General features: G+C 69.0%; 48 protein-coding genes (1 of these 48 only partly in view). 21 read left to right on the forward strand and 27 right to left on the reverse strand.

The features are described from left to right. From CVH10_RS09480 to CVH10_RS09505, 6 genes are all read right to left on the reverse strand, one after another. Window positions 1-45, reverse strand: the beginning of a protein-coding gene (locus CVH10_RS09480) for a polysaccharide lyase (protein ID WP_035598031.1). It extends 840 nt beyond the left edge of the window; only the first 45 of its 885 coding nucleotides appear in the window; its start codon is at window positions 43-45; the stop codon falls past the left edge of the window. Window positions 46-110: 65 nt separating this feature from the next. Beyond that, on the reverse strand, window positions 111-1,673 hold the full coding sequence (locus tag CVH10_RS09485) for a PilZ domain-containing protein (RefSeq protein ID WP_106488506.1): 1,563 nt from the start codon (window positions 1,671-1,673) through the stop codon (window positions 111-113). Between the two features lie 46 nt (window positions 1,674-1,719). After that, entirely contained in the window at window positions 1,720-3,639 is a 1,920-nt protein-coding gene (locus CVH10_RS09490) for a glycosyltransferase (RefSeq protein WP_106488507.1), read from the reverse strand. A 9-nt stretch (window positions 3,640-3,648) separates the two neighbouring features. Continuing rightward, window positions 3,649-4,995: a UDP-glucose/GDP-mannose dehydrogenase family protein gene (locus CVH10_RS09495; RefSeq protein WP_106488508.1), complete on the reverse strand. Its 1,347-nt coding sequence runs from the start codon at window positions 4,993-4,995 to the stop codon at window positions 3,649-3,651. A 513-nt stretch (window positions 4,996-5,508) separates the two neighbouring features. Continuing rightward, window positions 5,509-7,167: a BCCT family transporter gene (locus CVH10_RS09500; RefSeq protein WP_035598021.1), complete on the reverse strand. Its 1,659-nt coding sequence runs from the start codon at window positions 7,165-7,167 to the stop codon at window positions 5,509-5,511. 41 nt (window positions 7,168-7,208) lie between these two features. Beyond that, the gene (locus CVH10_RS09505; protein WP_106488509.1) at window positions 7,209-7,631 is read right to left on the reverse strand and encodes a universal stress protein; all 423 of its coding nucleotides are present in this window, start codon (window positions 7,629-7,631) and stop codon (window positions 7,209-7,211) included. 428 nt (window positions 7,632-8,059) lie between these two features. On the opposite strand from CVH10_RS09505, the gene CVH10_RS09510 reads away from it, so the two are divergent. From CVH10_RS09510 to CVH10_RS09545, 8 genes are all read left to right on the forward strand, one after another. Then, a complete protein-coding gene (locus CVH10_RS09510) occupies window positions 8,060-9,394 on the forward strand; it encodes an NAD(P)/FAD-dependent oxidoreductase (protein ID WP_106488510.1) in 1,335 nt (444 codons plus the stop codon). After that, window positions 9,394-9,819, forward strand: coding sequence for a RidA family protein (locus CVH10_RS09515; RefSeq protein ID WP_035598009.1), 426 nt, complete (start codon window positions 9,394-9,396; stop codon window positions 9,817-9,819). Before CVH10_RS09510 ends, CVH10_RS09515 begins: the two co-directional genes overlap by 1 nt. Then, window positions 9,816-10,490, forward strand: coding sequence for a DUF1028 domain-containing protein (locus tag CVH10_RS09520; RefSeq protein WP_106488511.1), 675 nt, complete (start codon window positions 9,816-9,818; stop codon window positions 10,488-10,490). The genes CVH10_RS09515 and CVH10_RS09520 overlap by 4 nt, the downstream gene beginning before the upstream one ends. An 80-nt stretch (window positions 10,491-10,570) precedes the next feature. Next, on the forward strand, window positions 10,571-11,782 hold the full coding sequence (argE, locus tag CVH10_RS09525) for an acetylornithine deacetylase (protein ID WP_106488512.1): 1,212 nt from the start codon (window positions 10,571-10,573) through the stop codon (window positions 11,780-11,782). Between the two features lie 182 nt (window positions 11,783-11,964). After that, window positions 11,965-12,915 carry a LysR family transcriptional regulator gene (locus tag CVH10_RS09530; RefSeq protein ID WP_106488513.1) on the forward strand — a complete coding sequence of 317 codons (951 nt, stop codon included), beginning with the start codon at window positions 11,965-11,967 and terminating at the stop codon, window positions 12,913-12,915. Between the two features lie 209 nt (window positions 12,916-13,124). Then, window positions 13,125-14,612, forward strand: coding sequence for an aldehyde dehydrogenase (locus tag CVH10_RS09535; RefSeq protein WP_035598060.1), 1,488 nt, complete (start codon window positions 13,125-13,127; stop codon window positions 14,610-14,612). Window positions 14,613-14,698: 86 nt separating this feature from the next. Then, window positions 14,699-16,099: an APC family permease gene (locus CVH10_RS09540; protein ID WP_106488601.1), complete on the forward strand. Its 1,401-nt coding sequence runs from the start codon at window positions 14,699-14,701 to the stop codon at window positions 16,097-16,099. 65 nt (window positions 16,100-16,164) lie between these two features. Then, complete coding sequence (locus CVH10_RS09545) at window positions 16,165-17,574, forward strand: aminotransferase (protein ID WP_035597995.1); 1,410 nt, start codon at window positions 16,165-16,167, stop codon at window positions 17,572-17,574. Window positions 17,575-17,789: 215 nt separating this feature from the next. Here CVH10_RS09545 and CVH10_RS09550 read toward each other — a convergent pair whose 3' ends face one another. The 9 genes from CVH10_RS09550 to CVH10_RS09590 form a co-directional block, all read right to left on the reverse strand. Then, window positions 17,790-18,650, reverse strand: a complete 861-nt coding sequence (locus CVH10_RS09550; protein WP_106488514.1) for a glycine betaine ABC transporter substrate-binding protein — start codon at window positions 18,648-18,650, stop codon at window positions 17,790-17,792. Between the two features lie 85 nt (window positions 18,651-18,735). Further along, a complete protein-coding gene (locus CVH10_RS09555) occupies window positions 18,736-19,569 on the reverse strand; it encodes a proline/glycine betaine ABC transporter permease (protein WP_035598055.1) in 834 nt (277 codons plus the stop codon). Between the two features lie 5 nt (window positions 19,570-19,574). After that, complete coding sequence (locus tag CVH10_RS09560) at window positions 19,575-20,777, reverse strand: glycine betaine/L-proline ABC transporter ATP-binding protein (RefSeq protein WP_035597988.1); 1,203 nt, start codon at window positions 20,775-20,777, stop codon at window positions 19,575-19,577. A 165-nt stretch (window positions 20,778-20,942) separates the two neighbouring features. Next, on the reverse strand, window positions 20,943-22,139 hold the full coding sequence (locus CVH10_RS09565) for a PQQ-dependent sugar dehydrogenase (protein WP_106488515.1): 1,197 nt from the start codon (window positions 22,137-22,139) through the stop codon (window positions 20,943-20,945). 76 nt (window positions 22,140-22,215) lie between these two features. Further along, window positions 22,216-23,091: an AEC family transporter gene (locus CVH10_RS09570; RefSeq protein ID WP_035597986.1), complete on the reverse strand. Its 876-nt coding sequence runs from the start codon at window positions 23,089-23,091 to the stop codon at window positions 22,216-22,218. Window positions 23,092-23,142: 51 nt separating this feature from the next. Continuing rightward, window positions 23,143-25,200, reverse strand: a complete 2,058-nt coding sequence (locus CVH10_RS09575) for an FUSC family protein (protein WP_106488516.1) — start codon at window positions 25,198-25,200, stop codon at window positions 23,143-23,145. Between the two features lie 6 nt (window positions 25,201-25,206). Next, the gene (locus tag CVH10_RS09580) at window positions 25,207-26,079 is read right to left on the reverse strand and encodes an HlyD family secretion protein (protein ID WP_106488517.1); all 873 of its coding nucleotides are present in this window, start codon (window positions 26,077-26,079) and stop codon (window positions 25,207-25,209) included. Window positions 26,080-26,081: 2 nt separating this feature from the next. Further along, window positions 26,082-26,297, reverse strand: coding sequence for a DUF1656 domain-containing protein (locus tag CVH10_RS09585; RefSeq protein WP_035597979.1), 216 nt, complete (start codon window positions 26,295-26,297; stop codon window positions 26,082-26,084). A 69-nt stretch (window positions 26,298-26,366) separates the two neighbouring features. Continuing rightward, window positions 26,367-27,293 (reverse strand): LysR family transcriptional regulator, encoded by a 927-nt coding sequence (locus CVH10_RS09590; RefSeq protein WP_106488518.1) that lies wholly within the window; start codon window positions 27,291-27,293, stop codon window positions 26,367-26,369. Between the two features lie 226 nt (window positions 27,294-27,519). Here CVH10_RS09590 and CVH10_RS09595 point away from each other — a divergent pair, with 226 nt between their 5' ends. The 6 genes from CVH10_RS09595 to CVH10_RS09620 all read left to right on the forward strand — a co-directional run bounded on the left by CVH10_RS09595 (window position 27,520) and on the right by CVH10_RS09620 (window position 34,478). Continuing rightward, entirely contained in the window at window positions 27,520-29,475 is a 1,956-nt protein-coding gene (locus tag CVH10_RS09595; protein WP_106488519.1) for a ligand-gated channel protein, read from the forward strand. A gap of 93 nt (window positions 29,476-29,568) precedes the next feature. Further along, window positions 29,569-30,447, forward strand: coding sequence for an ABC transporter substrate-binding protein (locus CVH10_RS09600; RefSeq protein WP_106488520.1), 879 nt, complete (start codon window positions 29,569-29,571; stop codon window positions 30,445-30,447). 159 nt (window positions 30,448-30,606) lie between these two features. Beyond that, on the forward strand, window positions 30,607-31,542 hold the full coding sequence (locus CVH10_RS09605; protein ID WP_035592856.1) for an iron-siderophore ABC transporter substrate-binding protein: 936 nt from the start codon (window positions 30,607-30,609) through the stop codon (window positions 31,540-31,542). A 59-nt stretch (window positions 31,543-31,601) separates the two neighbouring features. Further along, window positions 31,602-32,570 carry an iron ABC transporter permease gene (locus tag CVH10_RS09610; RefSeq protein WP_106488521.1) on the forward strand — a complete coding sequence of 323 codons (969 nt, stop codon included), beginning with the start codon at window positions 31,602-31,604 and terminating at the stop codon, window positions 32,568-32,570. A 13-nt stretch (window positions 32,571-32,583) separates the two neighbouring features. Continuing rightward, entirely contained in the window at window positions 32,584-33,693 is a 1,110-nt protein-coding gene (locus tag CVH10_RS09615; protein ID WP_235207397.1) for an iron chelate uptake ABC transporter family permease subunit, read from the forward strand. After that, window positions 33,690-34,478 carry an ABC transporter ATP-binding protein gene (locus tag CVH10_RS09620; RefSeq protein WP_035592858.1) on the forward strand — a complete coding sequence of 263 codons (789 nt, stop codon included), beginning with the start codon at window positions 33,690-33,692 and terminating at the stop codon, window positions 34,476-34,478. The genes CVH10_RS09615 and CVH10_RS09620 overlap by 4 nt, the downstream gene beginning before the upstream one ends. Window positions 34,479-34,541: 63 nt before the next feature. Here the strand turns inward: CVH10_RS09620 and CVH10_RS09625 are convergent, their stop codons facing one another. Beyond that, window positions 34,542-35,090: a PRC-barrel domain-containing protein gene (locus CVH10_RS09625; RefSeq protein WP_035592859.1), complete on the reverse strand. Its 549-nt coding sequence runs from the start codon at window positions 35,088-35,090 to the stop codon at window positions 34,542-34,544. Between the two features lie 177 nt (window positions 35,091-35,267). On the opposite strand from CVH10_RS09625, the gene CVH10_RS09630 reads away from it, so the two are divergent. The 4 genes from CVH10_RS09630 to CVH10_RS09645 are packed head-to-tail and all read left to right on the forward strand — an operon-like array spanning window position 35,268 to window position 39,364. Continuing rightward, window positions 35,268-36,236 carry a metal ABC transporter solute-binding protein, Zn/Mn family gene (locus CVH10_RS09630; RefSeq protein WP_369335764.1) on the forward strand — a complete coding sequence of 323 codons (969 nt, stop codon included), beginning with the start codon at window positions 35,268-35,270 and terminating at the stop codon, window positions 36,234-36,236. Window positions 36,237-36,285: 49 nt separating this feature from the next. After that, window positions 36,286-37,068, forward strand: a complete 783-nt coding sequence (locus tag CVH10_RS09635; protein ID WP_106488522.1) for a metal ABC transporter ATP-binding protein — start codon at window positions 36,286-36,288, stop codon at window positions 37,066-37,068. Beyond that, window positions 37,068-38,216 carry an iron chelate uptake ABC transporter family permease subunit gene (locus CVH10_RS09640; protein WP_106488523.1) on the forward strand — a complete coding sequence of 383 codons (1,149 nt, stop codon included), beginning with the start codon at window positions 37,068-37,070 and terminating at the stop codon, window positions 38,214-38,216. Before CVH10_RS09635 ends, CVH10_RS09640 begins: the two co-directional genes overlap by 1 nt. Further along, window positions 38,216-39,364, forward strand: coding sequence for a metal ABC transporter permease (locus CVH10_RS09645; RefSeq protein ID WP_106488524.1), 1,149 nt, complete (start codon window positions 38,216-38,218; stop codon window positions 39,362-39,364). The genes CVH10_RS09640 and CVH10_RS09645 overlap by 1 nt, the downstream gene beginning before the upstream one ends. A 7-nt stretch (window positions 39,365-39,371) precedes the next feature. Here CVH10_RS09645 and CVH10_RS09650 read toward each other — a convergent pair whose 3' ends face one another. The 6 genes from CVH10_RS09650 to CVH10_RS09675 all read right to left on the reverse strand — a co-directional run bounded on the left by CVH10_RS09650 (window position 39,372) and on the right by CVH10_RS09675 (window position 46,546). After that, window positions 39,372-40,292 (reverse strand): sucrase ferredoxin, encoded by a 921-nt coding sequence (locus tag CVH10_RS09650; protein ID WP_106488525.1) that lies wholly within the window; start codon window positions 40,290-40,292, stop codon window positions 39,372-39,374. Then, window positions 40,289-41,134: an ABC transporter ATP-binding protein gene (locus CVH10_RS09655; RefSeq protein WP_106488526.1), complete on the reverse strand. Its 846-nt coding sequence runs from the start codon at window positions 41,132-41,134 to the stop codon at window positions 40,289-40,291. The genes CVH10_RS09650 and CVH10_RS09655 overlap by 4 nt, the downstream gene beginning before the upstream one ends. A gap of 138 nt (window positions 41,135-41,272) precedes the next feature. Beyond that, a complete protein-coding gene (locus CVH10_RS09660; protein WP_106488527.1) occupies window positions 41,273-42,310 on the reverse strand; it encodes an iron ABC transporter permease in 1,038 nt (345 codons plus the stop codon). Beyond that, a complete protein-coding gene (locus CVH10_RS09665) occupies window positions 42,307-43,311 on the reverse strand; it encodes an iron ABC transporter permease (RefSeq protein WP_106488528.1) in 1,005 nt (334 codons plus the stop codon). Before CVH10_RS09665 ends, CVH10_RS09660 begins: the two co-directional genes overlap by 4 nt. Further along, window positions 43,305-44,324, reverse strand: a complete 1,020-nt coding sequence (locus CVH10_RS09670) for an ABC transporter substrate-binding protein (RefSeq protein WP_106488529.1) — start codon at window positions 44,322-44,324, stop codon at window positions 43,305-43,307. The genes CVH10_RS09665 and CVH10_RS09670 overlap by 7 nt, the downstream gene beginning before the upstream one ends. 77 nt (window positions 44,325-44,401) lie before the next feature. Next, window positions 44,402-46,546 carry a TonB-dependent receptor gene (locus CVH10_RS09675; protein ID WP_106488530.1) on the reverse strand — a complete coding sequence of 715 codons (2,145 nt, stop codon included), beginning with the start codon at window positions 46,544-46,546 and terminating at the stop codon, window positions 44,402-44,404. 225 nt (window positions 46,547-46,771) lie between these two features. Between CVH10_RS09675 and CVH10_RS09680 the strand changes: the two genes are divergently transcribed. Continuing rightward, entirely contained in the window at window positions 46,772-48,436 is a 1,665-nt protein-coding gene (locus CVH10_RS09680) for a multidrug ABC transporter permease/ATP-binding protein (RefSeq protein WP_035592864.1), read from the forward strand. A gap of 132 nt (window positions 48,437-48,568) precedes the next feature. Further along, window positions 48,569-50,671: a TonB-dependent siderophore receptor gene (locus CVH10_RS09685; RefSeq protein WP_106488531.1), complete on the forward strand. Its 2,103-nt coding sequence runs from the start codon at window positions 48,569-48,571 to the stop codon at window positions 50,669-50,671. A gap of 91 nt (window positions 50,672-50,762) precedes the next feature. Here the strand turns inward: CVH10_RS09685 and CVH10_RS09690 are convergent, their stop codons facing one another. From CVH10_RS09690 to CVH10_RS09710, 5 genes are all read right to left on the reverse strand, one after another. Then, entirely contained in the window at window positions 50,763-51,773 is a 1,011-nt protein-coding gene (locus CVH10_RS09690) for a nickel/cobalt transporter (RefSeq protein ID WP_369335765.1), read from the reverse strand. After that, on the reverse strand, window positions 51,758-52,456 hold the full coding sequence (locus CVH10_RS09695; protein ID WP_106488533.1) for a DUF1007 family protein: 699 nt from the start codon (window positions 52,454-52,456) through the stop codon (window positions 51,758-51,760). The genes CVH10_RS09690 and CVH10_RS09695 overlap by 16 nt, the downstream gene beginning before the upstream one ends. Beyond that, window positions 52,453-54,456 carry a Fe(3+)-hydroxamate ABC transporter permease FhuB gene (fhuB, locus tag CVH10_RS09700; protein WP_106488534.1) on the reverse strand — a complete coding sequence of 668 codons (2,004 nt, stop codon included), beginning with the start codon at window positions 54,454-54,456 and terminating at the stop codon, window positions 52,453-52,455. Before fhuB ends, CVH10_RS09695 begins: the two co-directional genes overlap by 4 nt. Then, window positions 54,446-55,294 carry an ABC transporter substrate-binding protein gene (locus CVH10_RS09705; RefSeq protein WP_369335766.1) on the reverse strand — a complete coding sequence of 283 codons (849 nt, stop codon included), beginning with the start codon at window positions 55,292-55,294 and terminating at the stop codon, window positions 54,446-54,448. The genes fhuB and CVH10_RS09705 overlap by 11 nt, the downstream gene beginning before the upstream one ends. Before the next feature lie 98 nt (window positions 55,295-55,392). After that, on the reverse strand, window positions 55,393-56,160 hold the full coding sequence (locus CVH10_RS09710) for an ATP-binding cassette domain-containing protein (RefSeq protein WP_035592868.1): 768 nt from the start codon (window positions 56,158-56,160) through the stop codon (window positions 55,393-55,395). A gap of 278 nt (window positions 56,161-56,438) precedes the next feature. Here CVH10_RS09710 and CVH10_RS09715 point away from each other — a divergent pair, with 278 nt between their 5' ends. Next, a complete protein-coding gene (locus CVH10_RS09715) occupies window positions 56,439-57,050 on the forward strand; it encodes a superoxide dismutase (protein WP_106488536.1) in 612 nt (203 codons plus the stop codon). Window positions 57,051-57,176 lie beyond the last annotated feature (126 nt).

The following is a 57,176-nucleotide window of genomic DNA, read 5'->3' on the forward strand; positions in this document are numbered from 1 at the left end:
CAGGGCCAGGGGGCGTTTTCTCGGGATGACGTGTTCGGCTGACATATCGGGCTCCGGTCGGGGGCCGCCGCGAGGGCGGCCGGGATGTCCTCGTGAGAGGCCGCGCGGGCTTAGCTCGCCTGGCGTTCGCTGTCGGCGAGCGGTGTCTCGTCGTTGGCACCGGTGACGCTGTCGACCAGGCCGCCGATCAGCTGGCCGACCGAACGGGCGCCCTGCCAGACCCACTCGGCGGCGCTGCCGACCAGCGGGGTCTCGGTGAAGCGCACGTCCACCGGGGTGCCGACGCTGTCGGCCGGTAGCGGCTCCTCGGGCACCAGCAGCACGCTGGCCACGTTCTGCTGCTGACGCACCCAGCTCGGGAAGCCGGCGCGTGGCTGGCGCTCGATGTCCAGCGCGACGCTGCGTACCCGGGCACTGATCGGGCCGGCGGTGTTGGGCAGCGAGATGTAGGCCTGCTGGTCCGGGCCGATGCGGTCGATGTCGTCCATGTGCACCAGGGCCTCGACCATGATGTCGTTCTCGCCGGTGCGGATGAGCGTCATGATGCGCTCGCTCTCGTTGATGTAGGTGCCGTCGGAGCTGCTCAGCGCCCAGGCCACCAGGCAGTGGCAGGGGCTGTAGACCTCGTTCTGTGACTGGCGAGCCTCCAGGGCGGTGATCCGTGAGTTCTGGAAGTCGCGTGCGGTCTCGAACTGGTCGATGCGCGCCCGGGCGATCTCCGGTGACACCGTCTCGAAGCTCACCGATTCGCCGTTGGCCGGCTTGGCGGAGTTGGCCAGGCTGACCTGGCTGGCGCCGCCATCGATGTTGTTCTGCAGGTTCTCGATCAGCTGGCTGTTGTAGCTCTGGGCGGCCTGGGCGAGGATCAGGTCCGATTCGAGATCGACGTTCTTGACGCTGGTCAGCTTCGCGTCGCGCTCGACCCGATCGCCGGCCTTGAGGTCATGGGCCTGCAGGATGCCCGGACCCGGCGCGCGGATGTCGATGCGCGGCGCGGTTACCGCGGCGAAGCTCGGCTCGATCAGCATGAAGTTGCGATAGGCGGTGGCCGCCGCCACCAAGCCCAGCACGCCGATGGCCATGAACAGCGCGACATAGCGGCCCAATGGCTTGGGCGGACGCTGGGCCGGCTGCGGCTGGCCGGCGCCGCCGCGCTTGCGGGGCGTCTGCGGGTCCTCGCCGGACATCATGCCCTCGAGGTCCATCTCGCGGCCGCTCAGGCTGGCGCGGATCAGGCGGCGCAGCAGTTCCTGGTGGCCGGGGCTGATGTCGGTGAACTCGAAGCCGGCGGTGTAGCCCTGCTCGCCGGTCGTGCAGTGCCGGCACTCGGCGGACACGGGCACGGTCATCTCGGCGCCGCCGGCCTGGATCAGCAGTGAGGCCTGGACCCGGGCGCCCTCGCGGATCGGCCGCTGGCTGCGGATCGCGAAGCCGCCCTGGGACAGGTCGACGCCGTCGAAGACCTGGCCGTCGTCCATCTTGACCTGGAAGGCACGTTTTACACGCAGGTAGCGCCGTTCGTCGCGGCGCTCGTGGGCGATGCCGGCGCCAGGCGTCTGGTCAACGCCCCGGCCTCGATGGCCTGCCTGGCCGCGGCTGTCGTGGCTGTCCTGGCGCCGATCGCCCAGGGTGGGCTCGCTTCGATCGTGGTTGTCGGCGTAGTAGTCGGTCATGGGGAGTCTCTCTCCAATGGTTGCCTCCCGGCGGCGTCCTGCGAGGTCAGGAGCGGCCGGGTTGCACGCTGATAGTCAGGTCGACGAGGGCCACCTTGCGGTCGTCGAGCTCGAGGGCGCAGCCCTGTGTCGTGTGGCAGGTCGCGGTCCCGTCCCGGGCGATGACGCGGCCATCGGCATCATGGACATGGCGGGCCAGTGCCGGACTGATCTCGAGCGTGGTGGGCTCGTCGCCGGGCGCGCCGGTGAGGCGCTCGGTCCGCATGCGCTCGGTGTTGGCCACGATCTCCAGCAGGTTCTCGTCCAGCGTGAGCCGCGACGGCGGCAGCGTGACGTCACCGCTCGGAGCACCGTCGGCGAGGGTCATGGCCAGCCAGCGATTGTCCGTGCCGGTCCCCGCCTGGCCCTCGGCGGCGGGGCCATGGAGGATGGCCATGGCGGTGCGATCCGGTGGCTGCAGCACGCCGGTGGCCAGCACCAGCACGTAGAGCATCACGGCGACGAAGGCGCCGTGCAGCACGTGGCCCATGCGACGCTGGCGGGTCACCGCGGCCGGGTCGTCCGGCTCGCCGGCGGAGATCCCCTGGCGGGACCATTTCTGGCGATTGAAGCGGAAGCTGACGTAGGTCTTGAGCAGCGCGCCGAAGACCTGGTTGTAGTAGATCAGCGGAATCCACAGCAGGCTGAAGCGACCGCGCTGCCAGGCCAGGATCAGCGTCGAGATGCTGCGCGTGAACAGGATCCACAGCGCGTAGGCGAAGATGAACGAGGGTCGCACGAACAGGGTCACCAGGATCGCCACCGTGGGACCGATCAGGGTCGTCCACATGGAGAGCCGCTGGTCGACCAGGCTCCACCAGGTGAACATCCCCATCGGGCGCGGCCCCAGGGCGATCGCCCGGCCGCTGGTGCGCAGCATGTTGCCGTACCAGCGTCGCATCAGGTCGGTGGTCGACTTGAAGAAGCGTCGGCGGTCCGGCAGCTCCTCGAAGCCGGTGACGAAGACGTCGGGCAGATACAGCATCCGCCAGCGGTGCTTGAGCAGCCAGTACCAAGTCGACTTGTCGTCCCCCGAGAGGAACTTGAAGTTGCCGAAGCGCCAGTGGTCGACCCGGTCGTTCTCCACCAGTTCGATGAAGCTCGGCTGGGTGGCGAGGTCGAGGCGGAAGGCGCTGTAGCGCCCGGTCAGCACCAGCAGGCGCCGCGACACCGAGCCGGAACTCATCACCAGATGGCGCTGGGCATAGCGCAGGTCGTACCACTCCTTGGTGGCGTCGCCGCCGGTGACGATGGCGCTGTTGTTGGTGGTCAGCGCGCCCAGATCCTCGTTGGTGCGGAAGAACGACAGCGAACGCTCGAGGGTCCGGGGCTCGAGCAGGATGTCGCCGTCCATCGAGACCAGCAGGGCGTCCGGGGCCGGGGCGCGGCGCGAGATGGCACGCAGCACTTCCGCCATGGCCGAGCGCTTGCCGTCCCCCTTCTGGAACATGTAGCGCAGCTCGACGTTGCTCGGCCAGCCGAGGTCCTCCATCACGTGGGTGATGATGTCGACATCGGTGCGGTCGGCCAGCGAGGCGAAGATGGTGGTCGGGACGCCGTAGTCCCGGACCTCGCGCACCAGCGCCTCATAGACGCGATAGCTGACGTCGGCATCGATGCGGAACGAGGTGCACAGCACGTACAGCTCGCTGGGCTTGCCGGCCTCGCCGGCGGCGTCCGCCGCGGCACGCAGCCGCGGGAAGACGCGCCGGTTGTACCACACCGAGCGCAGCGCCTGGACGAACCACCAGGAGTAGCGCCAGGCGCCGATGGCCCCGATGGCGAAGAAGAAGCTCTTCGACGCCGGCGAGAAGACCTCCGACGGCAGCTCGGAGAGCAGCAGCACCAGCAGGGCCAGCAGCAGCAGCAGGGCGGTGACCTCCGTCACCTTGCTGGCGACGGAGGTGTGGTCGGGGAGCTTCGACATGGCGAGGCCTCAGGCGACGACGGGGCGGACGGAGGCGCCTCGGCCGATGGCGTAGTAGGTCAGCCCTGCCTCCTTGGCGCTCTCGGGCGAGAACAGGTTGCGGCCGTCGATCACCACCGGCTCGACCAGGCGCTCGCGGAGCTTGACGAAGTCGACGGTGCGGAAGGCCTTCCACTCGGTGCAGATGACCAGCGCATGGGCGCCCTCGAGGGTCTCGTCGCGATGCTCGGTGAGGTCCAGGTCTTCGCGGTTGCCGTAGATCCGCAGGCACTCCTCGGCGGCCTCGGGATCATGGGCCTGGACCCGGGCCCCGGCCTGCCACAGGGCCTCCATCAGCGCACGGCTTGGCGCCTCGCGCATGTCGTCGGTGTTGGGCTTGAAGGCCAGGCCCCACAGCGCGATGGTCTTGCCGGCCAGGTCGCCGTCGAAGGCGTCGCTGACCATCTCGAACAGGCGGCTCTTCTGGCGCGCGTTGACCTGCTCGACGGCGTTGATCAGGTGGGCCGGGTGACCGGTGGCCTCGGCGGTGTGGGCCAGCGCCTTGACGTCCTTGGGGAAGCAGGAGCCACCGTAGCCACAGCCCGGATAGATGAAGTGGTAGCCGATGCGCGGATCGCTGCCGATGCCGTGGCGCACTTCCTCGATGTCGGCGCCCAGGCGCTCGGCCAGGTTGGCCATCTCGTTGATGAAGCTGATCTTGGTGGCCAGCATGGCGTTGGCGGCGTACTTGGTCAGCTCGGCGCTGCGCACGCCCATGAACATCAGCTTGTCGCGCTGGCGGTTGTAGGGGCCGTAGCACTCGCGCATGACCTGGCGCACGCGTTCGGACTCGGTGCCCACCACGATGCGCGAGCCGCGCGAGAAGTCCTCGATGGCGGCGCCTTCCTTGAGGAATTCGGGGTTGGAGCAGACGTCGAACTCGATGTCCGCGCCGCGGGCCTCGAGGGTGGCGGCCACGGTGCGCTCCACCTTGCTGGCGGTGCCGACCGGTACCGTCGACTTGTCGACGATGATGCGGTACTCGGTCATGTGGGTGGCGATGGTCTCGGCGACCTTGAGCACGTGACGCAGGTCGGCGCTGCCGTCCTCGTCGGAGGGCGTGCCGACGGCGATGAACTGGAGCAGGCCGAACTCGACCGCGGCCTTGGCATCGTTGGTGAAGTGCAGGCGGCCGGCGTCCAGGTTCTGGTGGATCAGGGTCTCGAGGCCGGGCTCGTAGATCGGCACTTCGCCCTGGCTGAGGCGGGCGACCTTGTCGGCGTCCACATCGACGCACATCACTTCGTGGCCGACGTCGGCGAGGCAGGCGCCGGTGACGAGTCCTACGTATCCGGAACCAAAGATGGTGATCTTCATGGGCGTCTTGCTCCTGGTCATGGTCGGAAACGAACGTCATGTCCCTGGCCCCCGTCGGGGAGCGAGAGTCACGGACGATCATGGATCTGCCAGGGAGAGGGGCAAGCATCGGGCCGTAATAATAAAAAGCTATATATATCAATATATTACGCGATGCTTGGCCGTGGTGTGGCCGTGTGGCGACTCGCCTGTGGCGTGTGGAGAGAGGAAAAGCGTCGCGATCAGCCAACAACATGCCGTGTCGGTCGGCGAGGGAGGTGGGATTCGAGGCGCCGTCGGCGTCGGCTGTCGCGCTCTGACATCACCGGCGGGAACTGTCGCAAAGGCCCGCACCGCATGGCCTGTGCGTGATCGGGTGACGGGGGAACGACATTACATTAGGTAAGGAATATGTACGGGTGTTGCATCGTATCGACACCCGGCCCGGATCGGCGCCATGGCGTGACGCCCGGGAACGACGCCCCAACGAAAAAGGCGGCCCGAAGGCCGCCTCTTGGTGCGTCAGGGAAGCGCTCAGGTTCCCTTGGGCTCGCTTCTCAGCGCCTTGACCAGCGCGAAGCAGCCGATCAGCAGGACGATGGTGAAGGGCAGGCCGGTGGAGACGGCCGCCGTCTGCAGGGCTGTCAGGCCGCCGCCCAGCAGCAGGGCGATGGCGATGGCGCCTTCGATGATCGCCCAGAAGATGCGCTGGGGCTTGGGCGCGTCGACCTTGCCGCCGGCCGTGATCGAGTCGATGACCAGCGAGCCGGAGTCGGAGGAGGTCACGAAGAACACGATCACCAGGATGATGCCGACGAAGGAGGTGATGGCCGCCAGCGGCAGCTCACCGAGCATGGCGAAGAGCTTGATCTCCAGCGCGGCGTCCTGGACGCCCTGGAAGCCGTCGGAGATGACCTGATCGATGGCGGTGCCGCCGAAGGCGGTCATCCACAGCACCGAGACCAGGGTCGGCACCAGCAGCACGGCGGTCAGGAACTCGCGCACGGTACGGCCGCGGCTGACGCGGGCGATGAACATGCCGACGAACGGTGACCAGGAGATCCACCAGGCCCAGTAGAAGGCGGTCCAGCCCTGGCTGAAGTTGGCGTCTTCGCGGCCGAACGGCATCGACAGCGCGGGCAGGTTGACCGCGTAGGCGACCAGGTTCTCGAAGAAGCCGGTGGCGATCAGCAGGGTCGGGCCGACGACGATCACGAAGGCCAGCAGCAGGAAGGCCAGCACCATGTTGAGCTGCGACAGGCGCTGCACGCCCTTGTCGACGCCCAGCATGATCGAGCACAGCGCCACGGCGGTGATGCCCATGATCAACAGCACCATGGTGATGTTGCTGTTGGGCACGTCGAACAGATAGTTGAGGCCGGCGGCGGCCTGGGAGGCGCCGAGGCCCAGCGAGGTGGCCAGACCGAACAGGGTGGCGAACACCGCCAGGATGTCGATCAGGTGTCCCGGCCAGCCCCAGACGCGCTCACCCAGGATCGGGTAGAAGATCGAGCGAATGGTCAGCGGCAGACCCTTGTTGAAGGCGAAGATCGCCAGGGACAGGCCGACGATGGCATAGGCGCCCCAGGGGTGCAGGCCCCAGTGGAAGATGGTGGCGGCCATGCCCAGCTTCTGGGCGGCGGCCTCGTCACCGGCGGCGGCGCCCAGCGGCGCCCAGTCGGTGCGTACGCCGTTCTCCATGCTGGTGCCACCCAGGGCTGTGCCGAAGTGGGTCAGCGGTTCGGAGACGCCGTAGAACATCAGGCCGATGCCCATGCCGGCGGCGAACAGCATCGCGAACCAGCCGGCATAGCTGAAGTCCGGCGTGGCATGGGCGCCGCCGATGCGCACCTTGCCCAGCGGCGATAGCACGATGCCGAGACTGACCAGCACGAAGACGTTGCCGCCCAGCAGGAAGACCCAGCTCAGGTTACCGGTCAGGAAGCTGAAGATGGTGTCGAAGACCGGCTCGATCTCGGCCTGCAGGGCCAGCGTCAGGATCACGAAGACCAGGATCACTAGCGACGACACGGTGAAGACCTTGCCGTGCAGATCGACATCGAGGCCGAACTTGTTGGTTCTGATGTTGTCCTGACCGATCACGTAATCGGTATCGATCAGGTTGGCCGGGCCTTCCGGGGCGGGAATGCCCTCACCCGGGCCGCCCTCTTGGGCTTTGTTGTCGTTCGTCACGGGATCTCTCCTTGTTGACGTCGAGGAACGAGTGGGGCGCATCAGTCCTGGGGGCGGACCAGAAATACCGATGCGTCGGTATGGGTGGCGATCTTGCCGCCGTGCGAGGGAAGCACGACATCCAGGTGCTTCGGGGGATGGGTCTGCATGATCACCAGATCGGCGCCTTGCTCGTCGATCGCCTCGACCAGCACATCATCCAGATCGGCGGTGGGGTCCGGACAGACCAGCGCCTTGGCGCTGACCGGCTGGCCGTGGACCTGGGCGCGCTCCTGGGCGAAGGCTTCCAGTTTCTGCTGGTACTCGTCCGGGGTGCGGGCCACGCTGCCTGGGGTGTTGGCGATGACCGCCACGTAGCAGACTTCCGCACCGTAGTGCTTGGCCTGATCGGCGACGACCTGCAGCGATGGTTCGAACACGTCGGGATGTGCCAGGTCCACCGGCACCAGAATCTTCTTGAACATGCCTGCGCTCCTTGTGGGTTGCGTCCGCGCTCACACGCTCAGTGTGGCCGTTGGACGACGATTTGGGAGTCCCGCGCTTTCAACGGCAGCGGGCCGGCAATCGGCGTCGTTCGGGGGAGGCTTGCCCTTGTTTTCCTTGTATTCCGAGGGGCCGCGGCCCGATCGGATAAGCGATTTTAATCAAGAATGCGGCTGTTGATAACAGCCAATTAGCAATACTGGGTGGAGGATCGGCTGCGTAGTCGAAGGCGACATCCAGATGACGCCCCTCGCCCGGAGTCGACAGCGTTGATGCCGGCCAGGTTGGCAACCGATCGGCGGCGCTCTCTAGATAGATAATTATGATTCTAAAGGCATAATAAATATATTTTATTTAATCAAGGCGGGCTCCTAATGTGAATCTCACAAGACAACAAGGAGACCTTTCCATGACCGAGCCCGTTTTCGACACAGAATACACCGATACCCTCGTGGTCGGTGGCGGTCAGGCCGGTGTGGCCATGAGCGAGCATCTGGGCAACCTGGGGGTGCCCCACCTGGTGCTCGAGCGCGACCGCATCGCGGAAGCCTGGCGCACGCGCCGTTGGGATTCGCTGGTGGCCAACGGGCCGGCTTGGCACGACCGCTTCCCGGGTATGGAGTTCGAAGACGTCGACGCCGATGCCTTTGCCCCCAAGGAGCGGGTGGCAGCCTATTTCGAGGCCTACGCGCGCAAGATCGGCGCGCCCATCCGTACCGGGGTGGAGGTCAGGAACGTCGAGCGCAATCAGGGGCGGCCCGGCTTCACCGTCGAGACGTCCACGGGGATCATCGAGGCCCATCGCGTGGTGGCGGCCACCGGGCCCTTCCAGCGGCCGGTGATCCCGCCGATCGCTCCCGAGGACGAGCGCCTCACGCAGATGCACTCATCCGAGTACCGCAATCCCCGGCAATTGCCCGAGGGCGCCGTGCTGGTGGTCGGTGCGGGGTCCTCCGGGGTGCAGATCGCCGAGGAACTGCAGCGTGCCGGCAAGCCGGTCTACCTGTCGGTGGGCCCCCATGATCGTCCGCCGCGCGCCTACCGCGGTCGCGACTTCTGCTGGTGGCTGGGCGTGCTCGGTCATTGGGATGCCGAGGTCATGAAGCCGGGCACCGAGCACGTCACCATCGCCGTGAGCGGCGCCAACGGCGGCAAGACGATCGACTTCCGCGAGCTGGCCCATCAGGGCATGACGCTGGTCGGGCGCACTCAGGCCTTCCAGAACGGCGTGGCCACCTTCGACGCCGACCTGGCCGACAACCTGGCCCGCGGGGATGCGAACTATCTGGCGATGCTGGATGCCGCGGACGACTATGCCGCGCGCAATGGCCTCGATCTGCCGGAGGAGCCCGAAGCGCGGCGGATCCCGAGCGATCCGCCCTGCGTGACCGAGCCGCTGAGCGAGCTTGACCTGGAGGCGGCCGGGGTGACCGCGATCGTCTGGGCTACCGGCTTCTCGGTGGACTATGGCTGGCTGGACGTCGAGGCCTTCGACGGCAACGGCCGGCCGCAGCATCAGCGCGGGGTGTCCAGCGAGCCGGGTGTCTACTTCGTTGGCCTGCCCTGGTTGTCGCGGCGCGGTTCCAGCTTCATCTGGGGCGTTTGGCACGATGCCAAGCACATCGCCGACCATATCGCCACACAGCGCAAGTACCTGGCCTACCATGAGGCCGCCCAGTGCCAGGACGCCCCCGTGCCGGCCGAGTCAGCCATCGACGATACCAGCGCAGAGAGGGTCAACTGATGCCGACGCACACCCGTATCCGCATGTTCAACACCAAGGAAACGTATCCCAACCAGACGTTGGACAACGATCTGTGCCAGGCGGTAAGGGCGGGCAACACCGTTTATGTCCGTGGTCAGGTAGGCACCGACTTCGAGGGCCGCCTGGTCGGTCTCGGGGATCCGCGGGCCCAGGCCGAGCAGGCCATGAAGAACGTCAAGCAGCTGCTCGAGGAAGCCGGGTCCGACCTCAGCCATATCGTCAAGACCACCACCTACATCACCGACCCGCGATTTCGCGAGCCGGTTTATCGCGAGGTGGGCAACTGGCTCAAGGGCGTCTTCCCGATCTCTACGGGTCTGGTGGTGGCCGGGCTCGCCCAGCCCGAATGGCTGATGGAGATCGACGTCATCGCCGTCATTCCCGAGCAGGAGGGCAACCCATGACCTTTTCCATCGCCGGCTTCTGCCGCGAGACCGGACAGTTCGGCACCGCCATCAGCTCCTCGAGCATCTGCGTGGCCAGCCGCTGCCCCTTCATCGCCCCCGGCAAGGGGGCGGTGCTGACCCAGAACGTGACCAATCCCGAGCTCGGCCAGCTGGGCGTGCGGCTGCTCGAGGAGGGGCTCGACGCCGAGAGCGTGCTGGTGCGGCTCGTCGAGCATGAGGCGCACCCCGAATGGCGTCAGCTCCAGGTCCTCGATGCCCAGGGACGCAGCGCGTTGCACAGCGGCGCCGAGACGCTGGGCATCCACGCCACCCGGCAGGGCCAGGACTGCGTGGCCGGCGGCAACATGCTCGCCGATGAGGCCGTCGTCGACGCCATGGTGGCGTGCTTCGAGTCCCACGACGGCGAGCTGGCCGAGCGGCTGCTGGCCGCCATGGACGCCGGCATGGCCGCCGGCGGCGAGATGGGCCCGGTGTTCTCGGCGGGGCTCAAGGTCACCGATCGGGCCAGCTGGCCGGTGGTCGACCTTCGAGTCGACTGGCACGTGGCGCCGCTCAGCGAGCTGCGCATGATCTGGGATCACTACCTGCCGCAGCGCGACGCCTATGTGCTGAGGGCGGTGCGGCCCGACGACTCGCCGTCCTACGGCGTGCCGGGGGATGAGCGCTGATCGTCATCCGCCGATGCCCGCCGGAGGTGGCCATGGCCCATGGCCACCCTTTCTCGCTTGCCTGACCATTCGGGGGTTCCATGTCCCAAGAGTCCGTCGTCGACCTGCTCGCCGAGCTGGTGGCCTTCGACACCACCAGCGATCGCTCCAACCTGCCGTTGATCACCTTCATCGAGGCGTACCTGGCCCGCCACGGCGTGGCTTCGCGGCGGGTGACCGACGCGACCGGTGAGAAGGCCAACCTCTATGCCACCATCGGGCCGGTGGATCGCCCCGGCGTGATGCTCTCCGGGCACACCGACACCGTGCCGGTCACCGGCCAGGCCTGGCGCGTCGACCCCTTCCGTCTTACCGGCGAGGGTGAGCGACTCTACGGCCGCGGCACCGCCGACATGAAGGGCTTCCTGGCCGCCGTCCTGGCCGCCGTGCCGATGATGGTCGAGGCCGATCTCGCTGTCCCCGTGCACCTGGCCTTCTCTCACGACGAGGAGGTGGGCTGCGTGGGCGTGCGTACCCTGCTCGCGGATCTCGCCCATCAGCCGGTGCGCCCGGCGGCCTGTCTGATCGGCGAGCCGACGTCCATGCGGCCGGCCACCGCCCACAAGGGCAAGATCGCGGTGCGGCTGCACGTGCGTGGCAAGGCCTGCCACTCCGGCATGGCTCCCGAGGGCGTCAATGCCATCCATGCCGCCGCGCGTCTGGCCGCCTGGGTCGAAGAGACCGCCGCCGCCAAGGCCCTCCGCGGGCCCTTCGATGCGCGTTTCGCGATCCCCCACACCACGCTGCAGGTGGGCACCATTCAGGGCGGGGCGGCGCTCAACATCGTGCCCCAGGACTGTCGCCTGGACATCGAGATTCGCAACGTCGCCGAGGACGATCCCGAGGCGCTGCTCGGCGAACTGATGGCCTTCGCTGCCTCCCTGGAGGCCGAGATGCGCGAGACCTCCCCCGAGACCGGCATCCGGCTGGAGCGTCTCAGCGACTACCCGGGCCTGTCGATGGACGACGAACATGTCCTGGTGGCCTTCATCCTCTCGCTGCTCGACTCGAGCGAGCTGGAGCGCATCGGCTTCGGTACCGAGGGCGGGCTCTTCCAGCAAGAGCTGGGCATCCCGACCCTGGTCTGTGGTCCTGGCAGCATGGCCCAGGGCCACCAGCCGGATGAGTTCGTGACCCTCGACCAGCTGGCACGCTGTCAGGCCTTCCTGACCCGGCTGATCGAGGCGCTGTCCGGCCCCGAGGCGCGGCGTCGTCTGGCCGTCGGCGATCTGCTGGCCACCGACACGGCCTGATTCGTCGTGCCCGCGCCGGGGCCGGGGCATGCAGCGGCTCCAAAGGCTGTCACCGCAGGCGTCGTCGTGGGTACGTGCACCGCGATGTCCCTGGGGCATCCGGCGTCGGCAGCTGGTATGCTGGAAGGAGCCGCCCCGCATTTCGTGGGGCGGCATGGTTTTCCAGCGGCGGTGGCGAGTCGATGCGTCAATTCACCCTCAAGCAGCTGCGCTACTTCGTGGTGGCCGGCGAACTGTCCAGCGTCACCCAGGCGGCCCGCAAGCTGCACGTGTCCCAGCCCTCGATCTCCGCGGCCATCCAGCAGATCGAGTCGGTCACCGGACTGCAGCTGTTCGTGCGTCACCATGCTCAGGGGCTGTCGCTGACGCCCTCGGGCAAGCAGCTGATGCAGCGCGCGCGTCAGCTGCTGCGCGATGCCGAGGGATTGGAGAAGTACGCGCTCTCGCTGGGCGAAGAGATCGGCGGTGAGCTGCGCCTGCTGGCCTTTCCCACCTTCGCGCCGCTTTTCCTGCCCCGGCTGCTGCGTCGCTTTGCCGACCGCCATCCCTCGGTGAGTCTTTACTGCGACGAGATGAACCAGGTGGATATCGTCCGCGGGCTGGGGCAGGGCGACTACGAGCTAGCGTTTACCTACGATCTCCAGGTGCCCGAGGAGATCGACTTCACGCCGCTGTATCGCTTTCCACCCTATGCGGTCGTCGCCGCCGACCACCCGCTGAGCGAGCGCGACAGCATCAGCCTCGCCGAGCTGGTGGCCTATCCCATGGTGCTGCTCGACTGGCCGCTGAGCCGCGAGTACTTCCTGTCGATCTTCACTCACCACGGGTTATCGCCCGCCGTGTCCCACCGCGCCAAGTCCATGGACATGCTGCGCGGACTGGTGGCCAACGGCTTCGGCTTCTCGCTGTTCAACACGCCGCTGTCGGCCTTCGATGCCCTCGATGGCGGCGGACTCAAGCCGTTGCGGATCGAAGAGGATGCCCCGTCCTTGTCGATGGGCATCGCCTGTCTGCGCGGCCTGCGCCTCGGTCCTGCGGCCGAGGCCATGCACCGCCTGGCCAGCGATCCCGACGCCAGTGGGGCGGTCTTCGCCCGGCTCGGCGATGACCAGGCCGAGCCGGCCGGCAACTGACCGACCCCCAAGGATGACCCACCGAGCGTGACGCCTGCCAGGATGGCTCCGGGCGGCGGCGATGCGTCATTGCATAAGAAATCATGATGCTGTTGTTACAATAATAATATTTTATTTAATCAGAGCCGCAGGGCTATCGTGGCATCACGGTCGTGATCCATGCCGACATGACCTCGACAACAATGACACTGACAATGGAGACCCACCCGATGGCGGCACATGATCTGTCCTTCTGGCGAGACCTTCGCTCCCGGCTGACCCTGCCGGATGGGGCCTTCATCGACGGCCGGCGCGTCCAGGCCGGCGATGGCGAGACCTTGACCACCTGGAACCCGGCCACCGGCGAGGCCCTGACCGAGGTCGCGGCCTGCGGCGCCGAGGACGTGGAGCGCTCGGTCGCCGCGGCCCGTCGCAGCTTCGAGGCCGGTGACTGGTCACGGGCCGCCCCCGCTCAGCGCAAGGCGGTGCTCCAGCGCCTGTCGGCGCTGATGATGGAGCATCAGGAAGAGCTGGCCCTGCTCGAGACCCTGGACACCGGCAAGCCGATCCGCGATGCCTTCGAGCTCGACATCCCCGGTGCGGCGGGCTGCTTCGGCTGGTATGCCGAGGCTACCGACAAGCTCTACGGCGAGGTGGCACCCACCGACGGCGACAACCTGGCCACCATCACCCGCGAGCCGGTCGGCGTGGTGGCGGCGGTGATCCCCTGGAACTTTCCCCTCGACATCACCGCCTGGAAGCTGGCCCCGGCGCTGGCCGCGGGCAACAGCGTGATCCTCAAGCCCGCCGAGCAGTCCCCGCTCACCGCCCTGCGCCTGGCCCAGCTGGCCACCGAGGCGGGCATCCCCGACGGCGTCTTCAACGTCCTGCCCGGTCACGGCCACATCACCGGCGAGGCCCTGGGCATGCATCCGGACGTGGACTGCCTGACCTTCACCGGCTCCACGGCTACCGGCAAGCGCTTCCTGGAGTACGCCGCCCGCTCGAACATGAAGCAGGTGTGGCTGGAGTGCGGTGGCAAGAGCCCCAACGTGGTCTTCGCCGACAGCGACCTGACGGCGGCGGCGAAGACCGCCGTGCAGGGCATCTACTTCAACCAGGGCGAGGTGTGCTCGGCGAACTCGCGGATCCTGATCCAGCGCGAGGCCAAGCAGGCCTTCGTCGAGCGCTTCGTGGCCGCGGCATCCGAGCTGGTGGTCGGCGATCCGCTGGACCCGGCCACCGACGTCGGCTCGCTCATCGATGCCGATCATGCCGGCAAGGTGCGCGGCTATATCTCGCTGGGCCTGGAGGAGGGCGCGCGTCTGGCGCTGGGTGAGGCACCCAGCGGAGAGGAGCAGGGTGCCTTCGTGTCGCCGACGCTGTTCGAGAGCGTGACTCCGCAGATGACCATCGCCCGGGAGGAAATCTTCGGCCCGGTGGCGGTGCTGATCGAGTTCGCCGATGAGGACGAGGCGGTGTCGATTGCCAACGATTCCATCTACGGCCTGGCGGCTTCGGTATGGACCGAGAACCTGTCGCGGGCGCATCGCGTCTCGCGTCGCCTGCGGGCAGGGACCATTTCGGTGAATACCGTGGACGCCATCGACTTCACCACGCCCTTTGGCGGCTACAAGCAGTCCGGCTTCGGGCGCGACCTGTCGCTGCATGCCCTGGACAAGTTCACCCAGCTCAAGACCACTTGGGTGCGCCTGTGAGTGTCTGTTGAGCCTGCCCGACGGTGAGTCTCCGTCGGGCATCTAACCCCACAACAACAATAGGGTGGATGACAATGCAAGATGCCATGTCCCAATCGACGGCGGCCTCGGCCGCTACCGGCAAGAAGGCGCGTGGGGTCCTGGGGCTCAAGTCCCTGATGGCTGTCGCGGTCGGCCTGGTGGTGTCCCAGGGCGTCATGGTGCTGATGCTCCAGGGCGTCGGTATCGCTGGGCCCGCCTTCATCGTGCCGCTGGCCATCGCCTGGGTACTGGCGCTGTGCTATGCGGCGTCCTTCTCCGAACTGGCCCTGCTGGTCCCCCGGGCGGGCAGCCTGAGTGCCTACACCGAGGTGGCCCTGGGGCACTTCCCGGCGATCCTCTCGGTATTCTCCGGCTACGTGGTGGTGGCCATGTTCGCGCTGTCCGCCGAGCTGCTGCTGGTCAACTTCCTGCTCGGCGTGCTCTACCCGGCCGTGGAGGGCACCCACTACGTGGCCTTCGGCATTCTCGGCGTGTTCACGGTGCTCAACCTGCTGGGCATCGACGTGTTTGCCAAGCTGCAGAACCTGCTGGCCTTCGCCATGGTGGTGGCCCTGACCCTGCTCGGTGTCAGTGCCCTGACCGGCGGTTTCGCTCCCCACGCTTTCGAAGCCACCGAGCTGGCGGCCGGGTTCAACCTGGGGGATGGCGCCTTCACGTTGATCGCCCTGGCCATCTGGGGCTACGTGGGGGCCGAGTTCGTCTGCCCGATGGTCGACGACGCGCGCCGCCCCGAACGCTACATCCCGCGCTCCATGTACCTGGGCCTGACGGTGATCTTCGTCGTCTTCGCCCTCTACTGCCTGGGGGCGCTCTTCTACCTGCCGCGTGACGTCCTGATGAGCGCGGACTTGCCCCATCTGGAATATGCCATCGCCGCCTTCGGCGGATCGGGTACCTTCCTGCTGGCCGTGGCCGCGATCACGGCGACCTGCAGTACGGTGAACACTTCGCTGGCCGCCGTGCCGCGCATGCTGCAGGGCATGGCCGAGCAGGGCCAGGCCTTCCCGGTACTAGGCTGGAAGACCCGGTCCACCCGTGCGCCCTGGGTCGCCGTGCTGTTCACCGCCGGCGTCACCGGTCTGCCGCTGCTGATCTGGGGCAACGATGCCGGCACCGTGGGGCTGCTGCTGATCTCCGCCGCCATCGCCTGGTTGATCGCCTACATCATCGCGCATGTGAACGTCATCGCCCTGCGTCGGCGCTATCCCGATGCCGTACGCCCCTATCGCTCGCCCTTTTACCCGCTGCCGCAGCTGATCGGCATCGCCGGCATGGTCTACGCCATCGTCTATGCCTCGCCGGCCCCGGAGCTGACCGCGGAGATCTTCATCAACGCCGGCGTCGTGCTGGGCATCGTCAGCGTCGTTGCCGTGGCCTGGATCAAGCTGGTGATGAAGAAGTCGCTGTTCAAGCCCGAACCGCTGAATGCACTTGCCAAGCGTTGATATGTGACGCTGCACGCAATTCCGTGGGGCGCCTCAGGCGTCCCCGATCCTGAAGGAGAACCACAATGACAAGTCAAAACGTATCTGCCCAACTCGATAAACAGGAAATCTGGCAGAAGGACCGCGATCACTTCATGCACCCCTGGACCGACTTCTCCACCTTCAAGGAGAGCGGTTCCATGATCTTCAACCAGGCCGATGGCGTCTCCATTCAGGATGCCGATGGCAAGCGCTACCTGGACGGGATCGGCGGGCTCTGGTGCGTGAACATCGGCTACGGGCGCGACGAGATCGCCGAGGCCGTCGCCGATCAGATCCGCGACATCCCCTACTTCTCGACCTTCGGCCATCACACCACGGCTCCGGCCGCGCGGCTGGCTGCCAAGCTCGCCGAGCTGGCGCCGGGCGATCTCAACCACGTCTTCTACGGCTGCGGTGGCTCGGTGGCCAACGACACCGCCGTGCGCATGATCCACTTCTACTTCAACCAGCTCGGTCAGCCGAGCAAGAAGCAGATCATCTCGCGCATCGATGGCTACCACGGCAGCACCTACATGGCGATGTCGATCACCGGGGTCAAGTTCGACCACATCGGCTTCGACATCGACCAGCAGCTGGTGCATCACATCTCCTGTCCCAACCCCTACCGTCGCCCCGAGGATCAGAGCCTCGAGGCCTTCTGCGACGAGAAGGTGAAGGAGCTGGAGGACAAGATCCTCGAGCTGGGTCCGGATAATGTGGCGGCCTTCTTCGCCGAGCCGATCATGGGCGCCGGCGGCGTCATCGTGCCGCCCGAGGGCTATCACAGGAAGACCCTGGAAGTGTGCCGCAAGTACGACGTCCTCTACGTCTCCGACGAGGTGGTCACCGCCTTCGGCCGCCTGGGCCACATGTTCGCTTCCGAGGACGAGTTCGGCATCGTGCCGGACATCATCACCTGCGCCAAGGGCCTGACCTCCGGCTACCTGCCGCTGGGGGCGACCATCTTCTCGGACCGTATTTACGAGGTGATCAGCAAGCCGCAGGCCGATGGCGCCATCTTCACCCATGGCTTCACCTATTCGGGCCATCCGGTGAGCTGCGCGGCGGGCCTCAAGAACATCGAGATCATGGAGCGCGAGGGGCTGTGCGCGCACGTCGAGGATGTGGGCGACTACTTCGAGCGCCGTCTCCACGAGCTCGAGGACCTCGAGATCGTGGGCGATGTCCGCGGCCGCAAGTTCATGATGTGTCTGGAGAATGTCGCCGACAAGACGACCAAGGAGCTGATCGCGCCCGAGGCCAAGGTGGGTAACCGCATCGCCGACGAGTGTCAGCAACGGGGCCTGATCGTGCGACCGCTGGCGCACATGAACATCCTCTCCCCGACGCTGATCCTGAATCGCGAGCACGTCGACTTCGTGGTGGCCACCCTGCGCGAGAGCATCGAGGCCGCGACAGAGTCGCTCAAGGCCGACGGCTACCTGCCGCGCTGAGCCCTGACGGCCCGGTCTCATGCGAGGCCGGGCCTTTTTTCCTCACGACCCGACTGCTCCGGCGCGGCCAGGAGAGGGCGTGTGCCGTCAGCCGCGCCAGGCGGGATGGACGGCTAGCTGATCCGGCCGCATGTCCCGCCGAGTCGACAAAGAAGAGGGGGAGATGCCTTGCGGCATCTCCCCCTGCTGGTTGGTCGGAAGGTCGGCGAGAAGCCTTAGGCTTCCGGCAGCCACTCCTGGACCAGGTCCTGGTTGTCCTCGACCCACTGCTTGGCGTTCTCGTAGGGGTCGGAGTCTTCCTCCTGGTTCATGAGCATGACCTCGCCCATCTGCTCCGGGGTCCACTCGAAGGCGTCCAGGATGGCGTAGGCCTCCGGCATGTCTTCCTCGAGGCCCTGACGGACCACGGTGTCGATCTCCTCGGCGCCGCCGTAGACGTTTTCCGGATCCTCGAGGTACTTGAGGTCCCAGCGGGCGAACATCCAGTGCGGCGTCCAGCCGGTCACCACGATCGGCTCGCCGTTGGAAATGGCGGTCTGCAGGGCCGCGGTCATGGTGGCGCCGCTACCGCTCTGCAGGTCGAGGTCCAGCTCGTAGGCGTCGATGACATCCTCGGTCAGGCCCATCAGGCCGGCACCCGGATCGATGCCGGTGATCTTGCCGTCCAGTGCGTCGGCGTGGTCGTTCAGATCGGTGATGGCGTTCATGTCGCTATCGGCGGGCACCACCAGGCCGAGCTTGGTGCCCTCGAGATTGGCGCCGAGGTTCTCGATCTGATCGCCGAGACGCTCGTAGTAGTCGGCGTGGGTGGTCGGCAGCCAGGCGGTGGTCATGGCGTCGGCGTCGCCGGTGGCGACCGCCTGCCACATGGCGGCGGCGGACAGCGAGGTCATCTCGACCTCGTAGCCGGCCTGCTCCAGCACGGCGCGCACCACGTTGGTGGAGGCCACGGCGTCGGACCATTCGACGTAGGAAAGATGGACGGTGCCCTTGTCCTGGGCCTGGGCCGTCGCCGCGGTCAGGCTGGCGCCGGCGATCAGGGCCAGGCCAGCGATGCGCATCGGTTGCTTCGGCATTGTGCTTATCTCCGTTAGGAATGTATTCATGAGCATGCTGAGACGAGCCGCCGGTTGCAACCGGCGGTCGTTCAACGGCGTGACGTCAGCTCTTGCCCTGCTTGCGCAGCGACTGGGTCAGGCGGTCCAGCAGCATGGCCAGGATCACCACGGCGATGCCGGCCTCGAAGCCGTCGCCCGGACGCAGGCGTTGAATGGCGCGCCAGACCTCGCTGCCCAGGCCGTCGGCACCGATCATGGCGGCGATCACCACCATCGACAGCGCCAGCATGATGGTCTGGTTGATGCCGGCCATCACGGTCGGCAGCGACAGCGGCAGCTGCACCTTGACCAGCTTCTGGCCGCGGGTGGCGCCATAGGCGTCGGCGGCCTCCACCAGGTCGGTGGGCACCTGGCGGATGCCTAGGGTGGTGAAGCGGATCGCCGGCGGCATGGAGAAGATCACGGTGGCGAAGATCGCCGACACCGAGCCGATGCCGAAGAACGGGATGGCCGGGATCAGGTAGACGAAGGCCGGCATGGTCTGCATGAAGTCCAGCACCGGCATGATCGTCTTGTAGAGCCGCTCCGACAGCGCCGCGGCGATGCCGACCGGCAACGCGATGACCACCGCCACCAGGGTGGCGATCACCACCAGGGTCAGGGTCTCGATCATCGGCTCCCACAGGCCCAGGTTCATGATCAGCGCCAGCCCGGCGACGGCGCCGATGGCCAGGCGCACGTTGGCCAGCCACCAGCACAGCGCGGCGATGATCACCAGCAGCGACCAGTCGGGCAGCCACATCAGGGCGTCGTTGAGGCCGTCGATGCCGGTCTGGGTGATGCGGGAGATGCCGCGGGTCACGGCGGAGTATTCGCTGGTCAGCCAGTTCAGGCCGTTCTCGATCCAGTCGCCCAGCGGCATGCGCGGGAATTCGATAGCCATCAGTGGTCTCCTGCCTGTGCGAGTTCGTCGAGGACGGCGCCTTTCACGACCACGCCCTGGAGCACCTGGTCGTCATCCACCACGGCGATCGGGAAACGGTTCTCGCTGAACATGGCGAACAGGTTGTGCAGCGGCTCCTCGCGGGTGACCTTGCGGAAGTCCTGGGTCATCACCTCGGTGACGGTCTGCTTGCCGTCCTCCAGCGCCTGGCTGGCGGCGTCGGCGTCGATCAGGCCGATCAGGCGGCGGTCGCGGTCGAGGATATAGATGGAATCGAGGCTGTGGTCGCGCATCTTGCGCAGCGCGGTGCGCGGACCGTCGGTGTCGCGCACCGTGGAGCGGACCTTGCGCATGGCGCTTTCGGCGCTGAGGATGCGCGACTTGTCGACGCCCTCGATGAAGCGGCGCACGTAGTCGTCGGCGGGCTTGGTGAGGATCTCCTCGGGTGTGCCGATCTGCACCACCTCGCCGTCCTTGAGCAGCACGATGCGGTCGCCGATGCTCAGCGCCTCGTCGAGGTCGTGGGTGATGAAGACGGTGGTCTTCTTCATGCGGTGCTGGAGCTGCAGCAGCTCCTGCTGCATGTCGCCGCGGATCAGCGGGTCCAGCGCCGAGAAGGCCTCGTCCATCAGCAGCACGCTGGCATCGTTGGCCAGCGCGCGGGCCAGGCCGACGCGCTGCTGCATGCCGCCGGAGAGCTGGCGCGGATAGGCGTTCTCCCAGCCTTCCAGGCCGACCTGCTTGAGCGCGTTACTGGCGGTCTCGCGGCGCTCGGCGGGATCGATGCCGCGGATCTCCAGACCGAACTCGGTGTTCTGCTGAACGGTACGGTGGGGGAAGAGGGCGAAGTTCTGGAACACCATGGAGAAGTGGCGGCGGCGGCATTCCAGCAGCTCCTTCTCCTTGAGGCTCGGGATGTTCTGCCCGTCGATGACGATCTCGCCCTCGGTCGGGTCGATCAGGCGGTTGAGGCAGCGGATCAGGGTCGACTTGCCGGAACCGGACAGCCCCATGATCACCAGCAGTTCCCCTTCGTAGACATCGAAGTCGATGTTCGACAGGCCCAGGGTCTGGCCGGTCTTGTCGAGGATCTCGGGGCGCTTCAGCCCCTGGTCGCGCAGTTCCAGCGCCTTCTTCGGCTGGTTGCCGAAGACCTTGCTGAGGTTGCGCACCCGAATCTTGACGTTTCGGTTGTCACTCATTGGCGAGCCTTGTGTGGTGCCGCGCCCTGGAGAGGGCGGGCAAAATGGTTGCGTTGAATGTAACCCCAGAGTGACAGCCGCCAGCGTTGACTCGAACCGGACGCCAGCAACCCGGGAGTTATTGAATAACCGTTCAGAAATATGCCGGGGTCGTGCCGGGGCGCTCTATTCGGGGCAGGCCGAAGCGCCCGCCTGGCCGGCAACGGCCGGCGTCAGGCGCCAGAGACCGGCCTCGGCGGCGTCGTTGAGTATATAGAGCGTGCCGTCGTGCCCCTGGTCAACGGTGCGTAGGCGGCCGACCTCTCCATCGAGCACTTTCTCGCGTTCGATCACCGTGTCGCCCTCGAGGCGCAGTCGCAGCAGCGCCTCGCCGCGCAGCCCGCCGGCCAGCAGATCGCCCTGCCAGGGCGCGAAGGCCGGCGAGGTCACCCGGGTCAGGCCCGAAGGCGCGAATCGGCCGTCGAAGACATGCACCGGGTCGCGCATGCCCGGGGCGCTGTCGCGGCCGATCGGCAGGAAGGTGACGTAGTCGCGGCCCCGGGAGACCTCCGGCCAGCCATAGTTGGCGCCCGGCACCAGGCGATTGAGTTCGTCGCCGGTGCGCGGGCCGTGCTCGGTGGACCAGGCCGTGCCGTCGTCGGCGACGATCAGCCCCTGGGGATTGCGGTGGCCGAGGCTGAAGATCTCGTCGCGCACCTCGGGGTCGCCCACGAAGGGATTGTCGGCGGGCACGCCGCCGGTCTCGGTGAGGCGCAGGATGCTGCCGGCGTGGTCGCCGCCGTCCTGGGCGCGCTCGGGGCTGCCGCGTTCCCCGACGCTCATCAGCAGGGTGCCGTCGGGGCGCCAGGCCAGCCGTGAGCCGAAGTGGCGACCGGCGTCGGTGGCGCGGTTCTGGGTGAAGAGGTGCTCGATGCCGATCAGGCGGCCGCCCTCGAGGCGTGCCCGGGACAGGGCGGTCGCGGCGCCGTCGGCCACCGGCCGGCTCCAGGTGAAGTAGAGCCAGTCATGCTCGCCGCTCTCGTCCTCGCCGAAACGGGGATGCAGGGCCAGGTCGAGCAGCCCGCCCTGGCCACGGGCCGCGACCTCGGGCAGGCCGGCGATGCTCAGGCGCGAGCCGTCCGCGGCGATCCGCGTCAAACGGCCGCCGCGCTCGCCGACCAGCAGGGCGCCGTCGGGCAGCTGGGCCAGTCCCCAGGGGTGGCGGAAGCCGTCGGCGACGCGGCTCAGGCACAGTGTCATGTGCCGGGTGTCCAGCCGCATCGGCGTGTCCTGGGCCTGGCTCGGCAGGGCGGCGGCCGTCAGCAGCACGCTCAGGACCGCCGCCGGCAGGCGCGACGAGGGACGGGGGCAAGAGAGGATCATGGGCCGACTCCTTGTCGATGGCGCCCCCAGTATAGAAGGCGCCGGCCAGGCGTCGGCCTGTCGGTTGCCTGTCCGGCTACATCAGCCACGCCAGCAGCAGCGGCAGATAGATCAGCGACAGCAGGGTCGAGCAGAACACCAGGCTGGCCACGTATTCCGGCTCGCGACGGGCCTTCTGGGCGAACAGGTAGTTGAACACCGCCACCGGCATGCTCATCTGCAGCACCAGGATGGCGTGAGCCATGGGCGGCAGGGCCAGCAGCGCGCCGATGCCCCAGGCCAGGCCCGCGGCCAGCGGCAGGCGCAGCAGGCAGAAGCCGAGGCCCGAGCGCAGGCTCCTGACCTGGATGTTGGCCAGCGACACCCCGAGGGTGATCAGCATCAGCGGCACCGTGAAGCCCGAGATCAGATCCACGCTGTTGGCCAGCCACGGCGGCAGGTCGGTGTCGGTAAGCAGCAGCGCCAGGGCGATCAGGATGGCGTAGACCGTGGGCGTCCTGGCCAGCGACTTCAGCGGGTTGCCGCGGCTGGTCATCAGGGTGCCGAGGGTGAACTGGAACAGCGACACCGTGACCATCACCGTGATGCCGAAGGCGAAGCCCGCCTCGCCGAAGGCGTAGAGCACCACCGGCAGGCCCATGTTGCCGGTGTTGGGATACATCATCGGCGCCAGCAGCACCCGCCAGTCGCGCCGCAACAGGCGGGCGGAGACCACGGTGGCCGCCCCCATGGTGGTCAGTACCAGGGCGGTGGCCAGCATGGTGCGGCCGAAGCTGTCGGCGTCGATCTCGGCGCCGGCCAGCGAGGCGAGCACCAGCGCCGGGGTGCCGATGTTGAACACCAGGCGGGTGACGAAGGCCACGGGATAGTCGTGGCCGAGCCGAACCCAGCCGAAGCCCAGTCCGGCGCCGGCGATGACCGGCGCCATCACGGCGAAGAGTTCGGCGAGCATGGAGTGTCTCCTTGGTTGAGGGAAATGAAGGAAGGCCGTGCCGACGTCGCCTCAGGCGACGTCCGCCTGCGGCGGTGGTGGCGCCAGGCCTCGCGAGGCCCGGGCACGTTGGGCTTGGCGCTCCAGCGACAGTTCGAGGCGCTGCGCCAGTCCGGCGAGCCGGGCGTGCTGACGCTCGCTCAGTCCGGGCTGGTGGCGCACGGCCTCGACGAAGGCCTCGCCGGCCGGCTGCACCGCGCTTGGGGAGTGGCCCCTGGCGCTGTCGGCGTAGGCTTGCGCCAGGGCGGCGAAGAAGTCTCGCTTGGCGCGATGCAGGGGCTCGTCCGGCAGGTCGTCCAGGCGGCGGCGCACCTGCAGGCAGGCATAACCGATGTCGAGCCCGGTCAGCCCCAGGGTGAAGAGATGGCGCTGGTCCTCGGGCAGGACGTCGTCGTGCTTGGCCAGGTGCAGCAGGCGATCGGCCATGCCGCCCACGAAGCGTGCCTCCGCCTCGTGGATCGGCGGTGAGGTCAGGCGCCGCAGGTCGCCGACGATGGCGCCGACCAGCCGGCGCTTGCGCAGCCGTGAGCCGAAGCCGGGCAGCAGCCGGAAGCCGGCCACCACCGCGGAAAGGCCGATCATCACCGCGATGGCGCGGTTGATGAAGGCGTCGAACGAGAAATCCATGCCGTTGCCGGGCATGGTCAGCAGGATGTTGCCGATGGTGAAGGCCAGGCAATAGCCCATCAGCCGGGGCACCGCCGCGCCCAGCAGGCCCAGGAACAGGGGCGGCATCAGCAGCATCGCCAGCATCGGGAAGCCGCTGGCCTGGGCCAGCAGCACGTGGCCGAACAGCAAGGCGCTGGGAATCGCCGCCAGCATGCCCTTGGCGAACATCATGCAGACCACCACGGGATTGTCGCGGGTGGCGAAGAAAGCCGAGAACAGGGTGCCGAGCAGCATCGCCACCTGGCCGTTGTCCCAGCCGGTCGCCAGCCAGAAGGCGGCCAGCAGCGAGAAGATCAGTCCGGCGCGCAGGGCGTTGAGCCCGGCGATCAGATGATCGCGATGCCAGGCCAGCGCCGCGCCGCGCAGGCGCATGCGGCCGGGATGGGAAATGGCATCGCGGGCGTCGAGCATCACCACCGCATGGCCCAGCGCCTCGCGCAGGCCCAGCAGGCAGCGCTGTTCGAGGGGCGTCCAGTCGTCGTCGGGGCAGTCCTTGACCCGATGGCGCAGCGCGTGGAGACGGCGCTGGGCGGGGGCGACGCCGCTGACCTCCGCCGACTCGCGAAAGCCTTCCGCCAGTTCGGCGGCCAGCCGGTGGATCGCCGGCGAGAGGCGCTCGCCGTAGTGGTGAAGGATCTGCTGCAGGGCGTGCAGGGTGGCCATCAGGCGCAGGGTGCGGCGGGTCAGCACGTGGCTGGCGCGGATGCGCCCAGGGCCCTCGGGCCCTTCGTAGCGGGCGGCCTGGCTGTCGGTCTCGAGCTGGGTGAGCGGCTCCAGGCTGTCGGTCAGGGTCTGCTGCAGCGCGCTCGGGTCGTCGCTGTCGCTCAGCCGCAGGGCGGCGTGGCGGAAGGCCTGGTTGACCACCGCGTCGGCCTGGTGACCGAGATGGTCGCCGACCTTGATCGGCCACAGCAGGGCGCTGACCAGGGTGGCGCACGCCGCGCCCAGTGACAGCTCGGAGAGCCGGGCCACGGCGATGGAGAAGATGCCATCGGGCTGGCTGGCGCCGATCACCACGATCAGCATCGCCGTCACCGCGCCCATGATGCAGCCGTAGGAGGCATTGTTGCGCAGCAGCGAACTGCCGTAGGTGCAGATCATGATCCACAGCGTCAGGGTGGCCAGCGCGGGAATCGGCGCCTGGGCGAACACCCCCATGATGATGATGCCGGCGCCACAGCCCACCAGGGTGCCGCCGATCTGGCTGAGCCCCTTCTCCACCACCATGCCGCTCATCGGCCGGACCTGCAGGAAGGCCGCCGAGATCAGCGCCCAGTAGGGCCGCTCCAGGTCGCACCACAGCGCCGCGTAGAGCGCCAGCAGCATGGCCAGGGTAGCCTTGACGGCGAATTTCACCGCATCGGCGCTCGGCGTGAGATAGGCCTGCAGCCAGGGGGACATGCGCCGTTACTCCCTCGGCTCGGCGTTCGGCTCCACGTACACCGAGGCCGTCATGCCGGCACTCAGGGTCGTTCCCTCGGGAATCTCGTCCAGCGCGATGCGCACCGGAATGCGCTGGGCCAGCCGCACCCAGCTGAAGGTGGGCTGCACCCGGGGCAGCAGCTGGCTGTTGGGATCGGTGTTGGGATCGGCGATGGCGCGGCCGATGCTCTCCACGTGGCCCCGGAGCTCGGTGTCGCCGCTCATCAGCGTCACCCGGGCCGGATCGCCGACCGAGAAGTACGGGGTCTTGGTCTCCTCGAAGTAACCGGTGACGAAGTAGGAGCCTGCCTTGATCAGCGCCATCACCTCCTCGCCGGCGCTGACGTAGTTGCCCTCGCTGAGCTGCAGGTTGAGCACGTGGCCCGCCGCCGGTGCCGCCACCGTGGTGCGCTCGAGGTCGAGCCGGGCGCTGGCCAGGTCGCTCTGGGCCTGGTCGAGGCTGGCGCTGGCCACCTGGCGGTTGATGCGAGCCGTCTCCTGCCCCTCGGCGCTGATTGCCTGGCGGCTCAGGCGGCTGCGTCGCGAGGCCTCGTCCTGGCTCAGCTGGAGCTCGGCCTGGCGCTGGGCGACCACTGCCTCGGCCCGGGTCACCGCCGTCTCGTAGCGCGATCGATCGATCCGGAACAGCGTCTCGCCGGCGTCGACGCGCTGGTTGTCGGCCACCGGCAGGGCCACCACACGGCCGGCGACGTCCGGGGCGACGGTGATCACCTCGGCGCGCACGCGGCCGTCGCGGGTCCAGGGCGTGTAGAGGTAGTAGTGCCACAGCCACAGGCCGGCGGCGATGGCCAGGGCGACGATGACCAGGGTGACGAGGCTGCGTAGCAGGGTGCGCATGTTCAGACGTTCCCGGTGGCGGAGGAGAGGTAGGCGATGAGGGCGGTGAAGATCACGAACAGGGCGGTATCGAACCAGGCCTCGTACCACAGGCGGTTGGCGCCCAGAAGACGATAGAGCCCCGCGCGGATCAGCAGCGTGGCGCCGAAGCCGAGCAGGGCATACACCAGCAGGGGAGAGAGATAGAGGCCGCCGACGGCGATTTCACGAAGTCCCATGCTCGCTCCTTGAGCGTCGTCGAGGGCTCCATTCTAGCAATCGCGCTCGCCGGAGGCACGGCGGTTGGTTCAGGCCTCGACCGGAGCGGCCGCCGGCAGGGTGGTCCAGGCGGCGGGACAGGCCTCGCGCAGGAACTCGAGCAGCGCCGTGACCTTGCGCGGCAGGTGGCCGTGGGGATAGAGCAGGCTGACCGGCGCCGCCGAGGCCTGCCACTCGGGCAGGCAGCGCACCAGCTGGTCGGGATGGGCCTGCCGGCGGAGTTCGGCCATCCATACCGGCAGCACGCCCAGGCCGTGGCCGCGGGCGATGGCGTCGGAATGCAGCAGCAGGCGGTCGACGCGCAGCCGCGAGCCGGGCGGGCAGACGTCGTGGACGCCCTCGCGGGGATGACGCAGCGCCAGGCCGGACTTGGCCTCGCCGAGCAGGTCGATCCAGGCATGGCCGTCCAGGTCACGAGGGTGGGCCGGCGTGCCATGGCGGGCCAGGTAGTCGGGGTGGGCGTAGAGCCCGCGAGGCAGCCGGGTCATCGTCTCCTGGCGCAGGGCGGTCTCGCCGGGTTCGCCGTACCACACCACCACCGACTGGCTGGCCGCCTCCGACGTGAGTCGGTCGCGGGTGTGCAGGTTCAGCTGGAGGCCGGGATGCCGGGCCATGAAAGCGTCGAGGGCAGGGGCCACCCAGCAGCGGGCCAGGGCCTCGTGGACCTCCAGTGTCAGCTCGCCGCTGATTTCCTCGCGCAGCTCGTCCAGGGCCTGGCGTCCCTTGTCGGCCAGCGCGATCAGCCGCAGGCAGTAGTCGTGGAAGACCCGCCCGGCCTCGGTGGGCTCCAGGCGGTTCGACTGGCGGCGCATCAGCGGCTGGCCGAGCCGTGTCTCCAGCTGCTGGAGGCGGCGGCTCAGGGTCGATTTCGCCACGCCCAGCCGGCGAGCGCTCAGGGTCAGGCTGCCGCTGTCCATGACGTCGGCGAAGGCGATCAGTTCATCGGCATCGTGCATGGGGTAAAGCCGTAGGATGCTAACGGAGCCGCCATCCTACCAATACCTTTGTTGAAAATCATTCGCGTTGTTATGAGCAAAGGAGAATCCCTGCCAGCCGTTGCGCGTTTGGCAACGCGGCGTACGAGGACGTGGGCGAACGAATATGGAAGAATGTGAATGATAAAAATTCCTATTCACTAAAAGCCGGCCCAGCGGCCGGTGGGATCTTCAGGAGTCGCAACCGATGTCGTTTCCCTCTTCCCGCACCGTCCTTGCCACGCTGATCGCCGGCCTGGCGGCGTCTACCGCCGCGGCCCAGGAAACGGCCCGGCTCGACGATGTGGTGGTGACCGCCGCCGGGTACGAGCAGCAGGTCCAGGATGCCCCGGCCTCGATCAGCGTGATCACCCGCGAGGAGCTGGAAGGCCGCGCCTACCGGGACATCACCGATGCGCTGCGCAACGTGCCGGGCGTGACCGTCACCGGCGGCGGGTCGTCCCAGGACATCAGCATCCGCGGCATGGGCGCCAAGTACACCCTGCTGCTGGTCGACGGCAAGCGCCAGGGCTCGCGTGAGACGCGGCCCAACAGCGATGGCCCGGGCATCGAGCAGGGCTGGATGCCGCCGCTGTCGGCCATCGAGCGCATCGAGGTGATCCGCGGGCCGATGTCGTCGCTGTACGGCTCCGATGCGCTGGGCGGGGTGATCAACGTCATCACCCGCAAGGTGCCGCAGGAGTGGGGCGGCGAGGTCTCGACCGGCATGACGCTCCAGCAGGACTCCGCCTCCGGTGACGAGCACAACAGCCGCTTCTACGTGGCCGGTCCGCTGGTGGCCGAGCGGCTCGGCCTGCAGGTCTACGGGCAATATGACCAGCGCGACGAGGACGCCATCATCGGCGGCTACGCCGACCAGCGCCTGGCCAGCGGCACCGCGAAGCTGACCTGGACCCCCGACGACATCAACGAGATCGGCCTTGAAGCAGGCTACAGCGAGCAGCGTCGGATCACCAATCCCGGTGAGTCCGTGGCACTGGTGGGGCGTCGGGGGCCGAACGAGCGCTCCGAGCAGCATTACGACCGCCGCCACTTCGCGCTGAGCCACGACGGCTACTTCGACTTCGGCAGCACCGAGAGCTACGTGCAGCACGAGGAGGTCGACAACCCCTCGCGCGACATGAACTACCGGAGCACCGTGGCGGACACCAAGGCGGTACTGCCGCTGGGCGCCCATATCCTGACCCTGGGCGGCCAGTACGAGAAGCAGCGTCTGGAGGACGGCGGCAACGAATCCGCGACGTCCAGCCTGAGCGAGCTGGAACGCTATCGCTGGGCGCTGTACGCCGAGGACGAATGGATGCTGACCGAGGACGTCTCGCTGACCGGCGGCGTGCGCCTCAACGAGGACGAGAAGTACGGCAGCCACTGGTCGCCGCGCCTCTATGGCGTCTGGCACCTGGATGATCGCTGGACCCTGAAGGGCGGCGTTTCCTCGGGCTTCCGGGCGCCGGATCTGCGTGCCACCAACGCCGACTGGGTCCAGGTCAGCCGTGGCGGCAACATCTACGGCAACCCGGACCTGGAGGCGGAAACCTCGCTCAGCCAGGAACTGGGGCTGCACTACGCCGGTGACAACGGCCTGCTGGCCGGCCTGACCGTCTTCCATACCGACTTCGAGGACAAGATCACCCGCGTGGCCTGTCCGACCTCCGTGTGCACCGAAGGGGCCAACCAGTTCGGCTCCGATCCGACCTACCGGCTCAATGTCGACGAGGCGGTCACCCGAGGTGTCGAATTCTCGCTGTCCACGCCGCTGGCCGACAACCTGGACCTGAGCACCAGCTACACCTACACCGACTCCGAGCAGAAGACCGGCGAATACAAGGGCGAGCCGCTGAACCAGCTGCCCAAGCATCAGGTCACGGCGTCGCTGGACTGGCAGGCCACCGAGCGCCTGAGCCAGTGGACGCGCCTGACCTATCGCGGCGAGGAGAGCCAGCCCACGACCGGCCCGTCCCGGGATGCCATCGTCGCCCCGTCCTACACCTTCGTCGACGCCGGCCTCGGGTATCAGCTGACGCCGCAGACCACCCTCAACGCCGGCCTCTACAACCTCTTCGACGAGGACATCACCGAGGAAGAGTACGGCTACGTCGAGGACGGTCGTCGCCTGTGGCTGGGCATCAACGTCGAATTCTGATCGCCGCCACCGAGCAGGACACCACGCCGCGGCCGGGCACTCCGCCCGGTCGCGGTCGAAGATGGGCAATTCACGGATGAACCACAGGAGAGCATGATGACGAACGGATGGTTACGCACCGCGGTGATGGTCGGCGCCTGCGCCGCCCCGATGATGGTCCAGGCCCATGACGTCGAGGGCGAGGCGCACGGTCCCGCCGTGGTCAGCTTCGACTGGGGCGCCGCGGACACCCTGGCGGCGCTGGGGCTCGAGGAGCACCTGGTCGGCGTGCCGCATCAGGCGGCCCCGGCCTATGTGTCGGCCCTGGTGGAAGGCCGCGCCGACGTGGGCGGGCTCAAGTCGCCGGACCTCGAGGCGATCGCCGGCCTCGCGCCGGAGCTGATCCTGATTACCGGCCGCCAGTCGGCGTCACAGGAGGACCTCGAGGCGCTGGCCGAGACCCGCGACGTCACCCTCGCCGAAGGCGACTACTTCGCCGCCCTGAGCGACAAGGTGCAGGCTCTGGCCGCGCCCTACGGCGCCGAGCAGCAGGCCAGCGAGCGTCTGGCGGCGCTTGAGGCCGAGATCGAGGCGGCCCGCGCGGCCCTGGCCGACGACCTCGAGGCGGTGGTGGTGACCCACAACGACGGTGGCTACTCGCTGCGCCAGGAGCTGGTGATCGGCGAGCTGCTGGGCATCGACCAGCCGGGCGTGCCGGCCTCGGTGGAGCCGGTGAGCCATGGCAGCCGCACCTTCACCCCGCTGGCCCCGGCCGATATCGCCGCGATGGCCCCGGACGCGCTGTTCGTGGTCGACCGCAGCGCGGCCATCGGCGACACCCCGCTGGACCTCGCCGACCTGCAGGCGGCGCTGGCCGAGGCGGGGGGAGAGACGATCGGCGTGACGGTGCTGACACCGGACCTGTGGTATCTCTCCGGCGACGGCCTGCAGAGCGTCCACGCCCAGCTGGGCGAAGTCGTCGACAGCCTCTAGTTCCGCTTCCTGCGCTCCTGCTTCGGCATCGGTTGCCGTTGCGAAGCGTCGAACGCGACGTTGCGGTGCGCAGGGCTGAGAACTGGTTTGAGATTCATTATCATCGGCAATCATTCGCATGACCGGGCGCGTCAGCGCCCGGCAAGCCCAGGAGCTTCCATGTCAGTTTCCCTGCCCAAGGCCTCGACCCTGATCGGCGCCTGCCTGGTGGCGGCTTTCGCCGCCGCGGTCACGCCGGCCCAGGCGCGCATGCTGGATACCGCCCACGGCGAGATCGAGGTCCCCGACGCGCCCGAGCGCGTGGTCACGCTCTATGAAGGCGCCCTGGACACCGCCCTGGCGGCCGGCGTGATGCCGGTGGGCGCCGTCACCACCCGCGGCGGCGACGACGTGGCCCGCTACATCGAGCCGCACCTCGGCGATCAGCGCCCGGCGATCGTCGGCGTGGTGCGCGAGATCAACATGGAAGCGGTGGTGGGCGAGCGCCCGGACCTGATCCTGGCCGGGCCGCGCCTGCCCGATGCCCAGTACCGGCTGCTGTCGCGCATCGCGCCCACCGTGGTGCCGCAGAGCCCGGGCATCACGCCCGACGCCTGGAAGGTCGAGGGTCGCCAGTTCGGCGAGGCCCTGGGCCGCGAGGACGCGGTGAACGCGGCCATCGATCACGTCGAGGCGCGCACCGCCGAGCTGCGCGAGACTCTGGGGGGCGCCGAGGCCCGGACCGCGAATCTGGTGCGCTGGATGCCCCAGGGCCCGCTGGTGATGTCCGATCAGCTGTTCTCCAGCGGCATGCTGGAAGCCGTCGGCCTGGACGTGGCCTCCAGCGGTCTGGTCAACGACGGCGGTGTGCACAGCGATCCGCTGAGCCTGGAGAACCTGTCACGGCTGCAGGGCGACTGGCTGTTCCTCGCCACCCTCAACGAGGAAGGTGACGACGCCCTGGCCGCGGCCAAGGATTCCCCGGCCTTCGCCCGCCTGCCGGTGGTCGAGAACGGCCAGGTGGTGCCGGTGGACGGTCAGCTGTGGACCAGCGCCAACGGCCCGCTGGCCGCCGAGGCCATCCTCGACGATATCGAAGCGGCGCTCGTGCCCTGATGTCGAAGGCAGCCACCGTCAAGATCGAGCCCCGCCCATCGGCGGGGCTTTCCCGTGTCATGCTGATGCTTTCCGGGCTGCTGGCGCTGGCGGTCCTGGCCAGCCTGCTGTGGGGCGCCGGCGAGGTCGGCCCTGGTCGTGCCCTGGCGGTGCTCGCCGGCCACGGCGACGGCGAGGCGCGCTTCGTGGTCGAGACCCTGCGCCTGCCGCGGACCCTGATCGGCATTGCCGTGGGGCTGTCCCTGGGCGTGGCCGGGGCGCTGCTGCAGGCGGTGTCGCGCAATCCGCTGGCCGAGCCCGGGCTGCTCGGCGTCAGCGCCGGGGCGGCCTTCGCCGTGGCCGTGGCGCTGTGGCTGGGCGCCAGTGCGGCGACCCTGCGCGTGGCCGTGGCCCAGATCGGGGCCCTGGTCGGCTGCTTCGCGGTGATGAGCGTGGTGCGGCTGCGCGGCCTGGGCGACGATCCGGTGCGCCTGGTGCTGGCCGGCGCCGCCTTCTCGGCGCTGCTGGCCTCGCTGACCTCGCTGCTGCTGCTGTTCGATCAGCGCACCGCCGACGAGATCCGTTTCTGGGTGGTCGGCAGCCTGGCCGGCCGCCGCCTCGACGACCTGGCCGCCGTGCTGCCGAGCCTGGGGCTGGCGCTGGTCGTCACCGCAATGATCGCCCGGCCCCTGGCGGCGCTGGCGCTGGGCGAGCGGGTCGCCTCCGGGCTCGGCCATCGCCCCGGCCGGGTGAGGGCCCTGGTGGTGATCGCCGTGGCGCTGCTGGTCGGTGCCGCCACCGCCATTGCCGGGCCGATCGCCTTCGTCGGACTGGTGGTGCCCTTCGCGGCGCGCGCCCTGGCCGGTCCCGATATTCGTCGCACCCTGTGGCTGTGCCTGCCGCTGGGCCCGCTGATGGTGCTCACCGCGGACGTGGTCTCGCGGCTGGTGGTGGCGCCGTCGGAGCTGCCGCTGGGCGTGCTCACCGCCCTGGTCGGCGCCCCGGTGCTGGTCGCCGTGGTGCGCGCCCGTCGACTGCCGACCCTGTGAGCCGGAGACCGTCATGTCCGATACCCTGCTGATGCCTTCCCGCGCCGACGCCCCGCGCCTCGAGGCGGGCGCCGCCGAGCGCATCGCGCCGCCGCCCGGCTACTGGCGCCTGGCACGGGGCGAACGCCATCTGCTGGTCGAGCGCCGCGCACTGCTCGTCGGCCTGCTGCTGCTGGGGTTGCTGGCGGCAGCCTCGCTGGCCTATCTGTGCCTGGGCCAGCAGTCGCTGTCGCCCGCCGACGCCTGGGCGGCGCTGCGCGGAGAGGGCGATCCGCTGGCCGGTTTCCTGGTGCAGGAACTGCGTTTCCCCAGGCTGCTGGCGGCCTGGCTGACCGGGGCGGCGCTGGCCCTGGCCGGCTGCCTGATGCAGACCCTGGCCCGCAACCGCCTGGCCACCCCCGGCATCATCGGCATCGACAACGGTGCCACCGCCTTCGCCGTGGCTTCGGTGGTGGGGCTTGGCGTGTCGCTGGCGCCGCCGGCCATGGCGCTGGTCGGTGCCGCCACCGCCGCGGCCGTCACCTTCGGGGTGGCCACCGGCGGTGACACCCGCGGCTATCGCTTCATCGTCGCCGGCATCGGCGTCGGCGCGGTGTTCGGCGCGATCACCCAGCTGCTGCTGGCGCGGGTGGACATCGATACTGCCAACCAGGCCTACCCGTGGACCGTGGGCACCCTGAATGCCCGTCCGGGCGGCGCCGTGGCGGTGCTGGGCATCGGCCTGGCGATCGGCTGGCCGCTGGCCATGGCGTTGGCCCGCTCGCTGTCGCTGATGCGCTTCAGCGATGCCGTGGCCCGCGGGCTCGGCGTCGGGCTGCGCCGCCGGCGCGCCCAGATTCTCGGGCTGTCGGTGCTGTTGACCGCGCTGGCGGTGGCGGTGGCCGGGCCGGTGGGCATGGTCGGGCTGATCGGCCCGGAGATCGCCCGCTCGTTGTCCACGTCGCGGGGCGTGCCGCTGGTCGCCTCGGCCCTGGCCGGCGCCCTGGTGATGGTGCTGGCCGACCTGACCGGCCGGCTGCTGCTGGCCCCCATCGAACTGCCGGTGGGCATCGTCACCGCAGTGGTCGGCGGCCCCTGGCTGCTGTGGATCCTGATGCGTCCCGCCAATAGGAGAGTTTCATGAACGCCCCGCAACGCCTGCAGGCCGAGGCGCTGAGCCTGAGCCACGGCCGCCGAACGGTCATCGCGGACCTGGCCGTCGCGCTGCCGCCGGGCAAGGTGACCGCCATCGTCGGCCCCAATGGCTGCGGCAAGTCGACCCTGCTGGCCGGCCTGGCGCGGTTGCACGCGCCGGACGCGGGCGCGGTGCTGCTCGACGGCCAGGACATCCAGCGGCTGCCGGCCAGGGAGCTGGCGCGGCGCCTGGCGCTGCTGCCCCAGGAGGCCACGGCGCCGGAGGGGCTGACCGTGGGTGACCTGATCCGCTTCGGCCGCCAGCCGCACCAGGGCTGGCTGCGCCAGTGGTCCGGCGACGACCAGCGCGCGGTGGAGGCGGCGGTGGCTGCGGCGGGGCTGGAGGCGCTGGCGGATCGGCCGCTGGAGGCGCTCTCCGGCGGCCAGCGCCAGCGCGCCTGGATTGCCATGACCATCGCCCAGCAGACGCCGCTGCTGCTGCTCGACGAGCCGACCTCGGCGCTGGACCTGGGCCATCAGCTGGAGGTCTTCGAGCTGGTCCGGCGCCTGGCCGCCGACGGCCGCACCCTGGCGCTGGTGCTGCATGACCTGGCCAGCGCCTGCCGCTATGCCGATCACCTGGTGGCCATGCGCGACGGGCGCATCGTCGCCCAGGGCGCGCCCGCCGAGGTGGTCACCGAGGCGCTGGTGCGCGAGCTCTACGGCGTGACCTGCACCCTGGTGCCCGATCCGGCCACCGGCACGCCGATCCTGACCGACCTGCGTCGGGCCTGAACGCGATACGCCCCGGCAGGGCCGGGGCGTATGGGCGCGTGACGGCGTGTCGCCGAGACGGGTTTATTCGGCGGCCTTCTGGGCGCTCTCGCCGGCGTTCTGCAGGGCCTGGCCGATGCGGTCCAGGGCGGTGGACGCGCCTTCCTGGGTGGTTTCCCAGGCACTGGCGGCGCCTTCCCGGGTATCGGCCCAGGCGTCACGCATGCTCTCGCGGGCTTGGTTCCACCAGCCATCGGTGTATTCGGGCTGGTCGCGCAGGCTGGCGGCGTCGAGGCTCAGGGTGACGCGGTATTCGATGTCCTCGATGCGCTCGCCGTGGCGGGTCTCGACCTTGAACTGGTCGGCCTCGACCACGTACTGCTTCTCGTTGAGGTCAAGCAGGCTACCGGAGTCGATGACCAGGGCGCGCAGGCGCATGTCGTCGTCGAGCAGCACGTCTTCCACTTCACCGATCGAGCGCTCGGGATCCTCCTGGGTATAGACGTCGGCATCCAGCAGCTCGTCGGCGGAGTAGAGACCCTGGGGCGCGGCCGAGGCCGTGGCGCTGACGGTCAGGCCAGTGGCGAGCAGGGCGGCGGTGATACTCGTCTTGCGCAGGGAATCGCGGGTCATGGCGTCTCTCCTTGAGTCGGTGTCCATGTGGCCGTCTTGCGTCGACGACACCCATTAGTGTCGTCTGATGTCCATGAGTTTCAAGTCGTCGTGTAACAGTGTGTGAGACGCGACGCTTTTACCTCGGCGTGGCCGGGGTGTTATATCTGCGGGGGCGGCACACCGGGAGGGACGAGGATGCGGATGCGATGGATGAGCATGGGGCTTGCCATGGCCCTGGGGAGCGGGCCGCTGCAGGCGGCGGAGCCGCTGGAGACGGTGGTGACCATCGGCATGCTCGGCGATGTCGCCGAGCGGGTCGGTGGCGAGTGCGTCGAGGTCACGGCGCTGATGGGGCCGGGGGTGGACCCGCACCTCTTCCAGGCCAGCGCCCGGGACGTGGCGACCCTGCAGCATGCCGAGACCATCCTCTATTCGGGGTACAAGTTGGAAGGCCAGCTCGGCGACGTGCTGGAACGCTTCGCCGAGATCACGACGACCGTGGCGGTCTCGCCCGCCGCCATCGGCGAGGACGCGCTGATTCGGGTGCAGGATGCCTACGGCATTGATCCCCACCTGTGGATGGACGTGTCGCTGTGGGCGCAGACCCTGCCGGTGCTGGCCGAGACCTTCGCCGAGGCGCGCCCCGAGTGCGCGGCGACGATACGGGCCAACGCCGAGGCCTATGGCCGCGAGCTCGCCGCCCTGCACGACTGGATCGCGGCGAGCGTCGCCTCCATTCCCGAGCAGCAGCGCATCCTGGTCACCGCCCATGACGCCTTCAACTATTACGGCCGGGCCTATGGCATCGAGGTCGCCGGCATCCAGGGCATCAGCACCGAGACCGAGACCGGCGTGGCCGATATCCGGGCCATGACCGAGGCGGTGGTGACCCGTGGGGTGCCGGCGGTGTTCGTCGAGAGCACCATCAATCCCCGCACCGTTCAGGCGGTGATCGACGCCGCCCGCCAGCGCGGTCAGGAGGTCTCGATCGGTGCCCAGCTGTACGCCGATGCCATGGGCGAGGCGGGAACCGCGGAGGGCACCTACATCGGCATGCTGCATGCCAACACCCGGCACATCGTCGAGGCGCTCGGCGGCACCCCGGCACCGCTGCCCGAGGCGCTGGCCGACTGGGCCGCCCGCTGGGAGATTCCCGCCCCCTGATCCTTCCTTCCACGCATCTCACGCATCTCACGCATCGAATAGGCCCACCATGACGCAGCCGCTGCATGAACCCGATCTCGCCCTGCACGTCGAGGACCTGACGGTCAGCTACCACAGCAAGCCGGTGCTGTGGGACATCGACTTCGACGTGCCGCCCGGGGTGATGGCCGGTATCGTCGGTCCCAACGGGGCCGGCAAGAGCACGCTGATCAAGAGCGTGCTGGGGCTGGTGCCCTCGGTGGCCGGCCACGTGCGGCTGTTCGGCCTGCCCTACAAGTCGCATCGCCGCCGCGTGGGCTACGTGCCGCAGCGCTCCAGCGTCGACTGGGACTTTCCCACCACCGCCCTGGACGTGGTCACCATGGGGCTCTACGGCCGGCTGGGCTGGCTCCGGCGTCCTGGCCGGCGCGAGCGCCGGGAGGCCATGTCGGCGCTGGAGCAGGTCGGCATGGGCGACCTCGCCGGACGCCAGATCAGCCAGCTCTCCGGTGGCCAGCAGCAGCGGGTGTTCCTGGCCCGGGCGCTGGTCCAGCAGGCCGACGTCTATTTCCTCGACGAGCCCATGGCCGGGGTCGACGCCACCACCGAGCGCGCCATCGTCGACATCCTTCGTCGGCTGCGCGACCAGGGCAAGACGCTGATCGTGGTGCACCATGACCTGCAGACGGTGTGCAGCTACTTCGACTGGCTGCTGCTGCTCAACGTGCGGGTCATCGCCCAGGGGCCGGTGCGCGAGGTCTATACCGCCGACAACCTGCGCCGCGCCTACGGTGGCCAGATCGCGCTGCTCGATGAAGCCGGCATGCTGGCCGGGGAGGGCGACGCCTCGTGATGGCCTCGCTGCTGAGCCTGTTGAACGACTACACCCTGCAGAATGTCATGGCCGGCGCCGCCCTGCTGGGTCTGATCAGCGGCGTGCTGGGCTGCTTCGCGGTGCTGCGTCGCCAGAGCCTGCTCGGCGACACCATGTCCCACGCGGCGCTGCCCGGGGTCTGCCTGGGCTTCATCATCGCCGGTGGTCGCCATCTGGGCAGCATCCTGACCGGCGCGCTGGTGACCGGCGCCCTGGCGGCGCTGACGATGCTGCTGCTGACGCGCCTCAGCCGGCTCAAGACGGACGCCGCCCTGGGCATCGCCCTGAGCGTCTTCTTCGCTCTCGGGGTGGTGCTGCTGACCCATATCCAGGGCATGAACAACGCGTCCCAGGGCGGCCTCAACGCCTTCCTGTTCGGCCAGGCGGCGGCCACCCTGCGCGCCGACGTGTGGATCATGGCCGGCATCACCGCGATCGCCCTGGCGCTGGTGGCGGTGCTGTGGAAGGAGTTCAAGCTGGTGACCTTCGACACCGAGTTTGCCGCTTCCCTGGGGATGCCGGTGGTCTGGCTCGAGGCGCTGCTGACGATGATGGTCGCGCTCGCGGTGGTGGTCGGCCTGCAGATGGTCGGGGTGGTGCTGATGGCGGCCATGATCATCGCCCCGGCGGTGGCGGCCCGGCAGTGGAGCCGGCGTCTCGAGGGCATGGTGACGCTGGCCGCGCTCATCGGCGTGGCCGGTGGCGTGCTGGGCGCGCTGCTGAGTGCCCTGTCGCGTGGCCTGGCCACCGGACCGCTGATCATTCTCAGCGTCTCCGCCGTGGTGCTGCTGTCGATCGCCCTGGCGCCGGGGCGCGGCCTGGCATGGGAGGCACTGCGGCTGTGGCGGGGGCGTCGACGCCTGCGTCAGCAGCAGGTGCTGACCACCCTCTACGGGCTCGCCGCTCGCCACGAGGATCCGGTGTTCCGCTCCGAGCAGGGGCTGATCGACAGCTACCACGGGCTGCGCACCCGTACCGCGCTGCGCAAGCTCGAGCGTCGCGGCCTGGTCGAATGGGGCGAGGCGCCGCCGGGAGAGCCGGGGCCGTCGCGGCGCTGGCTGCTGACGCCGGCGGGGCGTGCCGAGGCCGAGCGGGTGCTGGCCTCGCTGTACGAGGAGGGCGCCTAATGCTGGCTGCGCTGTTCGACAATCCCGCGGCGATGATCATGCTGGTGGGCGCCCTGGTGGGCATCGCCTCGACCCTGGTGGGCACCTTCCTGGTGCTGCGCGGCAACAGCATGCTCTCGGACGCCATCGGCCACGCCATCGTGTTCGGCATCGTCATCGTGTGGCTGGTGACCCACCAGCAGAGCGGGCCGCTGCAGCTCCTCGGTGCCGCGCTGACGGGGCTGCTCACGGTGGTGCTCACCGAACTGCTGGTCAGCACCCGGCGGGTCAAGCAGGACGCCGCCATCGGCCTGGTGTTTCCGGTGCTGTTCTCGATCGGCGTGCTGCTGCTCAATCTGTATGCCCGGGACGTGCACATCGACACCCATACCGTGCTGCTCGGCGAGATCGGCTTCGTGTGGCTCGATACCGTCACCCTGGGCGAGTATCGGGTGCCCCAGGCGCTGCTCTCGATGGGCGCCATGACGCTGCTCAACGCCGCCTTCGTCGGCTGTTTCTTCAAGGAGCTCAAGCTGGCCACCTTCGACGAGGGGCTGGCCCGGGCCCTGGGGCTGGCCCCGGGGCTGTTGTTCCATGGTCTGCTGCTGCTGACCAGCGGCACCGCGGTGGCGGCCTTCGACGCTGTGGGGGCGGTGCTGTTCGTGGCCTTCGTCATCGTGCCGCCGGCCACGGCCTATCTGCTGACCGACCGGCTGTGGCTGATGTTCGTCTACGGCATCCTGGTCTCGATCCTGTCCAGCATCTCGGGCTATGTCCTGGCGGTGGCCTGGGACGTCTCGATCGGCGGCATGATGGCGGTGATGACCGGCGCGTTCCTGCTGGTGGCCTTCCTGGCCGGTCCACGTTACGGAGTGGTCGCCCAGTGGTTCCGGCGTCGCGGCCAGCGGCGCCTCAACGAGATCCGCACCCTGGCCGTACACCTCTACAACCACGAGGGCAGCCCCGAGCAGCACGAGGAGAACGTCGCCCGGGCGCTGCGCGAGCACCTGCTGTGGGACGATGCCAAGGCGCGCCGGGTGGTGGCGCGCAGCCGCGAGCAGGCGCTGATCGAGCGCAACGGCGAAGCGCTGCATCTGACCCCGGGCGGCCGCGAGCTGGCCCGGGAGATCCTCGAGCCGGGGCGTCGGTCCGCGGACGGCCAGGGATAGGCGGCGCTTAGGCCTCGCCCGGTGGGAGGGGCTCGACCGAGACGGCGCGCCAGACGGGGCTCGGCGTGGCGCCGTCGCCCTCGAGGTCGGCGCAGGTGTCTAGGCGCACCACGGTGTCGATCCGGCAGCGCACGACCAGCCGGCCGGCGTGGACGCCGTCTTGCCAGTCGAACGTCAGCCGGCGGGCCTCGTCGTCGCCGTCCTCGGTCGCGAGGCGTGGCATCGCGACCCGCTCCCGGGCCTCGAGCCACCCCAGCGCGGCGTGCTGGGCGCACTGCTGCACCGGCGACAGGTGGCCGTCGCCGCGGTAGCAGGGCAGGTAGGGCCGTCCCCGGGCCTCGGCTTCGAGCAGCGGCAGCGCGTCGGCCTCGGTGATGCGCCCGTACTTGCGCAGCGCGGGGAACAGGATGGCGCTGGCGGCCAGCCGGCAGCCGCCCAGGTGGCTGCTCTCCCAGACCTCGAACGGCAGCTCGTGGGCGTCTACCGCCGCGGCGAGCGCCTTGTAGGCGGCGAAGCCGAACTTGGCGCAGCACTTGTCCTTCTTGCCGTGGGTACAGCACAGGAGCAGCGCGCCCGAAGGCGCCTCGCTCTCCCAACGGGCCAGCGATTCGCCGTTGTCGAAGGCGGCGAGAAACGCCGGCAGTGCCTCGCGCTCGACCTCGAAGCCGCGGTTCTCGGGCATCAGGTAGAGGCGATGGCGGTGGCTGGGGTGCCCGCGGCGGTGGATCAGGTTGACCCGGCGGCCGGCCTCGGCCAGGGCATCGAGCCGGGCCACGATCTCCTCCGGCATGTCGCTGGCATGGCGCAGGTTGCGCTGCCACTTGGCGCTCGGCCAGCTGAGCAGCAGATTGCGCTCGGCGTGGGTGGCGGTGCCGGCCAGAGGGTCGTTGACGGCGGCGCTCTCGACCGCGCAGAAGCGCCGGCTCATGCGCTGACTTCGCGCTGGGCGTCGCGACGCGAGCGGGCCAGGGGCGACTGGAGCGGCACGCAGATCGGGCCGCCGCCCCGGGGATCGTCGATGACGTGGGCGTCGAGGTCGAAGACCCGCTTCAGGTTCTCGGCGGTGAATATCTCGACGGGTGTGCCTCGTCGTTCGATGCGCCCGTCGCGCATCATCACCAGTTCGTCGGCATAGGCCGCCGCCAGGTTGAGGTCGTGCAGCACCACCAGCAGGGTGCGGCCCTGATCGTGGGCCAGCGCCACCAGCAGCTCCAGCAGCTCGACCTGGACCTTGAGGTCGAGGAAGGTGGTGGGCTCGTCGAGCAGGATCAGATCCGTCTCCTGAGCCAGCACCATGGCGATCCAGCAGCGCTGGCGCTGGCCGCCTGAGAGGGCGTCGACGCTGCGCTCGGCGAAGTCCGTGACGCCGGCGTAGGCCATCGCCTCGTGCACCGCGCGGGCGTCGCCCTTGGCGTCCTGGCGCCACAGCCGCTGATGGGGGAAGCGGCCCATGGCCACGAGCTGGCGGACCGTGAGGCCCTCCGGGGCATCCGGCCCCTGGGGCAGGATCCCCAGGCGCTGGGCCACGTCCCGGGTGCGGCGACGGTGGATGTCCTGGCCGTCGAGGCAGACCCGGCCGCCGTCCGGCGTCAGGGTCCGCGCCAGGGTCTTCAGCAGCGTCGACTTGCCACAGCCGTTGGGGCCGAGCAGCACCGTCAGCTTGCCCTCGGCCACCGCCAGGTCGACGCCGTCCAGCACGGGGCGGGCGTCGTAGCCGGCGCGCAGGGCTTCGCCCGTCAGGCGGGCCGTCGGGGCGGCGATCTTGGACATGGGCAGGCGTCGATCCGAGCTGGAGGAAGGCAGGGCAAGGTAAGACAAAACATTCTCATTTTCAATGTCTGCCGGGCCGGCGACCGAGGCCGTGTCGGCCCCGTCCACCGGGCGCTGTCGCCGGGTGCTTTCCCCGGCTCAGCGGCGGCTGCGATACAGCAGATAGACGAAGAAGGGCGCGCCCACGCCCGAGACGAAGATGCCGGCCGGCAGGTCCTTGGGCAGGAACGCCACCCGCCCCAGCAGGTCGGCGTAAAGCACGATCAGGGCGCCGATCAGCGCGGCGACGGGCGCCAGCCGAGCGAAGCCCCGGCCCACCAGGCGCGCCGCGATATGGGGCGCGATCAGGCCCACGAAGCTGAGCCCGCCGGCGAAGGCCACGGCCGCGCCGGCCAGCGCCACGCTGCAGGCCATCAGCAGCAGCCGACTGCGCAGCAGGTTCACGCCGAGCCCCTGGGCCACGTGATCGCCCAGCGCCATGGCGTCCATGTGTCGCGACTGAGTCAGGCACAGCGGCACGGCGACCAGCAGCCAGGGCAGCAGGCCCATCACGTCCGGCCACTGGGCGGCATAGAGGCTGCCGGTCAGCCACACGTAGGCGCCCATGGCGGCGCTGTCATCGCTGATCACGATCAGCAGGGTCGTCATGGCGCCCATGGCGGCGGAGAGCCCGATGCCGACCAGCACCATGCGCGACGGCGAGAGGCCGCGCCGCCAGGCCAGCGAGAACACCAGCAGGGCGCTGAGCAGCGCGCCGCCGAGCGCCGAGACCGGCAGCCAGTGGCGGTCAAGGCCGGCTCCGATCAGCGCGAGGAAGGCCACGGCGGCCAGGGCGGCGCCGCTGGTGATGCCGATCACGTCCGGCGAGGCCAGCGGATTGCGCACGATGCCCTGGAGGATGGCGCCCGCCACGGCCAGCGCTGCGCCGACCAGCACGGCCAGCAGCAGGCGCGGCAGACGCAGCTCCCAGACGATGAAGGCAATGTCGCTGTCCCGGGGCGCCACCAGCGCCTGCACGACCTCGTCGACCGCGGTAGGAAAGCTGCCGAGGGTGAGCGACAGGCCGACGCTGGCCAGCAGGGCCAGTCCCAGCAGCGCGAGCACGGTGGCGTGGCGTGATGCCCGGGATTCGCCGGCGTCGTCGGCCGTGCGTGGCAGGGAAGAGGAAGGCGTCATGAGCGGGCCGATGTCCTGCGTGCCAGATGAATGAAGAAGGGCGTGCCGATCAGCGCGGTCATCACGCCCACCGGCACGTCCTGTGGGGGCATCAGGAAGCGCGAGGCCACGTCGGCCAGCAGCAGCAGGCTGGCGCCCAGTAGGGCGCAGGCCGGCAGCAGCCAGCGATGGTCAACGCCGAACAGGCCTCGCGCCATGTGCGGAACAATGAGGCCGACGAAGCCGATCATGCCGGCCAGCGCCACCGAGCCGCCGGCGAGCAGGATCACCGCCAGGCCGAGCAGCAGCTTGATGGTGCCGGCGCGCATGCCCAGCCCCTGCACCGTCTCGTCGCCCAGCATCAGGGCGTTGGCGTGGCGGACCAGCACGGCGCACAGCAGCAGGGCGGCGCCGAACAGCGGCAGCAGCGGCACCACCAGCGACAGCTCGCGCCCGGAGACGGAGCCGGCAAGCCAGTAGAGCACGCTCTCGAAGCTCTGCCGATCGACGATCAGCAGGCCCTGGCTGAACGAGACGAACATGGCGCTGACGGCCACGCCCGCCAGCACCACCCGCAGCGGCGATAGCTCGCCGCGTCGGCCGCGGCTCAGCAGCGCGACCAGGCCCGCGGCGACGAAGCCGCCCAGCAGCGCCGCCCAGACGATCTCGCCCGGCGCATGCAGGGGCAGCCACGAGACCGCGATCACCACGAAGAACATGGCCCCGGCGTTGATGCCCAGCAGGCTCGGTGAGGCCAGGGGATTGCGGGTCAGGGTCTGCATCAGGGCGCCGGCGATGGCCAGGCTCGCGCCCACCAGAGCGGCGATCACCGCCCGCGGCAGGCGCTCGGTGCGAATGATGAGATGCGTGACCCGGGCGGGGTCGTAGTGCCAGAGGGCCTGGAGAAAGGTCGGCGCCGGGATCTCCGTGGTGCCCAGCATCAGGCTCGCGACGAACGCCGCCGCCGCCAGCATCAGGCCCAGCAGGAGCCCGGCGAGGCGCGATCGTCGGCCGTTCAGCATGCGACGGCCTCCTGATCAAACGCCGCGCATGAAGAGGCCGGTGGCGTCAGCCCGTAGTGGGCATAGAGATCGTCGAGCATGGCGTTGGCGGCCAGGATGCCGCCGCCCATGATCCAGTTCACCGCGTCCACCTCGAACACGCGGTCATGGCGCACCGCGTCCAGGCGCTGCCACAGCGGGTGGGCGCGCCAGTGGCGGTAGTTGCGGGCGATGGCGGGATCGTCCGGCTCCAGCAGCACGAAGATCACGTCGGCGTTGATGACCGGGATGTTCTCCTCGCTGGTCAGCTTCATGCCCCAGCCCTGGTCCTGCACGGAGCTCGGCTGTTCGAAGCCCAGCTCGCCGAGAATCGAGCCGGCGAAGCCGGTGGAGTAGATGCGCACGTGGTCGCTCTTGAAACGCACCACGGCGGCCCTCTGCGGCCAGGCATCGCCCAGCGCGCGGCGGATGCGGCGGCGGAAGTCGGCCACCCGGGCGTCCCAGTCTTGGAGCAGCGCCCGGGCACGCGCCTCCCGGCCCGTGGCCTTGGCCAGCAGCCTCAGGCTGGCCTTGAAATCGAAGACGCTCTCGCTGGCCACCGTCGGGGCCATGGCCTCGAGCAGCGGCCGAACTCGCTGATGGCGAAAGCGCGTGGCTACGATCAGGTCCGGGTCCAGCCAGGCGATCTTCTCGAGGTTGGGCTGGGTCTCCAGGCCGACGTGCTCCACGCCATCCAGCGCCTCGCGCAGATAGCGATACATTGGCGGTTCCAGCCACGAATCGACGACGCCGACCGGCGTGAGGCCGAGCGCCACCGCGCTGTCCGTCGCGCCCTGGTAGAGGGTGACGACGCGCTGTGGCGTGTCGGGAACGGACGTGTCACCGAAAGCGTTGGTGACGCCATGGCCGCCGGGGGGCACGTCGGCGGCGACGGCGCCTAGCGGCATCAGCAGGGCCAGCAGCGCTGCCAGCCATCGGCGCAGGCGAACGGCGCCCGCCTTGGCGTGATTCGAGTGGGAAGCAGTGTCGGGCATCGCGATCGGGCCGGCAGAAAACGGAAGGGAGCGGCATCCTGAGATGCCGCTCATGGCAGGCGTCATACGACGACGGCTCAGAAGTCGAGCTGATAGCTCAGGGTCAGGGTGCGGCCGCGGCCCTTGAAGTAGTAGTCATCGCTGTTGCGGGCGGCCTGGGAGTAGTAGGTGAAGTAGTCCTCGTCGGTGAGGTTCTCCACGCCCAGGCTGGTGCGGCCTACCGGCAGGCGATAGGTCAGCGAGGCGTCGACCAGGCCGTAGCCGTCGAACTCCAGCTCGGGGTCGTCGACGCTTCGGTTGAAGTAGCGGCTGAACTGCAGATGCGTGGAAAGCTCGTCGTTCCAGGCCGCGCTCCAGGCCAGCTTGAGGGTGTCCGGAGCGATGTTGATGCCGGTGAGCTCGGTGTCGACGCTGCCGTCGCCGTCGGTGTCCGACTCGCCTTCGGCGTGGGTGTAGGACAACCGCAGCCGGTGGCGATCGCTGACCCGGGCCTCGCCGGTGACCTCGACGCCCTGGATCTCGGTCTTCTCGCGACTGCCGACCCAGGTGCCGTTCTCGAAGGCCAGGCGCTCGCCGTAGTCGGAGTTCGACTCGTAGTAGCTCAACTCGAGGCCGTAGCGATCCCAGTCGAAGCGGGCGCCGATCTCGCGGTTATCGGTGACGATGGGCTGCAGCTGCAGCAGGCCGTCGACGCTTTGGCCGGGTTCGCCGATGCCGCGCAGCACGCGGCCCACGTCGGGCATGCCGAAGCCTTCGGAGTAGTTGGCGTAGAGCTGCGCCCACTCGGTGGCCTGATAGACGATGCCGGCGTTGTACAGCGTCTCGTCGAAGTCGGGCGTGCCGCCCTCGACGCTGACGTTGTCCAGGGTGACGTTGCTGCGGTCAATGGTCGAGAAGTCGTCGACGTCGAGCTCGGCGCGCTCGTGGCGCACGCCGGCGTGCAGGCTGACCGCATCGGTCAGGCTGTAGTCGCCCTGCAGGAAGGCGGCGACGTTGCGGAACTGCGTCTCCGGCACGTAGGTGCGGTCGGTGTGCACCAGCATCTGCCGGGTCTCGTCCTCGAGCAGGTCGAGGCCGGTGGTCAGGGTCAGGCGATCGTCGAGCAGACCGTCTCGGGACAGGGTGAACTTGGCACCGACCTTGTCGGACTCGTTGCGGGTCTGGTCGTAGCGGGTCGTGCCGTCGTCGCCCTGGTAGGGGAAGTAGGGCGTGGTGCCGAACTGGGCCCGGAAGCGCTGGCTATAGAGCTGGGCGTCGACGCTGTTGCCGAACCAGTCGTCATGGGAATACGACAGCCGGGCGGTGGTGACCTCATTGAAGCCGGGATCGCCGATCGGTTCGCCCTTGCGTGCGGTGGTCGCGACGCCGGCGTCGCGGTCGCCCGCCACCGGCACATAGTCGCCGTTGCCTTCCAGCTCGAAGCGGTTGAGCGAGACCTCGACGTTCTGGTGATCGTCGATCCAGTAGCCCGCCTTGGCCATCAGGTCGTAGCTCTCGGAGTTCTGGATCTCGCCGGGATAGGCGATGCCGACCTCGTCGTCGCTGCCGTCGTAGAAGACGCCGCGTTCCTGACGGCTGGCGGCCACCACGTAGTCCCAGTCGCCGGTCTGGCCGCTCAGGCGATAGTCCAGCTTGTGGCCGAAACCCTCGGACTCGAAGTCGTCGTCGCTGGTCAGGCTGATGCCGGCGTGCTGGCTCAGGCCGGCGCCGTCGGGGCGCTTGGTCACGTAGTTGATGATGCCGCCGGTGGCGCCCAGGCCGTGCTCGGCGCTGGCGCCGTGGATGACCTCGATGCGCTCGACCATCGAGAGGTCGATGGTGTAGCTGTCACGCCCGCTGTCGCGCAGCGGGTTGGACTGGGGCACGCCGTCGACCAGGAACAGCGGCGCGCGGCCGCGGAAGGTCTCGCCGGCGTTGGAGAGCTTCTGGCGGCTGGGCGAGTAGGAGGGAATCAGGTTGCTGAGCACCTGGCCCGGGTCCTGGGTGATCGCCAGCTGCTGCTCGATCTGTTCGCGGGTGATGACGGTGACCTTCTGGGGTGTCTCGTCCGCGCGGCTTTGATTACGCGTGGCGGTGATCACCAGCGGGTTCATGGCCTGGGCATCGGTCGCGCTCGGCGCCTCGCCGGTGGACTGGGCCAGTGCCGTGACGGGCAGGGCGGAACCGAGGACGAGCGGCAGCAGCGGCAGCCGCTTGAGGTTCGGTTGTCGGGGAGTGGGCATGTCGTGAAGATCCCTTGTTCGATCCGGGGGATGGTTATCGTTATGTGTCGAGGTCGGTAGACTGCCTCGATGTTGCAAACGATAATGCTTTTCATTGTGTTGCGCAATTCGGGAGGGCGCGTTTCGCGTGACGCAAGAGGGCGGCATCACCGAGCCCCGCATTGACGCATGCCCTCACAGGCGGACAATGCCTCCTTTCTTATCGCCCCAGAACAAGGATGCATCGTGGAACTGCTGCGCGTCGTCTATCGCCATTACCGCTGGCCCTTCCTCGGCGTGATGCTGCTCAGCCTAGCCAGCGCCGGGCTCGGCATCGGTGCCATCGCCTTCATCAACCGGCGGCTGATCGACACGGTCGGCGATCCGGCCGGTGTGCTGCCGGCCTTCCTCGGCGTGATCGTCGCGCTGCTGGTGGTGACGCTGGCCTCGCAGCTGGCGCTGACCATCCTCGGCCACCATTTCGTCCACGGGCTGCGCGGGCGGCTGGTGAAGCAGATCCTCGATACCGACGTGGAGCGCCTCGAGCGCCTCGGCAGCGCCGAACTGCTGGCCAGCCTGTCGAGCGACATCCGCAACGTGACCATCGCCTTCGTGCGCCTGCCGGAGCTGATCCAGGGCCTGGTGCTGACCGCCGGCTCGGCGCTCTACCTGGGCTGGCTGTCGCCGGGCCTGCTGGCGGTCACGGCCGCCTGGCTGGCGGTCACCATCGCCGTCAGCTCGTGGCTGGTGAAGCGGGTCTATCGGCATCTCTCGCGGGTGCGCGAGAGCGAGGACCGGCTCTACCGCGACTACGAGGCGGTGATCCACGGGCGCAAGGAACTGGCGCTCAACCGCGGACGGGCGCGGCGTCTCTACGACGAGCGCTACGAAGTCGACGCCCGCGACTACCGCGGCCAGATCATCCGCGCCGACACCTATCATCTGAGCGCGATCAACTGGTCGAACATCATGATGCTCGGCGCCATCGGCGTGGTGTTCTTCCTCGCCAACGGCCTGGGCTGGGCCAGCACTTCGGTGGCGGCGACCTACTCGCTGACCCTGCTGTTCCTGCGCACGCCGCTGCTGCAGGCCATCGGCGCGCTGCCGACGCTGATGAGCGCCCAGGTGGCCTTCGACAAGATCGCGGCGCTGGAGCTGGCCGAGGCCGAGCGCGATTTCGCGGTGGCCGAGGCTGAGCCGGGCGACTGGCAGACCCTGAGCCTGCGCGGCGTGCGCTTCGCCTACACCGGCGCGGACGGCGAGACCGGCTTCGCCGTCGGCCCTCTGGACCTGACGCTGCGGCGCGGCGAGATGGTGTTCCTGATCGGCGGCAACGGCAGCGGCAAGTCGACCCTGGCCAAGCTGCTGACGGGCCTCTATCGGCCCCAGGAAGGCGAGCTGCTGCTGGACGGCGAGCCGCTGAGGGATGCCGCGTCCTACCGGCAGCGTTTCTCCGCGGTGTTCAGCGATTTTCACCAGTTCGCGGACCTGGTCGGGCCCCAGGGCGCCCAGGCCGACCCCGCCCTGGTCGAGGCGTGGCTGGAGGAGCTGGCGATGCGCGACAAGCTGGCCTTCGACGGCCAGAGCGTGACCAATCCCGAGCTCTCCCAGGGGCAGCGCAAGCGGCTGGCGCTGCTGATGGCGGTGGCCGAGGAGCGCGACCTGCTGCTGCTCGACGAGTGGGCCGCCGATCAGGACCCGCAGTTCCGCCGGGTCTTCTACCGCGACCTGCTGCCGCGGCTGCAGGCGATGGGCAAGACGGTGTTCGCCATCAGCCACGACGACCATTACTTCGACCACGCCGACCGGCTGCTGGAGATGCACGGCGGCAGGCTGAGCGAACTGACGGGCGACCAGCGGCTGAGCGTCAGCCGGGACGCGGTGGCCCGGCTCGACGAAGTGAGGGGCTAGCCGGTCGGAGGGGCGGGATGCGTCATATTTGTTTCCGCAAATAAAAGCCATTAGCATCTGCGTGCCGCCGTCTCGAACGTGGCGTTCTGCGCTGGCGGCTCCCTTGTCCCCCGAATCGTAAGGCACACACCAATGACTCGCGTATCCCGCCGCTCGTGGCGGCTGTCCCCCCTGACCGCCGCCGTCCGCTATGGCCTCGGCTTCACCCTCATCGGCGCCGCCGGCGCGGCGCTGGCCCAGCAGGACGCCACGGAGGTCGAGACCGACACCGTCGTCGTCAGCGCCACCGCGCTCAAGGTCGCGACGCCGACCATCGAGACGCCGCGGGCCGTGTCCGAGGTCGGGCGCGACGAGCTGGACAAGCGTGCGGTCAACAGCTTCGACGAGACCTTCCGCTATCGCAGCGGCGTGCAGGCGACCCCCTATGGCAGCGACAACGGCGTCGACTGGTTCAACATCCGCGGTTTCAGCGGCGAGAACTCGACCTACCAGGATGGCCTGCGCCTGTTCCGCGAGAGCGGCTACTTCTGGTGGGTGACCGAGCCCTACGGCTTGGAGCGCGTGGATCTGCTCAAGGGGCCGGCGTCGATTCTCTACGGCGAGGCGCCTCCCGGCGGCGTCGTGAATGCGATCAGCAAGCGCCCCACCTTCGAGCAACAGGGCGAGCTCGAGCTGCAGGTGGGTAACAAGGGGCATCGCCAGATCGGCATCGACAGTTCCGGGCCGGTCACCGGCACCGACAGCATGCGCTACCGCATGGTCGGCCTGTTCCGCGAGGGCGACGGCGAGCTGGAGCATACCGATAACGAGCGGGTGTATCTGGCGCCGAGCCTGGCGGTGGATCTAGCCGACGATACTACCGTGACTTTCTTGGCCAGCTACATGAAGGATCACGGCACGCCGAGCAAGGGTTTCCGGCCGGTCGAGGGCTCGCTGACGAGCACCGAGTTCGGCCGCATCGGCCCCGACACCAACCTCGGCGAGCCGGACTACGAGCGCCAGGAGCGCGAGCAGGTAGCCGTCGGCTACGAGCTCGAGCACGATATCGACGACACCTGGCAGTTCCAGCAGAACCTGCGCTATAGCCACATGGATCTGATGCTGAGGACCCTGTCGCCCTTTACCGCCCTCAACGCGGATCACCGCACGGTGGGGCGCTACCTGACCTATCGCGACGGCAGCTACGACGCCTTCACGGTGGACAACCGCCTGGTCGGGCAATGGTTCACCGACAACACCGAGAACACGCTGCTGTTCGGCGTCGACTATCAGAACCTCGATGTCGACTATCGCAATGGCGATGGCACCGGCAATTTCTCCGGCTTCGACGTCTTCGATCCCGAGTATGGTGACTACGCGCCCGGCTCGCTCCGCTACGACGCCGAGGAGAAGAAGGAACAGATCGGCGTCTACCTGCAGGATCAGCTTCGGCTAAACGACCGCTGGATCTTCCTCGGGGGCGTGCGCCACGACACCGCCACCGTGGAAAGCTACAGTGATGATCCGGCCGCGAACCAATACGACCAGACCGATCGCCAGCTGTCGTTCAGCGGCGGCGTGATGTACCTGGGCGACTACGGCATCTCGCCCTACCTCAGCTACAGCGAATCCTTCACCCCGAACGGCGGGCGCGGCCCGAACGGCCAGGCCTACGAGCCAAGCGAAGGCGAGCAGTGGGAGGCCGGGATCAAGTACACGCCCGACTGGCTGGACGGTTACATGAATGCCTCGGTGTTCGACCTGAAGGAAACCCATACGCTGTACACGGACGCTCAGTTCGTACAGTCGCAGGGAGGCGAGCGGCATTCGCAGGGCTTCGAGCTCGAGGGCGTGGGTTATCTGACTGACCAGTTGCAGCTCACGGCGGCCTACACCTATCTGGATACGACGGTCGAGGATCCCGACCGTGGCGAGTTTCGTGCCGGCCTGACGCCGCGCCATCAGGCGTCGCTGTGGCTCGACTACGGCTTCGAGGGTGGCGCTCTGAACGGCCTGGATATCGGTGCCGGGGCGCGCTATGTCGGCGAAAGCGTCAATGCCGCGGCCGATAGTAACGATGAGGTCTCGTCCTACACCGTCTACGACGCCATGGCACGTTACGAGATCAACTCCTCCTGGGAGGCCCAGGTCAACGTCACCAACCTGACCGACAAGGAGTACATCAGCGGCTGTGATTCCTGGTGCTACTACGGCGAATCGCGCAGCGTGATCGGCAGCCTGAGCTACCGCTTCTGAGTCACGCCTTTCACCATGCCAAATGCACCGCGCCCGGCCATTTCAATGGCCGGGCGCGGTCGTTCCTGGGCTGGCTGTCGTGCGCGAGGCGCTAGCCGCCGAACGGCGAGGGCGAGGTCGTGGGGGCGCCCTCGAGCAGCGGCGGTGCGTCGGGTGACTGGGCCCCGGCCACGAACAGTGAAAGCCCCAGCATCAGGATGAGGGCACCGCCTGCGAAGCCGGCCGCTCTCAGGCAGCGTTCCAGGGTCGCGCCACGCGTCGAACGCTGCAGGCGGCGCTCGGCCCAGCCCCGGGCCATCACGCTGGCCAGGGCCAGCGCCGAGACCGTCAGGGCGGTACCGGCAGCCATGGCCAGCACCGCCAGCACACCGCTCCAATAGTGCCCCAGCAGCGAGGCGGCGCCGACCAGCAGCACGCTGCCGCTGCAGGGACGCATGCCGATCGAGGCCACCACGGCCAGGGCACCGCGCCAGTCCGAGGCCTGTTGGGGCGTCAGATGGTGGGCGCAGTCACACTCGTGCGGGTCATGGTCATGGTCATGGTCATGGTCATGGTCATGAGAGCCTGGCGCGTGCCGATGGCCGGCCAGGGCCCGCCAGCACAGCCAGAGCCCGAGTGCCGCGACGAGCAGGTAGCTGGCCTGCTCCAGCCATACCACCGAGCCCATGGCCTGGCGGGTCAGCCAGCCCAGCCCATGGACCAGCACCGTGACCAGGCCGATGGCCACCAGGGCCTGCAGCAACGAGGCCAGACAGGAGAGCAGCAGGGCCCGGCGCAGCGCGCCGCCCTGGCTGAGCAGGTAGGTGCCGAGCACCGCCTTGCCGTGGCCCGGGCCGGCGGCATGGAAGACCCCATAGCCGAAGCTGAGGCCCAGCAGGCCCCACCAGGCGGCCGCCGTCGGGGCGGCGTCGAGGGCCGCGATCGCCTCCGTCAGGGCGCGGTGAAGGTCGCGCTGCCAGGCGACCAGTCGCAGGCTGGCCTCCTGGCCCAGCGTGACCCAGGCCGCGGCGAGCAGCGCCAGGGCGAGTCCGCCAAGGACCGCGGGGCCGAGCCACCGGGGGCGAGGCCGAGCCCTGTCGGCCGATTTCATGGATGATCGCATCGTATCTCTCCCGTTTCCGCGAAGAAGCGGCCGAGCCCTTCTTCCGCCTGTTCGCCGCGATCCAGCATGGCCGCCTCGGCGACCTTCGCCGGATCGGGATCGGCGGCGATGATCCGGGTACGGCAGCCGTCTTCTTCGACCGTCAGCGCGTCCGGCCTGGGCGTGTCGCCGTCCGCCTCGTGCACGACCTCGAGGTAGTAGGTCGGGTCATAGATGCGGTAGCGCACCGGCGACTCGTCCAACGGAAGGGGATTGGCCAGCGGTAGTCGAAACATCAGCTCGACGCGACCGCCGCGTGCCAGGGTGGTGAAGTCGTCGACGTCGCCGAGCTCGACCGGCTGGCCGGCCCGGGTCACGTGGGTGAAATAGCGCTTCGGGGCCAGGGTATTGCGGATCTCCACCCCCAGCTGGTCGAGGCGCGCCGCCATCGGTTCGTCGCCCTGGGCGGCGCGAAGTTCCTCCATCAGCAGCTGGCTGTAGAACGGATCCAGTCGCCAGCGCTGCTGAAGGGCCTCGGCACGTCCCTGGGTATCCGTTATCACCTTCACCGAGACGTCCACCCAGCCGTGGGGGTGCGCGGCCCCCGTCAGCGGGAAAAGCGCCAGGGCGCAGGCGATGCAACAGGCGAGCCGGCCTTGCCAGCGATCGGCCCATCGGCGGGCCCGGTTATCGAGATGGCTCATAGCCGTCGCATCCCCCACATGAAATAGGCGCCGCCGATCAGCGAAGCGACCAGGCCGGCAGGAATCTCCTGGGGGAACAGTAACTGGCGGCCCAGCCAGTCCGCCAGCACCATCAGCAACGCGCCGGTCAGGGCGGCCCCGGCGAGATGCGTCCGGGCGCGGGTGAAGCCCAGCAGCCGTGCCATGTGGGGAGCGAGCAGGCCGACGAAGGACAGCGGCCCGACCACCAGGGTCGCGGCGGCGGTCAGCAGGGCGACCAGCAGCAGCAGGCCGAGCCGCGCCCGACGCAGCGGGATGCCGAGCGCGGCGGCGGTGGCGCCGCCCAGCGGCAGGATGTCCAGCCAGCGGGTGAGCGGCGCGGCGATGATCGCCAGCACCACGGCCGCGCCGGCGACCGTCACGGCGCTCGCCGCATCGACATAGTAGGTGGAACCGGAGAGCCAGGCGATGACCTGCTGGCCGCGCGGGTCGCCGCCGGCCAGCACCACGGCCTTGACCGCCTCGAACAGCGCCGTGATCGCCACCCCGGTGAGCAGCAGCCGTTCGGGCTGAAAGCCGCTCTTGCGGTTGACGATTACCAGCACCGCCAGGGCGGCGAGGGCGCCCAGCACCCCGGCGCCGACCAGTGCCAGGTTGCCCGGCGACGGCAGCAGGAAGATCGCCGCCATCAGGGCGATGGCGCTGCCGCCGCTGATGCCCAGGATCTCGGGGCTGGCCATGGGGTTGGCGGTGAGTCGCTGGATCAGGGTCCCGGCGACGGCCAGCATCAGCCCGCAGCCGGCGGCGGCGAGCAGCCTGGGCCAGCGCCACTCGAGCAGGTCGGTGTTCAGGGGCGAGGCCCACTGCCAGCCGTCGGCGCCCTGACCGGCCAGCACCGCCACCGCGGCCATCGCAACCAGGGCCAGGGACAGGCCGACGATCAGCCGTCGTGGGGCGGGATGCCGCATGGCGGGCGTGCCGGCGTGGCGCGGCGGCGCCGAGCCGTTGAGGCGCAGGCGCGGAATCAGCCACAGCAGCAGCGGCGCGCCCAGGGCAGCGGTGGTGGCGCCGGTGGGAATCAGCGTCGGCAGGGTGCCGGCGTAGCGCTGCAGCAGCTGGTCGGTGGTGGCCAGCAGCAGGGCGCCGAGCAGCGTCGACCACAGCAGCCGCTTGCCCAGCCGCCGGGCCCCGGCCAGGCGCACGATGTTGGGCGCCGCCAGGCCGATGAAGCCGATGACACCCACCGTGCTGACCACGCAGCCGGTGAGGAACACCGCCAGGCCGAGCCCGCCCAGGCGCAGCCACTTGAGCGACACGCCGAGGCTGCGGGCGCCGGCTTCGTCGAGCTCCAGCACCGCCAGCGGGCGCAGCAGCCAGAAGGCGCCGAGGGCGCCCAGCGCCAGGCGCGGCGCGAGGAAGGCGGCGTCGCTCCAGCCGTTCTGGGCCAGCGAGCCGGCGCCCCAGATCAACAGGCCCTTGAGCGCTTCCTGATGGAACAGCAGCAGCACCATGGCCAGGGCGCCGAAGTAGAGGTTGACCACCAGCCCGCCGAGCACCACCACCACCGGCGACAGCCCGCGACGCCAGGCCAGGGCGAACACCAGGCCCATGGCCAGCCCGCCGCCGGCCAGCGCCACCCATTCGCGGCCCAGGGCCAGCAGCCCGGGCGCCAGCAGACTGGCGGCCATCAGCGCCAGGTTGGCGCCGCTGGCCACGCCCAGGGTGGTCGGCGCCGCCAGCGGGTTGCGCAGCACCTGCTGCATCAGCACCCCGGCCAGCGCCAGGCCGCCGCCGGCCATCAGCGCCATGGCCAGCCGCGGCCACCAGGCGAAGTGCAGCACCAGGGCCTCCGACGAGGCGTCGGGGATCGTCACCAGCGACGACAGTCCGGTCACGAGCCCCGTGCTCGATGCCAGATGGGCCAGGGCGAGGCCCGCGGTGAGCAGGCCCAGCAGCAGGCAGGCGCGGCCCGGCGTCAGACGGCGTGAAGGTGTGGCGTGGGTAAGCGCATCAGCGGACATCGTCTTTCTCCAGGGCGGTGACCAGCTGTTCGGCGAAGCGCTGGGCGGAGGGCAGGGCGCCGAAGCTCCACACCGGGGGGAGAATCAGCGGCTCGCCGCGGCTGCGTTCGACCAGTCGCTGCCACAGGCCGCTGTCGGCCAGGGTCTCGCGCACGCCGGCCGGATAGGGTTCGACCACCACCAGCCGGGCGTCGAGGCCGGCCAGGGCCTCGATGCCGACCAGCGAGAAGCCCCAGGCGTTGGTGACGCCGTTCCAGGCGTTCTTGAGCCCCAGGCGGTCGAGCACCGCCTGATAGAGGCCGTTGTCGCCGAACACCCGTACGTGGCGGGCGTCCATGAACTGCACGACGAGCAGCGGTGGGGCGTCGTCGCCGAGGCGCTGCTCGAGGCGCGTCAGGCGCGACTCGGTGTCCTCGATCAGCCGCTCGCCGGCCTCGGGCCGTTCGACGATATCGGCGACGCGGCGCGTCAGCTCGCGCATCTCCGTCCAGGTGTCCCGGCCGGGGGTATAGAGCGTCAGGGTGTCCACCGGCGCGATCGCCTCGAGGCGCGGGGCGAGGTTGGCGAACATCGGCGAGATCAGGATGCGCTCGGGATCGAGATCCGCCAGCAGCTCCAGGTTGGGCTGGGAGCGCAGGCCGAGGTCGATCACCGCGTCCGGCAGCGCCGGCTCGCCCACCCAGGCGTGATAGGCGTCGAGCTGGGCCAGCGCCGCGGGCGGAGCCTCGAGGGCGGCCAGGGTCTCGGCCAAGGTCCAGTCGAGGGTCGCCAGCCGCGGTGATGCCAGATGTGGTGAGTCGGCCAGCGCCGGCAGGGCGGTGAAGAGCGTGAGCAGCATGACGAGCGGGCCGGCGAGCCAGCGGCGGGCCCGTCGACGAAGGCGGCGCGGAGGAGACAAGCGGAACTCCATGAACGAGTGACGAGCGAGTGATGGAATCAGTGGGCGATGGCGACCCGATGCTCGCCGACGGGATGGTGCATCACGTGCATGGGAATGCCGTAGATCGCTTCCAGGGTGTCGCCGGTCATCAGCTCGGCCGGGGTGCCCTGGGCCAGCACCCGGCCGCCGTGCAGCGCCACCAAGCGGTCGCAGTAGCGCGAGGCCATGTTGATGTCGTGCAGCACGATGATCACGCCGAGGCCCAGCTCCTGGGAGAGCCGGCGGGTCAGGGCCAGCACCTCGACCTGGTGGGCGATGTCCAGCGCCGCCAGCGGTTCGTCGAGCAGCAGGAAGCGGCTGCCCTGGGCCAGCAGCATGGCGAGCCACACCCGCTGGCGCTCGCCGCCGGAGAGGGTGTCCACCAGGCGGTCGGCGAAGGCTTCGGTGTGGGTCAGGGCGATGGCGCGCTCGACCTGCTCACGATCCTCGCGGGTATGGCGCCCCAGCAGGCCGCGCCAGGGGTAGCGGCCGAAGGCGATCAGCTCGCGGCAGGTCAGGGTCTCGGCGCTGGGCAGGTGCTGGGGCAGGTAGGCCACCTGGCGGGCGAACTCGCGGTGGCCCCAGTCGCCGAGCGGCCGGCCGTCGAAGCGGATGACGCCCTGGCTGGCGGGCTGCTGCTGGGCCAGCAGCTTGAGCAGCGTCGACTTGCCGGAGCCGTTATGGCCGATCAGGCCGTGGACCCGGCCTTCCTCGAAGCGAAGATCGGTGGGATGCAGCAGGCGTTTGCCGTTGACCTCGAAGGTCGCGGCCTGGGCGTCGAACATGATGGGCTCCGTGGATCGTCGGCGGCGCGAGGGCATCACGATGGGCGAGGGCTGCGCACCCGCGTGAGGTTACCTTTGATACGAATGGTTATCAAATCTCGTCGGGATGGAACTGGCTCTTTATTGATATTGGTTTTCATTTCGTTTTGTGAGGCGTAGGCTGAGGCTTGGTCGTTCGTTTCATCTCTCGTTTCTCTACGACTCTCTCGACCGATTCTCTCGACCGACTCTCTCGACCGACTCTCTCGACCGACTCTCTCGAAAAAGGAGCCGCCGCCATGCCGCATGCGTTGCCCGAACTGCCCTATGCCTACGATGCCCTCGAACCGCATCTCGATGCCCTGACCATGGAGATCCACCATGCCCGGCATCATCAGACCTACGTCAACAACCTCAACGCCGCCCTGGAAGGCACCGGCCTCGAGGACGTGCCGGTGGAGGCGCTGGTCGCCGATCTCGAACGGGTGCCCGCCGACAGGCGCCAGGCGGTGATCAACAACGGCGGCGGCCACGCCAACCACTCGCTGTTCTGGCGGGTGATGTCGCCCGAGGGCAGCGGGGCGCCGACCGGGCGGGTGGCGGCGGCCATCGAGCGAGAGCTGGGCGGCGTCGAGGCCTTCCAGCAGGCCTTCACCCAGGCCGCCGTCTCCCGCTTCGGCAGCGGCTGGGCCTGGCTCAGCGTGACCCCGCAGGGCGCGCTGGTGGTGGAGAGCACCGCCAACCAGGACAGCCCGCTGATGCACGGCAACACGCCGGTGCTGGGCCTGGACGTGTGGGAGCACGCCTACTACCTGAAATTCTGGAACAAGCGCCCCGAGTACATCGCCGCCTTCTACGAGGTGGTCGACTGGAGCGAGGTCGAGCGGCGCTATCTCGCCGCCATCGGCTGAGCGGCGATCCTTCCGCCATCTTGTCCTCCCGGGCCCTGCCGGGAGGACAGTCCCGCGACGACGGGGTATGGTAGCCGTCTCGTCCAGACCGCCGGGCCCCCCAGGGCCCGGCGGTCTCGTGTCGTT

The organism is Halomonas sp. ND22Bw (assembly GCF_003011945.1).
GTDB classification, from domain to species: Bacteria; Pseudomonadota; Gammaproteobacteria; order Pseudomonadales; family Halomonadaceae; genus Halomonas; species Halomonas halophila.

Coding starts and splice junctions, on each gene's coding strand:
- CVH10_RS09485 (WP_106488506.1), bottom strand. CDS start 1,673: ATGACCGACTACTACGCCGACAACCACGATCGAAGCGAGCCCACCCTG.
- CVH10_RS09490 (WP_106488507.1), bottom strand. CDS start 3,639: ATGTCGAAGCTCCCCGACCACACCTCCGTCGCCAGCAAGGTGACGGAG.
- CVH10_RS09495 (WP_106488508.1), bottom strand. CDS start 4,995: ATGAAGATCACCATCTTTGGTTCCGGATACGTAGGACTCGTCACCGGC.
- CVH10_RS09505 (WP_106488509.1), bottom strand. CDS start 7,631: ATGTTCAAGAAGATTCTGGTGCCGGTGGACCTGGCACATCCCGACGTG.
- CVH10_RS09510 (WP_106488510.1), top strand. CDS start 8,060: ATGACCGAGCCCGTTTTCGACACAGAATACACCGATACCCTCGTGGTC.
- CVH10_RS09515 (WP_035598009.1), top strand. CDS start 9,394: ATGCCGACGCACACCCGTATCCGCATGTTCAACACCAAGGAAACGTAT.
- CVH10_RS09520 (WP_106488511.1), top strand. CDS start 9,816: ATGACCTTTTCCATCGCCGGCTTCTGCCGCGAGACCGGACAGTTCGGC.
- argE (WP_106488512.1), top strand. CDS start 10,571: ATGTCCCAAGAGTCCGTCGTCGACCTGCTCGCCGAGCTGGTGGCCTTC.
- CVH10_RS09530 (WP_106488513.1), top strand. CDS start 11,965: ATGCGTCAATTCACCCTCAAGCAGCTGCGCTACTTCGTGGTGGCCGGC.
- CVH10_RS09535 (WP_035598060.1), top strand. CDS start 13,125: ATGGCGGCACATGATCTGTCCTTCTGGCGAGACCTTCGCTCCCGGCTG.
- CVH10_RS09540 (WP_106488601.1), top strand. CDS start 14,699: ATGTCCCAATCGACGGCGGCCTCGGCCGCTACCGGCAAGAAGGCGCGT.
- CVH10_RS09545 (WP_035597995.1), top strand. CDS start 16,165: ATGACAAGTCAAAACGTATCTGCCCAACTCGATAAACAGGAAATCTGG.
- CVH10_RS09550 (WP_106488514.1), bottom strand. CDS start 18,650: ATGCCGAAGCAACCGATGCGCATCGCTGGCCTGGCCCTGATCGCCGGC.
- CVH10_RS09560 (WP_035597988.1), bottom strand. CDS start 20,777: ATGAGTGACAACCGAAACGTCAAGATTCGGGTGCGCAACCTCAGCAAG.
- CVH10_RS09565 (WP_106488515.1), bottom strand. CDS start 22,139: ATGATCCTCTCTTGCCCCCGTCCCTCGTCGCGCCTGCCGGCGGCGGTC.
- CVH10_RS09570 (WP_035597986.1), bottom strand. CDS start 23,091: ATGCTCGCCGAACTCTTCGCCGTGATGGCGCCGGTCATCGCCGGCGCC.
- CVH10_RS09575 (WP_106488516.1), bottom strand. CDS start 25,200: ATGTCCCCCTGGCTGCAGGCCTATCTCACGCCGAGCGCCGATGCGGTG.
- CVH10_RS09580 (WP_106488517.1), bottom strand. CDS start 26,079: ATGCGCACCCTGCTACGCAGCCTCGTCACCCTGGTCATCGTCGCCCTG.
- CVH10_RS09585 (WP_035597979.1), bottom strand. CDS start 26,297: ATGGGACTTCGTGAAATCGCCGTCGGCGGCCTCTATCTCTCTCCCCTG.
- CVH10_RS09590 (WP_106488518.1), bottom strand. CDS start 27,293: ATGCACGATGCCGATGAACTGATCGCCTTCGCCGACGTCATGGACAGC.
- CVH10_RS09595 (WP_106488519.1), top strand. CDS start 27,520: ATGTCGTTTCCCTCTTCCCGCACCGTCCTTGCCACGCTGATCGCCGGC.
- CVH10_RS09600 (WP_106488520.1), top strand. CDS start 29,569: ATGATGACGAACGGATGGTTACGCACCGCGGTGATGGTCGGCGCCTGC.
- CVH10_RS09605 (WP_035592856.1), top strand. CDS start 30,607: ATGTCAGTTTCCCTGCCCAAGGCCTCGACCCTGATCGGCGCCTGCCTG.
- CVH10_RS09610 (WP_106488521.1), top strand. CDS start 31,602: ATGCTGATGCTTTCCGGGCTGCTGGCGCTGGCGGTCCTGGCCAGCCTG.
- CVH10_RS09615 (WP_235207397.1), top strand. CDS start 32,584: ATGTCCGATACCCTGCTGATGCCTTCCCGCGCCGACGCCCCGCGCCTC.
- CVH10_RS09620 (WP_035592858.1), top strand. CDS start 33,690: ATGAACGCCCCGCAACGCCTGCAGGCCGAGGCGCTGAGCCTGAGCCAC.
- CVH10_RS09625 (WP_035592859.1), bottom strand. CDS start 35,090: ATGACCCGCGATTCCCTGCGCAAGACGAGTATCACCGCCGCCCTGCTC.
- CVH10_RS09630 (WP_369335764.1), top strand. CDS start 35,268: ATGCGGATGCGATGGATGAGCATGGGGCTTGCCATGGCCCTGGGGAGC.
- CVH10_RS09635 (WP_106488522.1), top strand. CDS start 36,286: ATGACGCAGCCGCTGCATGAACCCGATCTCGCCCTGCACGTCGAGGAC.
- CVH10_RS09640 (WP_106488523.1), top strand. CDS start 37,068: ATGGCCTCGCTGCTGAGCCTGTTGAACGACTACACCCTGCAGAATGTC.
- CVH10_RS09645 (WP_106488524.1), top strand. CDS start 38,216: ATGCTGGCTGCGCTGTTCGACAATCCCGCGGCGATGATCATGCTGGTG.
- CVH10_RS09650 (WP_106488525.1), bottom strand. CDS start 40,292: ATGAGCCGGCGCTTCTGCGCGGTCGAGAGCGCCGCCGTCAACGACCCT.
- CVH10_RS09655 (WP_106488526.1), bottom strand. CDS start 41,134: ATGTCCAAGATCGCCGCCCCGACGGCCCGCCTGACGGGCGAAGCCCTG.
- CVH10_RS09660 (WP_106488527.1), bottom strand. CDS start 42,310: ATGACGCCTTCCTCTTCCCTGCCACGCACGGCCGACGACGCCGGCGAA.
- CVH10_RS09665 (WP_106488528.1), bottom strand. CDS start 43,311: ATGCTGAACGGCCGACGATCGCGCCTCGCCGGGCTCCTGCTGGGCCTG.
- CVH10_RS09670 (WP_106488529.1), bottom strand. CDS start 44,324: ATGCCCGACACTGCTTCCCACTCGAATCACGCCAAGGCGGGCGCCGTT.
- CVH10_RS09675 (WP_106488530.1), bottom strand. CDS start 46,546: ATGCCCACTCCCCGACAACCGAACCTCAAGCGGCTGCCGCTGCTGCCG.
- CVH10_RS09685 (WP_106488531.1), top strand. CDS start 48,569: ATGACTCGCGTATCCCGCCGCTCGTGGCGGCTGTCCCCCCTGACCGCC.
- CVH10_RS09690 (WP_369335765.1), bottom strand. CDS start 51,773: ATGCGATCATCCATGAAATCGGCCGACAGGGCTCGGCCTCGCCCCCGG.
- CVH10_RS09695 (WP_106488533.1), bottom strand. CDS start 52,456: ATGAGCCATCTCGATAACCGGGCCCGCCGATGGGCCGATCGCTGGCAA.
- fhuB (WP_106488534.1), bottom strand. CDS start 54,456: ATGTCCGCTGATGCGCTTACCCACGCCACACCTTCACGCCGTCTGACG.
- CVH10_RS09705 (WP_369335766.1), bottom strand. CDS start 55,294: ATGCTGCTCACGCTCTTCACCGCCCTGCCGGCGCTGGCCGACTCACCA.
- CVH10_RS09710 (WP_035592868.1), bottom strand. CDS start 56,160: ATGTTCGACGCCCAGGCCGCGACCTTCGAGGTCAACGGCAAACGCCTG.
- CVH10_RS09715 (WP_106488536.1), top strand. CDS start 56,439: ATGCCGCATGCGTTGCCCGAACTGCCCTATGCCTACGATGCCCTCGAA.